53 protein-coding genes (2 of these 53 running past the window's edge) are annotated in these 55,676 nt (G+C 70.5%); 22 read left to right on the top strand and 31 right to left on the bottom strand.

Annotated elements, in window-relative coordinates:
- The 6 genes from LPC04_RS15130 to rpsP form a co-directional block, all read right to left on the bottom strand.
- Window positions 1-437, bottom strand: the 5' portion of a protein-coding gene (locus LPC04_RS15130) for a DUF4166 domain-containing protein (protein WP_275683083.1). The gene continues 112 nt to the left of window position 1, outside the view; the window shows 437 of its 549 coding nt (coding positions 1-437); the start codon lies at window positions 435-437; its stop codon lies beyond the left edge, outside the window.
- Window positions 434-1,561, bottom strand: a complete 1,128-nt coding sequence (locus LPC04_RS15125; RefSeq protein WP_275683082.1) for a saccharopine dehydrogenase NADP-binding domain-containing protein — start codon at window positions 1,559-1,561, stop codon at window positions 434-436. The genes LPC04_RS15130 and LPC04_RS15125 overlap by 4 nt, the downstream gene beginning before the upstream one ends.
- Window positions 1,562-1,670: 109 nt before the next feature.
- Window positions 1,671-2,024, bottom strand: a complete 354-nt coding sequence (gene rplS, locus LPC04_RS15120) for a 50S ribosomal protein L19 (RefSeq protein ID WP_275683081.1) — start codon at window positions 2,022-2,024, stop codon at window positions 1,671-1,673.
- 132 nt (window positions 2,025-2,156) lie between these two features.
- Window positions 2,157-2,930 carry a tRNA (guanosine(37)-N1)-methyltransferase TrmD gene (gene trmD, locus LPC04_RS15115; protein ID WP_275683080.1) on the bottom strand — a complete coding sequence of 258 codons (774 nt, stop codon included), beginning with the start codon at window positions 2,928-2,930 and terminating at the stop codon, window positions 2,157-2,159.
- 16 nt (window positions 2,931-2,946) lie between these two features.
- Window positions 2,947-3,642, bottom strand: a complete 696-nt coding sequence (rimM, locus tag LPC04_RS15110; protein ID WP_275683079.1) for a ribosome maturation factor RimM — start codon at window positions 3,640-3,642, stop codon at window positions 2,947-2,949.
- Between the two features lie 46 nt (window positions 3,643-3,688).
- Window positions 3,689-3,964, bottom strand: a complete 276-nt coding sequence (rpsP, locus tag LPC04_RS15105) for a 30S ribosomal protein S16 (RefSeq protein ID WP_275683078.1) — start codon at window positions 3,962-3,964, stop codon at window positions 3,689-3,691.
- A gap of 252 nt (window positions 3,965-4,216) precedes the next feature.
- Here rpsP and LPC04_RS15100 point away from each other — a divergent pair, with 252 nt between their 5' ends.
- From LPC04_RS15100 to LPC04_RS15080, 5 genes are all read left to right on the top strand, one after another.
- Window positions 4,217-4,789 (top strand): GNAT family N-acetyltransferase, encoded by a 573-nt coding sequence (locus LPC04_RS15100; RefSeq protein WP_275683077.1) that lies wholly within the window; start codon window positions 4,217-4,219, stop codon window positions 4,787-4,789.
- 109 nt (window positions 4,790-4,898) lie between these two features.
- A complete protein-coding gene (locus tag LPC04_RS15095; protein ID WP_275683076.1) occupies window positions 4,899-5,387 on the top strand; it encodes a hypothetical protein in 489 nt (162 codons plus the stop codon).
- An 83-nt stretch (window positions 5,388-5,470) separates the two neighbouring features.
- Complete coding sequence (locus LPC04_RS15090; protein WP_275683075.1) at window positions 5,471-6,109, top strand: hypothetical protein; 639 nt, start codon at window positions 5,471-5,473, stop codon at window positions 6,107-6,109.
- Window positions 6,106-6,642, top strand: a complete 537-nt coding sequence (locus LPC04_RS15085; protein ID WP_275683074.1) for a hypothetical protein — start codon at window positions 6,106-6,108, stop codon at window positions 6,640-6,642. Before LPC04_RS15090 ends, LPC04_RS15085 begins: the two co-directional genes overlap by 4 nt.
- 73 nt (window positions 6,643-6,715) lie before the next feature.
- The gene (locus LPC04_RS15080; protein ID WP_275683073.1) at window positions 6,716-7,009 is read left to right on the top strand and encodes an iron oxidase precursor (Fe(II) oxidase); all 294 of its coding nucleotides are present in this window, start codon (window positions 6,716-6,718) and stop codon (window positions 7,007-7,009) included.
- Here LPC04_RS15080 and LPC04_RS15075 read toward each other — a convergent pair whose 3' ends face one another.
- The gene (locus LPC04_RS15075) at window positions 7,010-7,429 is read right to left on the bottom strand and encodes a MarR family winged helix-turn-helix transcriptional regulator (protein WP_275683072.1); all 420 of its coding nucleotides are present in this window, start codon (window positions 7,427-7,429) and stop codon (window positions 7,010-7,012) included.
- A 78-nt stretch (window positions 7,430-7,507) separates the two neighbouring features.
- On the opposite strand from LPC04_RS15075, the gene LPC04_RS15070 reads away from it, so the two are divergent.
- The 3 genes from LPC04_RS15070 to LPC04_RS15060 all read left to right on the top strand — a co-directional run bounded on the left by LPC04_RS15070 (window position 7,508) and on the right by LPC04_RS15060 (window position 10,556).
- Window positions 7,508-8,269: an alpha/beta fold hydrolase gene (locus LPC04_RS15070; protein WP_275683071.1), complete on the top strand. Its 762-nt coding sequence runs from the start codon at window positions 7,508-7,510 to the stop codon at window positions 8,267-8,269.
- Window positions 8,270-8,366: 97 nt separating this feature from the next.
- The gene (locus LPC04_RS15065) at window positions 8,367-10,010 is read left to right on the top strand and encodes an Lcl domain-containing protein (protein ID WP_275683070.1); all 1,644 of its coding nucleotides are present in this window, start codon (window positions 8,367-8,369) and stop codon (window positions 10,008-10,010) included.
- Window positions 10,011-10,103: 93 nt separating this feature from the next.
- Window positions 10,104-10,556, top strand: coding sequence for a hypothetical protein (locus LPC04_RS15060; RefSeq protein WP_275683069.1), 453 nt, complete (start codon window positions 10,104-10,106; stop codon window positions 10,554-10,556).
- Between the two features lie 77 nt (window positions 10,557-10,633).
- Here LPC04_RS15060 and LPC04_RS15055 read toward each other — a convergent pair whose 3' ends face one another.
- Complete coding sequence (locus tag LPC04_RS15055; RefSeq protein WP_275683068.1) at window positions 10,634-11,545, bottom strand: LysR family transcriptional regulator; 912 nt, start codon at window positions 11,543-11,545, stop codon at window positions 10,634-10,636.
- A gap of 98 nt (window positions 11,546-11,643) precedes the next feature.
- On the opposite strand from LPC04_RS15055, the gene LPC04_RS15050 reads away from it, so the two are divergent.
- Window positions 11,644-12,822, top strand: coding sequence for an MFS transporter (locus tag LPC04_RS15050; protein ID WP_275683067.1), 1,179 nt, complete (start codon window positions 11,644-11,646; stop codon window positions 12,820-12,822).
- Between the two features lie 15 nt (window positions 12,823-12,837).
- On the opposite strand, the gene LPC04_RS15045 is transcribed toward LPC04_RS15050, so the two are convergent.
- Window positions 12,838-13,497, bottom strand: coding sequence for a TetR/AcrR family transcriptional regulator (locus LPC04_RS15045; RefSeq protein WP_275683066.1), 660 nt, complete (start codon window positions 13,495-13,497; stop codon window positions 12,838-12,840).
- 153 nt (window positions 13,498-13,650) lie between these two features.
- Here LPC04_RS15045 and LPC04_RS15040 point away from each other — a divergent pair, with 153 nt between their 5' ends.
- On the top strand, window positions 13,651-15,186 hold the full coding sequence (locus LPC04_RS15040; protein ID WP_275683065.1) for a DHA2 family efflux MFS transporter permease subunit: 1,536 nt from the start codon (window positions 13,651-13,653) through the stop codon (window positions 15,184-15,186).
- Window positions 15,187-15,195: 9 nt separating this feature from the next.
- Here the strand turns inward: LPC04_RS15040 and LPC04_RS15035 are convergent, their stop codons facing one another.
- Complete coding sequence (locus LPC04_RS15035; RefSeq protein ID WP_275683064.1) at window positions 15,196-16,302, bottom strand: GlxA family transcriptional regulator; 1,107 nt, start codon at window positions 16,300-16,302, stop codon at window positions 15,196-15,198.
- 152 nt (window positions 16,303-16,454) lie between these two features.
- On the opposite strand from LPC04_RS15035, the gene LPC04_RS15030 reads away from it, so the two are divergent.
- Window positions 16,455-17,663: a YbfB/YjiJ family MFS transporter gene (locus LPC04_RS15030; protein WP_275683063.1), complete on the top strand. Its 1,209-nt coding sequence runs from the start codon at window positions 16,455-16,457 to the stop codon at window positions 17,661-17,663.
- Here the strand turns inward: LPC04_RS15030 and mug are convergent, their stop codons facing one another.
- On the bottom strand, window positions 17,664-18,185 hold the full coding sequence (gene mug / locus LPC04_RS15025; protein ID WP_275683062.1) for a G/U mismatch-specific DNA glycosylase: 522 nt from the start codon (window positions 18,183-18,185) through the stop codon (window positions 17,664-17,666).
- A 185-nt stretch (window positions 18,186-18,370) separates the two neighbouring features.
- On the opposite strand from mug, the gene aceE reads away from it, so the two are divergent.
- A complete protein-coding gene (aceE, locus tag LPC04_RS15020) occupies window positions 18,371-21,037 on the top strand; it encodes a pyruvate dehydrogenase (acetyl-transferring), homodimeric type (protein WP_275683061.1) in 2,667 nt (888 codons plus the stop codon).
- 805 nt (window positions 21,038-21,842) lie between these two features.
- Here the strand turns inward: aceE and LPC04_RS15015 are convergent.
- The 10 genes from LPC04_RS15015 to murJ form a co-directional block, all read right to left on the bottom strand.
- Entirely contained in the window at window positions 21,843-24,650 is a 2,808-nt protein-coding gene (locus tag LPC04_RS15015) for a 2-oxoglutarate dehydrogenase E1 component (RefSeq protein ID WP_275683204.1), read from the bottom strand.
- 253 nt (window positions 24,651-24,903) lie between these two features.
- A complete protein-coding gene (locus LPC04_RS15010) occupies window positions 24,904-25,914 on the bottom strand; it encodes an inorganic phosphate transporter (RefSeq protein WP_275683060.1) in 1,011 nt (336 codons plus the stop codon).
- A gap of 93 nt (window positions 25,915-26,007) precedes the next feature.
- The gene (locus LPC04_RS15005; RefSeq protein WP_275683059.1) at window positions 26,008-26,655 is read right to left on the bottom strand and encodes a DUF47 domain-containing protein; all 648 of its coding nucleotides are present in this window, start codon (window positions 26,653-26,655) and stop codon (window positions 26,008-26,010) included.
- A gap of 158 nt (window positions 26,656-26,813) precedes the next feature.
- Entirely contained in the window at window positions 26,814-27,356 is a 543-nt protein-coding gene (gene folK / locus LPC04_RS15000) for a 2-amino-4-hydroxy-6-hydroxymethyldihydropteridine diphosphokinase (protein WP_275683058.1), read from the bottom strand.
- Window positions 27,331-29,211, bottom strand: coding sequence for a polynucleotide adenylyltransferase PcnB (gene pcnB / locus LPC04_RS14995; RefSeq protein ID WP_275683057.1), 1,881 nt, complete (start codon window positions 29,209-29,211; stop codon window positions 27,331-27,333). The genes folK and pcnB overlap by 26 nt, the downstream gene beginning before the upstream one ends.
- Entirely contained in the window at window positions 29,208-29,885 is a 678-nt protein-coding gene (locus tag LPC04_RS14990) for a histidinol-phosphatase (protein WP_275683056.1), read from the bottom strand. Before LPC04_RS14990 ends, pcnB begins: the two co-directional genes overlap by 4 nt.
- Complete coding sequence (locus LPC04_RS14985; protein ID WP_275683055.1) at window positions 29,882-30,619, bottom strand: HdaA/DnaA family protein; 738 nt, start codon at window positions 30,617-30,619, stop codon at window positions 29,882-29,884. Before LPC04_RS14985 ends, LPC04_RS14990 begins: the two co-directional genes overlap by 4 nt.
- A 58-nt stretch (window positions 30,620-30,677) precedes the next feature.
- Complete coding sequence (locus LPC04_RS14980; protein ID WP_275683054.1) at window positions 30,678-31,733, bottom strand: AI-2E family transporter; 1,056 nt, start codon at window positions 31,731-31,733, stop codon at window positions 30,678-30,680.
- Between the two features lie 148 nt (window positions 31,734-31,881).
- Window positions 31,882-32,751 carry a SirB1 family protein gene (locus tag LPC04_RS14975; RefSeq protein ID WP_275683053.1) on the bottom strand — a complete coding sequence of 290 codons (870 nt, stop codon included), beginning with the start codon at window positions 32,749-32,751 and terminating at the stop codon, window positions 31,882-31,884.
- A 171-nt stretch (window positions 32,752-32,922) separates the two neighbouring features.
- On the bottom strand, window positions 32,923-34,482 hold the full coding sequence (gene murJ, locus LPC04_RS14970; protein ID WP_275683052.1) for a murein biosynthesis integral membrane protein MurJ: 1,560 nt from the start codon (window positions 34,480-34,482) through the stop codon (window positions 32,923-32,925).
- A gap of 284 nt (window positions 34,483-34,766) precedes the next feature.
- Here murJ and LPC04_RS14965 point away from each other — a divergent pair, with 284 nt between their 5' ends.
- Window positions 34,767-36,290 carry a DEAD/DEAH box helicase gene (locus LPC04_RS14965; protein WP_275683051.1) on the top strand — a complete coding sequence of 508 codons (1,524 nt, stop codon included), beginning with the start codon at window positions 34,767-34,769 and terminating at the stop codon, window positions 36,288-36,290.
- Between the two features lie 188 nt (window positions 36,291-36,478).
- Window positions 36,479-37,609, top strand: coding sequence for a GGDEF domain-containing protein (locus LPC04_RS14960; protein WP_275683050.1), 1,131 nt, complete (start codon window positions 36,479-36,481; stop codon window positions 37,607-37,609).
- Window positions 37,610-37,616: 7 nt separating this feature from the next.
- On the opposite strand, the gene LPC04_RS14955 is transcribed toward LPC04_RS14960, so the two are convergent.
- Complete coding sequence (locus LPC04_RS14955; protein WP_275683049.1) at window positions 37,617-38,054, bottom strand: YciI family protein; 438 nt, start codon at window positions 38,052-38,054, stop codon at window positions 37,617-37,619.
- 136 nt (window positions 38,055-38,190) lie between these two features.
- Window positions 38,191-38,826: a CGNR zinc finger domain-containing protein gene (locus tag LPC04_RS14950; protein ID WP_275683048.1), complete on the bottom strand. Its 636-nt coding sequence runs from the start codon at window positions 38,824-38,826 to the stop codon at window positions 38,191-38,193.
- A gap of 116 nt (window positions 38,827-38,942) precedes the next feature.
- Between LPC04_RS14950 and LPC04_RS14945 the strand changes: the two genes are divergently transcribed.
- From LPC04_RS14945 to LPC04_RS14935, 3 genes are read left to right on the top strand one after another with little or no spacing between them, the layout of a single operon-like run.
- Entirely contained in the window at window positions 38,943-39,812 is an 870-nt protein-coding gene (locus LPC04_RS14945) for an alpha/beta fold hydrolase (protein ID WP_275683047.1), read from the top strand.
- Window positions 39,813-39,843: 31 nt separating this feature from the next.
- The gene (locus tag LPC04_RS14940) at window positions 39,844-40,539 is read left to right on the top strand and encodes an alpha/beta hydrolase (protein WP_275683046.1); all 696 of its coding nucleotides are present in this window, start codon (window positions 39,844-39,846) and stop codon (window positions 40,537-40,539) included.
- Window position 40,540: 1 nt separating this feature from the next.
- A complete protein-coding gene (locus tag LPC04_RS14935; RefSeq protein WP_275683045.1) occupies window positions 40,541-41,311 on the top strand; it encodes an SDR family oxidoreductase in 771 nt (256 codons plus the stop codon).
- Window positions 41,312-41,349: 38 nt separating this feature from the next.
- On the opposite strand, the gene LPC04_RS14930 is transcribed toward LPC04_RS14935, so the two are convergent.
- The 8 genes from LPC04_RS14930 to dnaE form a co-directional block, all read right to left on the bottom strand.
- Entirely contained in the window at window positions 41,350-41,778 is a 429-nt protein-coding gene (locus LPC04_RS14930) for a TOBE domain-containing protein (protein WP_275683044.1), read from the bottom strand.
- 19 nt (window positions 41,779-41,797) lie between these two features.
- Window positions 41,798-42,709 carry a 2OG-Fe(II) oxygenase gene (locus tag LPC04_RS14925; RefSeq protein WP_275683043.1) on the bottom strand — a complete coding sequence of 304 codons (912 nt, stop codon included), beginning with the start codon at window positions 42,707-42,709 and terminating at the stop codon, window positions 41,798-41,800.
- 194 nt (window positions 42,710-42,903) lie between these two features.
- A complete protein-coding gene (yaaA, locus tag LPC04_RS14920) occupies window positions 42,904-43,722 on the bottom strand; it encodes a peroxide stress protein YaaA (protein WP_275683042.1) in 819 nt (272 codons plus the stop codon).
- Between the two features lie 124 nt (window positions 43,723-43,846).
- A complete protein-coding gene (locus LPC04_RS14915; RefSeq protein ID WP_275683041.1) occupies window positions 43,847-45,922 on the bottom strand; it encodes a hypothetical protein in 2,076 nt (691 codons plus the stop codon).
- Window positions 45,923-46,052: 130 nt separating this feature from the next.
- Window positions 46,053-46,517 carry a VOC family protein gene (locus LPC04_RS14910; RefSeq protein WP_275683040.1) on the bottom strand — a complete coding sequence of 155 codons (465 nt, stop codon included), beginning with the start codon at window positions 46,515-46,517 and terminating at the stop codon, window positions 46,053-46,055.
- A 113-nt stretch (window positions 46,518-46,630) separates the two neighbouring features.
- Complete coding sequence (locus LPC04_RS14905) at window positions 46,631-46,813, bottom strand: hypothetical protein (protein WP_275683039.1); 183 nt, start codon at window positions 46,811-46,813, stop codon at window positions 46,631-46,633.
- 327 nt (window positions 46,814-47,140) lie between these two features.
- On the bottom strand, window positions 47,141-48,751 hold the full coding sequence (locus LPC04_RS14900) for a tetratricopeptide repeat protein (protein WP_275683038.1): 1,611 nt from the start codon (window positions 48,749-48,751) through the stop codon (window positions 47,141-47,143).
- 554 nt (window positions 48,752-49,305) lie between these two features.
- Window positions 49,306-53,079 (bottom strand): DNA polymerase III subunit alpha, encoded by a 3,774-nt coding sequence (dnaE, locus tag LPC04_RS14895; RefSeq protein ID WP_275683037.1) that lies wholly within the window; start codon window positions 53,077-53,079, stop codon window positions 49,306-49,308.
- Window positions 53,080-53,429: 350 nt separating this feature from the next.
- On the opposite strand from dnaE, the gene LPC04_RS14890 reads away from it, so the two are divergent.
- The 5 genes in view from LPC04_RS14890 to LPC04_RS14870 are tightly spaced (at most 18 nt apart) and all read left to right on the top strand, a layout consistent with a single transcriptional unit that may run on beyond the window.
- Window positions 53,430-53,882 (top strand): GNAT family N-acetyltransferase, encoded by a 453-nt coding sequence (locus LPC04_RS14890; RefSeq protein ID WP_275683036.1) that lies wholly within the window; start codon window positions 53,430-53,432, stop codon window positions 53,880-53,882.
- Complete coding sequence (locus tag LPC04_RS14885) at window positions 53,879-54,286, top strand: ribosomal maturation YjgA family protein (protein ID WP_275683035.1); 408 nt, start codon at window positions 53,879-53,881, stop codon at window positions 54,284-54,286. Before LPC04_RS14890 ends, LPC04_RS14885 begins: the two co-directional genes overlap by 4 nt.
- Before the next feature lie 7 nt (window positions 54,287-54,293).
- A complete protein-coding gene (locus tag LPC04_RS14880; RefSeq protein ID WP_275683034.1) occupies window positions 54,294-54,881 on the top strand; it encodes a methyltransferase family protein in 588 nt (195 codons plus the stop codon).
- Window positions 54,882-54,899: 18 nt separating this feature from the next.
- Window positions 54,900-55,430, top strand: a complete 531-nt coding sequence (locus tag LPC04_RS14875; protein WP_275683033.1) for a CcdC protein domain-containing protein — start codon at window positions 54,900-54,902, stop codon at window positions 55,428-55,430.
- Between the two features lie 13 nt (window positions 55,431-55,443).
- Window positions 55,444-55,676, top strand: the 5' end (the start) of a protein-coding gene (locus LPC04_RS14870) for a hypothetical protein (RefSeq protein WP_275683032.1). The gene runs 340 nt beyond the window's last position; 233 of the gene's 573 nt are visible here — the first part of the coding sequence; the start codon lies at window positions 55,444-55,446; the stop codon falls past the right edge of the window.

Here is a 55,676-nt window from a genome sequence, read left to right as displayed (position 1 = left end):
TCGCCGGCCTCCAGGCGCGGCCGCAGCCATGCCGGGCAGGGTATGCCGAGGAAGCGCAGCGACCGCAGGCGCAGGCGCAAGCCGCCGTCGACCTCCTCCAGCGCGAACACGAGCCGCGCGGGGCCCATGCATTCGACCACTTGGCCATCGACGAGCCGCATGCGCGAGCGCATCGTGCGGAACGGGAAGTGCCGGGTCCAGGTCTCGACGTCGGGGGCGGCATCGAGCTCGAAGCGGATCGCCCCTGACGCGGCCTGGCGCGGACTGCCGAGACAACGCGCGAGCAGGCGGCCGATCGGCGAGTCCGGCGGATCGGTCTCGACGGCGCCGTGGAGCTCGTGATGCCCGGACAGGCGATGGAAGCGGCCAAGCGCTGGCGCCAGCGCCTCGAAGCGCGCGCCCAGCGCGGCTTCGAACAGCGACGGTCGCCGGCTCACGCGACCTTCCACGAGATGTGCCGGCCATCGGTCTCGCGTGCGAAGTCGTCCAGCGTCAGCTCGCCGACGCAGGGCCGCGCGCCGATCGCCGGCGGCTGGCCGGCCGCGAGCTTGCGCACCAGCGCGGCGGCGGCCAGCGTCGGCACGAACGGGCCGTCGCCGTCGGTGGCCAGCAGCGTCCAGGTGCGGCGCGCGCGCCGGCCCTGGTCGTCGAGCCCGCGCACCGACACGTGCATCGCGCCCGCGTCCGACCCCAGCGTGGCGAAGCGGTCCGACCAGCGCTTGAGCCACGGCGCGTGCACCGTCCAGTCGCGCACCAGGCCCAGCCGTCCGGCCAGCGCCATCGCGTTCATGCCGAAGTGCAGCGCGAACAGCTCGAGACCGGCACCGAAGCGCACGCGCGGCCGGCCGGGATGGCGCGCCGGCAGCAAGTCCAGGTCGGGCACATCGCACGGTGACAGCGGACGCCAGCCGACCGGTGCGGGATATCGATGCAGGCGCAGGCGCAGCCAGCCGGTGAGCGTGCGGCCGTCGTCGTGGCGGATGGGACGTCCGCAGTAGCTGAGCCCGGCCCGGATCGTCGACAGCCCGCGCTCGGTGCGGTTGCCCGGGCTGATGCCGATGTCGATCTCGTCGACGCGTTGCCAGCCGCGCGTCATGTCGTCGACGGCCGCGCCGGACAGCGCCGGCACCGAGCTCGCGCCACTGAGCACGCAGACGCCGGCCGCCGTGGCCGCGACGTCGACCGCGGCGACGCCGGCGACGAAGTCGCGGCCGTCGGCGAGATCGATGCAGTGCACGCCGGCCGCGGTGCAGGCCAGCGCGACGCGGTAGTCCTGGCCCTGGAACGGGCCGCTCGCGTTGACGACGGCGCGCACGCGCAGGCCGTCGAGCCAGCCGGGGAGTTCGTCGGACATCGCGTCGAGCTCGATGGCGCCCAGCGTCGCCTGCGCCTGCGACCGCAGCTCGGTCAGGAGCGCGGAAGCCTGCTGCGCCGACCGGCCGGCGACGATGACGTGCAGTCCGGCCTGCCGCGAGAGGCGTTCGACGAGGCGGCGGCCGAAGAAGCCGTAGCCGCCGATGACGAGGACGCGATAGGGTTCGGAGGTCGAGGGGCTGCTCATCGGGGAGCGAGTGTCCCCTGCCCTGCGCCGCAATCTCCGGCCGGAAACGAAAAAGCCCGGCAGAGCCGGGCTTTGTTGGCATTCCGGACGCCCGTCGGGCGTCTCGAAATCAGGCCAGCTTTTCCTTGATCCGAGCCGACTTGCCCGAGCGATCGCGCAGGTAGTAAAGCTTGGCACGGCGCACGTCGCCACGGCGCTTGACTTCGATCGACGCGATCAGCGGGCTGTAAAGCTGGAACGTGCGTTCCACGCCTTCGCCGCTGGAGATCTTGCGAACGATGAAGTTGGAGTTCAGGCCGCGATTGCGACGGGCGATCACGACGCCTTCGTACGCCTGGACGCGCTTGCGCGTGCCTTCGACGACGTTCACGTTCACGATCACCGTGTCGCCGGGGGCGAACGACGGGATGGTCTTGCCGAGACGGGAAATCTCTTCCTGCTCGAGGGTAGCGATCAGATCCATTTGGATTACCTAGTCAAACCCGTTCTTGGCGGCGCACTATTGCTTGGAATGCGGCACTGGAGTCCATCCAGGCGAGGAGAGCGAGGCTCTCGACAGCCACTTCTGCCCGGCAGAGGAACGGTGAGCCTGCGATTATAGCGTGCCGGAATCCAGGCTGGCCAGGAATTTCTCGTCCGCCTTCGTCAGCCGCCCCGCTGCCCGCGCTGCGGCGATCAGGTCGGGACGGCGCCGGGCCGTCAGCGCCAGCGACTGCTCGCGGCGCCAGCGCGCGATGTCCCTGTGATGGCCGGACAGCAGCACCGGCGGCACCGGCAGCTCGCCCTCGGGCGTCGCCAGCAGCTCGGGCCGGCTGTAGTGCGGGCAGTCCAGCAGGCCCTGCTCGAAGCTGTCCTGCAGGTGGGACTGCTCGTCGCCCAGCACGCCAGGCATCAGGCGGGCGATGGCGTCCAGCAATGTCAGCGCGGGCAGTTCGCCGCCGGACAGCACGAAGTCGCCCAGGCTCAGCTCGACGTCGACGTGGCGGTCGATGACGCGCTGGTCGATGCCCTCGTAGCGGCCGCACAGCAGCGTCGCGCCGGGGCCGCCGGCCCACTCGCGTACCAGCGCCTGGTCGATGCGGCGGCCGGTGGGCGTGAACAGCACGACCGGCCCCGCGAGCGCACCCGCGTCCGCGCGCGCGCTCGCGACCGCGCCCAGCGCGCGCTCGAGCGGCTCGGCCAGCATCACCATGCCGGGGCCGCCGCCGAACGGGCGGTCGTCGACGCGCCGATACGTGCCTTCCGCGTGGTCGCGCAGGTTCCACAGCTTCACGTCGACCTGGCCGGACTCGTACGCGCGGCGCGTGATGCCCTGCGTCAGGAACGGCGCGAACAGGTCGGGGAACAGCGTGACGACGTCGAAGCGCATGCGGGCGCTCCGGGCGTCAGTAGTCCAGGCCCCAGTCGACGACGATGCGGCGACCGGCGATGTCGACGGAATCGACGTAGGCTTCGACGAACGGGATCAGGCGCTCGTCGGCCGCGGGCTCGGCGGGCGCCTCGGCCTGCGGCTCGGACGAGCCTGGAACGTTCGCGGGCTTGACCCGCAGCACGCAGTGCGGGCCGGTGTCGATCAGGCCGATGACGTCGCCGAGCGCCGCGTTGTCGCGGTTGAAGACCGACAGGCCGATCAGGTCGATCCAGTAGAACTCGTCGTCGTCGGTCGTGGGGAAGGTGGCGCGCGAGACGAACACGCGCACGCCCTTCATCGCCTCGGCGGCGTCGCGGTCGGCGATCTCGGGGGCGGTCGCGACGATGGCGTCGCCCTGGTCGCGCACGCCCTTGACGTGCAGCGCGAACGGCAGCGGCGCGGCCAGCGCGGCCTTCTGCGCCGGCGTCTTGTGGGCGGGGGTGACCGCGACGGCGGTCTTGCCGGGCCTGGCAACGGCGGCAGCCGAGGGCTTCTTGAGGCTCTCGGCCGGCTTCAGGAACCAGACCTTGGCGGAAAACAGCGCCTGAGGGTCAGACGCGAAGGGCAGCACCTTGATGCCGCCCTTGATTCCCCAGGCACCGAGGATGCGACCGATTTCGATCGCGTCTTCGGGCCAGGAGAGGTCTTCTTGCTGCTCGTGGGCGCTCATCGCGAGACGGCGCGGTCAGCCGCGCAGCAAAGAAGACGTGCCGACATCAGGCAGCGGCGGGAGCCGGGGTGCCGACGGCCTTCTTGGCGGCCTGGTCGAGCAGGCGCTGGACGGTGGGCGAGGCTTGCGCGCCGACGCTCTTCCAGTACGTGACGCGATCGAACACGACGCGCAGCGGCTCTTCCTGGCCCGAGGCCATCGGGTTGTAGAAGCCGACGCGCTCCAGGTAGCGACCGTCGCGGCGTTCGCGCGAGTCGGCGACCACGATGTTGTAGAACGGGCGCTTCTTGGCGCCGCCACGGGCAAGTCGAATGACGACCATGATGAATTCCTAAGTGTTTGGTGTGTTTTGCCGCGCCAGGGAGACACGCAAGGGCAGGCCAAACGTTTTTGCCTTTGCCGGCCGGGAAGCCGACAGCAGCGCTACATTCGACGCCGTTAGATACGCTGGTGAACTGCTTCCCCGCTTGACGGGGAGCGGAGCCGGGACGTCAATCCCAGCGGAGGGTTAGTCCGCAAGCTCCAGGCAAGGCACCAGCCAACGCCGAAAACCGAGCATTATAAACTGATCGCCATGCACATTGACAACTCCGCCGTTTCGACGTCGCCGCTGATCCTGCGCGACAGCACGTCCGCCGACGTTCCCGCCTGCGGCGAGATCTACCGCGAGGCCGTGCGCAACGGCACCGGCACCTTCGAGCTGGACGAGCCCGACGACACCGAGATGGGCAAGCGCCGCGACGCCATCCTCGCGCAGGGCCTGCCCTGGCTGGTGGCCGAGCGCGGCGGCCAGGTGCTGGGCTACGCCTACGCCAACCAGTTCCGCCCGCGCCGCGCCTACCGCTTCTGCGTCGAGGATTCGATCTACCTGGCGCCCGCGGCGCGCGGCCAGGGTGCCGGCAAGCTGCTGCTCGTCGAGTTGATCGCGCGCTGCGAGCGCCTGGGCATCCGCCAGATGCTGGCCGTGATCGGCGATGCCGAGAACGCGGGCTCGATCTCGGTGCACAAGTCCTGCGGCTTCGAGCACACCGGCACCTTCGCCGCGGCGGGCTGGAAGTTCGAGCACTGGCTGGATGTCGTGATGATGCAGCGCCGGCTGGGCACGGGCGCCGACACGACGCCGGTCGAGCGCGAGGACATGCAGTGACGGGGCCGCGCCCGTGCCCAGCGTCGATGCGAGGCCGCCGCGCTCGGCCGCTCCGCAGCAGGGCCGAGGCCCCCTCGGCAGGCTGCGAGCGCAGCGAGCGGGGACTGTCATGACGCTTCGCGATCCCGACGAGGTGCCGTCGAAGACCCTCGCGACCTGGATCGCCGTCATCGGCGGCAGCGTCGGCCTGCACCACTTCTACCTGCACGGCCTGCGCAGCCGCCTCGGCTGGCTCTATCCGATCCCGACGCTGGTGGGCCTCGTCGGCGTCTTTCGCATGCGCGACCTGGGCATCGACGACCGGCTGTCCTGGGCGCTGATCCCGTGGCTGGGGCTCACGATCTCGATCGGCATGCTGTGCGCCATCGTCATCGGGCTGACCACCGACGCCAAGTGGGCGCGACTGTACGCCGGCGAGCCGGGCCAGCCCGTCGTGCAGGCCACGCGCGAGGAGGACGACGAATCCCCGCCGCCGGGCATGGTGCGCACCGGCTGGGCGCCGGTGCTGGGCGTGATCCTGGCGTTGATGATCGGCGGCGGCGTGCTCATGGGCACCATCGCGTTCACGGTGGAAAAGGCCTTCGACGTTCAGCGCTGAGGCGCGTGCCGCCCGTTCTAGGGATGTCAGCCAGCCGTGGCTGACGGAGACTCCGCCGCGAAGCAGCACGGCAGGAGCACGGAATGGCGGAAGCGCCCGAGATTGCCAAGAAGCACGCCAGGACCCACGGAGCAACCGGACTGGTGCCGGATTGCCGCCTGATGCTCTCGTTCGCCCGCAAGAACGGCTTCGTGCTGCCGCTGCCGCTGCTGCGCGAGATCGGCTGGCTCGACTCGGTGCTCAAGGCGCTGGAGATGGATCCGATCTCGCAGGTGGCGCCGGCTCTCGTCTGGCCGATCGAGGTGGCGGGCGCGGCGCCGCTGTACACGATCCACGATCCGCACCCCGACCACAGCGCCCCGCAGGCCACCGGCCTGACGCCCGAGGAGGTGATCCTGGACATCCATGCGAAGCTGTCGTTGCTGATCGCGCCCACGACGGCGCTGTCGCTGCAGACCTCCGAGCCGCCCGCCGGCAAGCGCCACATCTTCGGCGGCATGCCGCCGCTGGTGCAGGCGGTGATCGGGGTGGCGTTCGTCAGCGCCGTCTGCTTCGTGATCAGCGCCTCGCAGATCGCCGGCAAGGGCGAGCGCTGGAAGGCCCGGCGAGCGGCCGAGAAGGCGGCCGAGTCGCAGGCGTCGGCCGCCTTCATCGAGGCCGCCGCGGCGGCCGCATCCGTCCCGCGGGCAGCCCAGCCCGCCAGCCAGGGAGCGTCCAAATGATGGAATGGCTGCACGACATCGAGACCTCGGCCAGCTTCTGGACCTCGCTCAACGCCTTCTTCGGCGCGGTGCTGGGCGCCTCGTTCTACGTGCTGGTGAAGACCCAGCCCTACCTCGCCACGCGCTCGTACGATCCGAAGTACAACGCGTCCTACATCTCGCGCTTCTTCACGGGCGTGATCGGCGGCCTGATCCTGTCGATCGCGCTGGGCCCGTTCATCTCGGGCAAGCTGGGCACGCAACTCGACCAGTCGCTGTCGCCCGGCGTGATCGCGCTGCTGGGCGGGTTCTCGGCGCGCGCGGTGGAGCTGATCCTGCAACGGCTCGTCGAGGTGCTGATGGCCGCGGTGCGCGGCGACGGCAGCGAGGATGCCAAGGCCAGACTCGCGGCCGCGTCGGCGGCCAAGGACAACGCGGTGAAGAAGTCGCTGGACGCCGTCATCGATGCCCACCTGAACGGCGCCCCGCCCGCCAAGGTGAAGGCCTTGCTGGACAGCCTGCGCGACGAGGTGAGCCAGCCGACGAAATTCTGATCCCGGGAATATTCCGGCGCTTCGCCCGGTCTGACATGCACGGCCATCGCGCCGGGCATCGAAGGGGTCGAGCATGGAAGATCAACGGACGGACGGTCTCTCGCGCCGCCGCGCGCTGCAGCGCACCGCGGCCCTCGGGGTGGGCGTGACCATCGCGTGGGCGGCCGGCACGCCTGCGCGCGCGCAGGCCAAACTCGCGAAGGCCGCGGTGAAATACGTCGACAAGGGCGACATGCCCGGCAAGGACTGCGACGACTGCGTGCACTACATCGCCCCCGCCAAGCCGAAGGCGCCGGCGACGTGCCAGCTCGTCGAAGGGCCGATCAGGCCGCACGGTCATTGCATCGCCTTCTCGCCGAAGACCTAGCTACGGTGCGTCGTCGCCCAGCAGCTTGGACAGCAGCGCCCGCAACTGCTGGCGCTCCGCCTTGTTCAAGGGCGCGAACGAGGCCGCGAGCAGGCGGTCGACGACCGTGCTGCCGGCGGCCAGCATCTCCTCGCCTTCCGGCGTGAGGTGATGCAGGAGCGCGCGCCCTTCGCCGGCAACGCGCTGGATCAGCCCGCGCTCGACCATCCGGCCGGCGAGCGCGCCGAACGACTGGTCGCTCTGGAAGGTGAGGCCGGCCAGCTTGTGCGACGACGACTCGGGGTTGCGCGCGATCGCACGCAGCGCGTCCCATTGCGCGAGCGTGGTGCCGATCTCGATCAGCGCGGCGTCGACCGCGCGATGGTGGCGGTACTGGGCACGCTTGATCGCGTGGCCCAGCGGCTGGAGGTCTGCGGGCATGGCCTTGTCACCTTGCGGAGAATTCTCGGCTATCGTATCATGATCTTTATATCAATATATTTATATAAAGGACCTGTCATGACGACCCGCCACGAAAGCTTCGTCGACGACCTCGCCCTCACCTTCGACGATGCCGGCAGCGGCCCCGCCGTGCTCGTGCTGCACGGCGGCGGCGGCCCGCAGACCGTCGCGCGCTTCGTCGAGGCCATGGCCGCGAACGCGCGCGTGATCGCGCCGGTGCACCCCGGCTTCGGCGGCACGCCGCGGCCCGGCGACTTCGACAGCATCGAGAAGCTCGCCGATGCCTACGCCGCGCTGCTCGAACGCCTCGTGCTGACGGAGGTGCTGGTCGTCGGCTTCTCGATCGGCGGCTGGATCGCCAACGCGCTCGCGCTGCGCGCCGGCGAGCGGCTGCGCGGCGTCGTGCTGGTCAACGGCGCCGGCATCGTCGTCGACGGCGAACCTTGCGCGGACGTGTTCTCGCTGACGCCGCAGCAGCTGTCGGCGCTGAGCTACCACGACCCGGCGCGCTTCGGCATCGATCCGTCGAAGCTGACCGACGCGCAGAAGGCCGGCATGGCGGCCAACATGCGGACGCTGGCGGTCTACGGCCGCGCCCGCGACATGGCCGACCCCCAGCTGCGCGCGCGTCTCGCGCTGGTGCGCGTGCCGGTGCTGGTCGTGTGGGGCGAGAGCGACCGCGTCGTCACGCCGGCCTACGGACGCGCCGTCGCCGAGTCGTTCCCGGACGCGCGTCTCGAGATCATCGCGCAGTGCGGCCACATGCCGCAGATCGAGCAGCCGCGGCGGCTGCTCGAGCTCGTCGCGACGATGCCCTGAGCGCGGCGCCGCGACTTTGTTCACGGGCGCGCCGGCCGGTGACTCAGGGACGGACGTTCAGCGCCGTAGAAGAGTCATCACTTTGGACAAGCCCTCGATGACCCAGACCGCCTCGCCCCCCGCGCGCGCCCGCGCCGCCGCCCTCGCGCTCGCCTGCGCGAGCCTTCTTGCGGCCTGCGGTGGCGGCGGCGGAAGCAGCAGCAGCCAGGCCGGCGACACCGATCCCGGCCTGCCGCCGCCGACCAACACCTTCGCGGGCAGCGTGAGCTATCGCGGCGCGCCGCTGCCGGGCGCGACGGTCATCGCGTTCAACACCAACACCAACCAGGTCGTCGCGACCGCCACCACGGACGCCAACGGCCACTACAGCTTCGCGCAGCTGGGCACGTCCTGCACCGACGCCTGCAAGTGGAACTACCAGTTCTGGGCGACGAAGGCGGGCTACTCCTTCGAGCCGGCCATCGGCAACGCCGCCGACGCCGATCGCTCCGGCTACACGTGGTACGCCCCGGCGAGCGACTGGGCAGCCGCCTCGGGCGCCGCCGTCACGCGCGAGGACTTCACCGGCCAGTTCACGAATCCCGGCGGCGGCTCCGCCTACATCCAGTCGGTGCTGAACTTCGACTCCGTCCCGAACGGCTCGGTCGCCGACGGCAACTTCATCGCCCACGACGGCGCCGACCCGCTGGTGCGCCTGGCGGCCAGCGGCCAGGCGCAGAGCTACGCGCCCGGCGACGACGCGGACCGCCACGCCGGCGTCGCCTGGCCCGCGACGCGATATGTCGACCATCACGACGGCAGCGTCACCGACACGCTGACCGGCCTGACCTGGCTGAAGGACGCCGGCTGCCTCGCGCCCGCCACCTGGGCCAACGCGATCGCCGCGGTGAACCACCTGGCCGCCGGCGCCTGCGGGCTGGCGGACGGGTCGACCGCCGGCCAGTGGCGCCTGCCGAACCAGTGGGAGCTGGAAAGCATCGTCGACGAATCGGCGGCCAGCCCGGCGATCAGCGCCGGCAGCCCGTTCGTCAACGTGGCCGACACGGCCTACTGGACGTCCACCAGCTACTACGGCGGCCAGGCCGGCTCGCCGAGCGCCTGGGCCATCCGCATGGGCGATGGCCGCTACATCAACGACGGCGCCGGCAATCTCAAGGCGACGAGCAGCCTCGGGGTCTGGGCCGTCAAGGGCGGCGGACCCAACGCGGGCGGCAGCGTCCGGCTGCAGGCCACCGGCATGTACGTGCCCTACGCCGCGGGCGACGACGGCAGCGTGCAGGCCGGCGTCGCGCTGCCGTCCCAGCGCCTGCGCGAAAACGGCGACGGCACGCTCACCGACACCGTCACCGGCCTGGTCTGGCTCAGGCGCGCCGACTGCTTGGCCGGCAACTGGAGCGACGCCCTCGCCGCGGTGCAGGGCCTGGCCAGCGGGCAGTGCGGCCTCAGCGACGGCTCGGCCGTGGGCGCCTGGCGCATGCCCAATCGCAAGGAGATGGCCAGCCTGGCCGACCGCGCGCTGAACAACCAGGCCGACTTCTTCGACACCACGTGGCCCAGCGCCGACGCCGGCCTGCCGTCCGCCGCGGCGCCGTTCGCCGGCTTCGTCACGCTGCAGTATTACTGGACGTCGACCACCGACGCCGCCGACACGACCGAGGCCTGGACGGTCTTCAGCTGCGACTACGGCGTCTACGACACGCCCAAGACGGCCACCGGCTACACGCTGGCGGTGCGCAGCTGACGCCGGCCTGGAGGGTCTTCCCTAATTTCCATGTTGCACCGCAGCAATGATCGATTTATCATTGCTGCACTGCAACATCAACCGGAGACCTCCATGACCACCGCCTTCGCTTTCCCGTCCTTCCCCGGCGCCGAAAAGTTCGCCCCCGAAGCCCTCCAGGCCAACCTGAAGCCGGTCATGGAACAGGTGCAAGCCTGGGCCGACCTCGGCAAGAAGCACTTCGAGGAAAGCCGCCTGGCGACCGAAGCCGCGCTGAAGTCGATGACCGGCGTGAAGGATCCGCAAGCCGCCGTCGAACTGATCAAGGCCAACGCCCAGCAGGGCCTCGTGCTCGCCGGCCAGCAACTGCGCGCCTCCGCCGACCTCGGCGTGTCGCAGTTCCACGCCAACCTCGACGCGACCGCCGCCAAGCTGCCGCAAGCCGAGGCCTTCGCGCCGATCGCCAAGGGCCTGAAGTCGGGCGTCGACCAGGCGTACAGCTCGCTGTCGTCGGTCATCGACCAGGTCGCCCCGGCCGCCAAGAAGCCGACGGCCCGCCGCGCCTGATCGTCCGTCGCGACGCGGCTCGACCGCGTCGCAACGACTTCGAACGCCCTGCCCGCCTCGCGCGGCCAGGGCGTCGTTCATTGCGGCTCGATCCGCACGTTCTCCACCAGGAAATCGAGGAACGCCCGCACGCGTGCCGGCAGGTAGCCGCCGTGGCCGAGGAAGACGGCGTGGATCTCCTCGAGGTCGCCCGGGTTGAACTTCTCCAGCACCGGCACGAGCCGGCCCGCGGCGATGTCGTCGCGGCAGTGGAAGCGCGCCAGCCGCGCGAGCCCGACGCCGGCCACGGCCAGGCGCTGCAGCGAGGCGCCGTCGCTGACCTGCGTGTTGCCGACGGCGGGCAGCATCACCTGCTTGCCGGCGGCCAGCACCGGCCAGCCGTTCAACGTGCGCGTGCGGTTGAAGCCGAGGCAGTTGTGCCGCGCCAGGTCGGCCGGCTTCTTCGGCACGCCGTGCCTGGCGAGGTAGTCCGGCGACGCCACGATGGACTTGCGCGTCGCGCCCAGCTTGCGCGCGACGAGGCTCGAGCTCTTGAGCGGCCCGGCGCGCACGGCGACGTCGGTGCGGTGCTCGATCAGGTCGATCACCTCGTCGGTCAGCACGATGTCCAGCGTGATCTCGGGATAGCGCTCGAGGAACGCCGGCACCAGCGGCAACAGTGCCGCCTCGCCGAACGGCACGTTGGCGTTGACGCTCAGCCGGCCGCGCGGCGCATCGTTGGCCGCGGCGCCGCGCTCGGCCTCGGCGAGGTCGGCCAGCACGCGCACGCTGCGCTCGTAGAACACGCTGCCCTCGGCGGTCAGCTGCAGTTGGCGCGTCGAGCGATTGAACAGCCGCACGCCCAGCCTGGCCTCGAGCCGGCCGACCAGCTTGCTGACCGCCGACGGCGTCATCGCGAGTGCCCGCGCGGCGGCCGATAACCCGCCGAGCTCGACCACGCGGACGAAGACTTCCATCTCGCCGGAGCGGTTGACGTCCTGTCTGGACATGTGATTTAAGTTCACAAGTGTTCTTCTTGCCGGCAGTCTAGTCGCAAGCGGCATTCGCCGCCACCATGGGAACCATCGTTCGTTCCCGGAGACTTTCCGTGCCTCTCGCTCTCTATGCCTTGACCGCCGGCGCCTTCGGCATCGGCGTCACCGAATTCGTCATCATGGGCCTGCTGCCCGACATGGGCGCCGACCTCGGCGTCACGCTCCAGGCCGCCGGCCTGCTGATCTCCGGCTACGCGCTGGGCGTGGTCGTCGGCGCGCCGGTGCTGACCGTGCTCACGCGCAACTGGCCGCGAAAGGCCGTGCTGCTCGCGCTGATGGCGATCTTCACGATCGGCAACGCCGCCTGCGCGCTCGCGCCCGGCTACGGCCTGCTGATGGCGGCGCGCGTGCTGACGGCCTTCGCGCACGGCAGCTTCTTCGGCGTGGGCGCCGTCGTCGCCACCGGCCTGGTCGCCGCCGACAAGCGCGCCTCGGCCATCGCCATCATGTTCACCGGACTGACCATGGCCAACGTGCTGGGCGTGCCGATCGGCACCTGGCTGGGCCAGGCCTTCGGCTGGCGCGCGACGTTCTGGGCCGTCGCCGGCGTGGGCCTGCTGGCGCTCGCCATCATCCAGGCGCTGGTGCCGCGCGACGCCGTCGCGCCCGAGAAGATGGACTGGCGCGCCGACCTCGCCGCGATGGGCCGCCGCAGCGTGCTGCTGGGCCTGGCCACGACCGTGCTGGGCTACGGTGGCGTGTTCGCCGTGTTCACCTACATCGCGCCGCTGCTGACGCAGATCGCCGGCTTCGACAAGGGCGCGGTGCCGCCGATCCTGCTGGTGTTCGGCGGCGGCCTCGTCGCCGGCAACATCCTGGGCGGCAAGCTCGCCGACCGCCGCCTCGAAGCGACGGTGCTGGGCTCGCTGCTCGCGCTCGCGGCGGTGCTTGCCGGCATGAGCGTCGCGCTGCACAGCCACGCGCTGGCCGTCGTCTTCGTCGGCCTGCTGGGCATCGCCGCCTTCGCCACCGTCGCCCCGCTGCAGATGTGGGTGCTGTCCAAGGCCGACGGCGCCGGCGCGACGCTCGCGTCGAGCTTCAACATCGCCGCCTTCAACCTCGGCAACGCACTCGGTGCGTGGGTCGGCGGCGTGGTGATCGCGCGCGGCCCGGGGCTCTCCGCGGTCACCTGGGTGGCGATGCTGCTGCCGCTGGCGGGCGCGGCGCTCGCGGGATTCGCGATGCGCGCGCGACGCGCGGCGCCGCGCACGCCCGCGCGCGCGGGCGCCTGACCGGGCTGCGCGCGCTCAGGTCTTGCCGAAGGCGCGCATGAACGTCGTCACTGCCGCGGCGGCCCACTGGTCGCACTGCGCCTGCGACGGCACCGAGCCGGGATGGGTCACGCATTGCATCTGCGCCTCGCCGCGAACGAGGTTGACGAAGTGGATCGCCGCCATCTCCAGGCCCACCGACGAGAAGTCGACCTGGCCCTGCGCGGCGGCCTCTTCCAGCCGGCGCTCGACGATCCCGTTGAACCCGTGCGGCCCCAGCAGGTAGAACTGCCGGGCCAGCGCAGGAAAGCGCGGCGCCTCGCCGACGACCGCGCGATACAGCGCCAGGATGTCCGGCGACAGCGCCAGCCGCAGGTAGGCCTGCGCCAGCGCGGCGAGGACGTCCTGCAGCTTGCGCGAGCGGATCTCGGTCGCCCGCACCTCGCCCAGGAAGCGCGCGCACTCCGCCTCGACGACGGCGTTGAACAGCGCCTCCTTGGTCGCATAGCGCGCGTAGACCGTCGCCTTGGACACGCCGGCCGCCTGCTGGATCATGTCCGTCGTCGCGGCGCTGAAGCCGTGCGTGAAGAACACCGCCCGCGCGCCGGCCAGTACCGCCGCGGCCTTGTCGTCAGTCGGCACGCGCGGCGCCGGCGCCTTCGCCGCGGGCAGGCGCTTGCGGGACGTTGCATTCAATCGACTCTCCCTGTCCGGTGATCGGCCCGCCATGTTAGGTCAAAACCGATCGGTACATAACAACACCGATTGAAGGGCCAATCACGCTCTTTTCCAGCATCCTGCTCGATTCCATGTACTGTACCGTTCGGTTTAGACAAAACGGAACAGGCCATGTCTTCGACGCCCATCGACTACGAGCCCCTGCGCGGCAGGCAACTGGCGCTGGCCGCCGTGGTGCTCTCGCTGGCGAACTTCATGGTGGTGCTCGACACGACCATCACCAACGTCGCGCTGCCGACGATCTCGGGCAACCTCGGCGTCTCGACGACCGAAGGCACCTGGGTCATCACGGCCTACGCGGTGGCCGAGGCGATCACCGTGCCGCTGACCGACTGGCTGTCGCGCCAGTTCGGCCGCGTGCGGCTGTTCATGATGTCGCTCGTCGCCTTCGTCGTCTTCTCGATCTGCTGCGGCCTCTCGCGCTCGCTGGGCGCGCTGGTGCTGTTCCGCGTGCTGCAGGGCATCGCCGGCGGGCCGCTGATCCCGCTGTCGTCGACGCTGATGCTGGCGGTCTTCCCGAAGAACAAGTCGAACATCGCGCTCGCGCTGTGGGGAATGATGACCGTGGTCGCGCCCATCTTCGGGCCCATCCTCGGCGGGCTGATCTCCGACGACTGGAGCTGGCCGTGGGTGTTCTACATCAACATCGGCTTCGGCATCTTCGTCTGGCTGGGCGCGCGCCGCGTGATGACGGCGCACGAGAGCCCCGTGCAGCGCTCGCGCATCGACGGCGTCGGGCTGGGGCTGCTGGTGTGCTTCGTGACCGCGTTCCAGATCATGATCGACAAGGGCCGCGAGCTCGACTGGTTCGACTCGCCGGTGATCGTCGGGTGCGCCATCGTCTCGGCGATCTCGCTCACGCTGTTCATCATCTGGGAGCTGACCGATGCGGCGCCGGCGATCGACCTGTCGGTGTTCAAGTCGCGCACCTGGCTCGCGTCGACGCTGTCGCTGAGCCTCATGTTCGGGATCTTCTTCGGCAACATCGTGCTCACGCCGCTGTGGCTGCAGCAGCAGATGGGCTACACGGCCACCTGGGCCGGCTACGCGACCGCGCCGATGGGGATCCTGGCGGTGCTGTCGTCGCCCGTCATCGGACGCCTGCTGCCCAGGATCGACGCGCGCCGCATGGTGACCTTCGGCATGCTGGTGCTCGCCGGGTCGTTCTTCATGCGCGCCCACCTGACCACCGACTCGGGCTACGCGAACGTCGCGATCCCGATGTTCGTGCTGGGCGCCGGCATCCCCGCCTGCATCATCTGCCTGACCTCGCTGGGCGTGTCCGACCTGCCGCCGAACAAGGTGGCCAGCGGCGCGGGGCTGCAGAACTTCATCCGCATCATGTCGATGGCCGTCGGCGCCTCGCTCACGCAGACCTACTGGGAGCACATGTCCCAATACGACCGCGCCGAGCTCGCCGCGGTGATGGATCCGACGCGCGTGCGCACCGCGATCGCCGCGCTCGGCGACTCGCTGCACGGCGCCGCGGATCCGGCCGCGGTGTTGTCGAGGATGGTCGACCAGCAGGCGGTGATGCTGGCCACCAACGACTTCTACGCGCTGGCCACGATCCTGATGCTGGGCTGCATCGCGGTGGTCTGGTTCATCAAGCGGCCCAAGGGTCCGCTGAAGACGGTCGCGCACTGAGCGCGACGATCACGACGCGCGCGACGACGTCGCCGCGTCGCGCAGCGACGGCGCGATGCGGATGTCCTGCGGCCCGGCGCCGATGGACAGCACGGCCGCCGCGTCGCGCGGCTCGCCCGAGCCCTCGCGCCGGAAGCGTTCGCGGTACTCGCGCGGCGTCGTGTCGAGCCGGCGCGAATAGATGAAGCGCATCTGGTTGCTGTTGTGGAAGCCGCAGCGGAACGCCACCGTCTTCAGCGGCAGGTCGGTCTCCTCCAGCAGCTTGCGCGAGTAGTCGATGCGCACCTGCTCGACGAACGCCGACGGCGTCATGTTGGCGCTCTTGGCGAAGATGCGCGAGAACGTGCGGCGGCTCACGGCGACGGCGTCGGCCAGCTGTTCGATCGACAGCTGCTCGCCGATGTGGTCGGTGACGTGGCGCAGCACCTTGGCCACGATCGTCTCCTCCTTCGGCCCGACCGCCAGGTAGGGGCTGTATTGCGACTGCCCGCCGTCGCGGCGGATGTAGACGATCAGCTTCTTGGCGATGCGCAGCGCGAGCTCGTGGCCCCAGTCCTCGGCGACGAGCGCCAGGCACAGGTCGATGCCGGCGGCCACGCCGGCCGAGGTGAACAGGCAGCCATCGCGCACGAAGATCTTGTCGGGCCGCACACGGGCGCGCGGGAACTGGGCGATCAGGCGATCGACGTCGTTCCAGTGCGCGGTGACCTCCTTGCCGTTGAGCAGGCCGGCATGGCCCAGCGGGAAGGCGCCGTTGCACACAGAGCCGAACCGCCGCGAGCCTTCGGCCTTCTCGCGCATCCATTGCAGGATGCCGGGCTCCGGCCGGAAGACCGGCAGGTCCGGGCCGCCGGCGACGAGGATCAGGTCGGGCTGCCCGTCGTACTCGAGGTAGCCCGCATCGACGTGGATGCGCAGGCCGTTGGCGCAGCGCAGTTCGCCCGACTGCATGCCGACGAGCGTGACCTCGTAGCGCTGCTCGTCGGCGAGGAACTTGTTGGCCTCGGCGAACACGTCCATCGGGCCGGCGACGTCCAGCGCCTGCACGTCCTCGAACACGACGATCGCGACCTTCGTGGGTCGGTCGGGTGTGTCGTGCGCGGTCTCGTCTGGCATGCAACGAGTGTAGACCGATCCGTTTTCCAGCAGCGCGCGCGCGGGTGTTCGCCGGATGGCCGGAAACACGCCGTCGTTGGCCGGGAACGGGCCCGTCGCGGCACCCGCGCGCAGGCTGCCGTCCCTAGACTGGCGGCAAAGGAGTCCTTCAAATGAACACGATGGTCAGCACGGCCGGCACGGCCCGGCGAAGTCTCGGCGATGTGTGGATCGCGCTCGGCCTGTCGACGGGCGCCGCGGTCTCGCTCGGCTTCTCGCGCTTCGCCTACGCGCTGCTGCTGCCGCCGATGCGCGCGTCGCTGCATTGGAGCTACGTCCAGGCGGGCGGCATGAACACGGCGAACGCGCTGGGCTATGTCCTCGGGTCGGTGGTCGCGGCGTGGGTGTCCGAACGCCTGGGCATCAAGCGCGCGTTCCTCGCGACGCTGGCGCTCAGCGGCGTGGTGCTGCTGCTCACCGGTTTCACCGCCGACTACGGCGCGCTGATGGCGCTGCGCTTCACGGGCGGCTTCGCGACGGCGATCACGTTCATCGTCGGCGCGTCGCTGGCGGCCGGCGTGAATGCGAGCGGTGCGCCGCAACGCGCCGCGATTCCGCTGGCGATCTACATCACCGGCGTGGGCAGCGGCGTCGCGCTGTCGGGGATCGTCGTGCCGCCGCTGCTCGCCCACCTGGGCGCGGGCGGCTGGCCCGCGGGCTGGGTCGCGCTGGGCGCCATATCGATCGCCGCGCTGTGGCCGGCCGTCGCCGCGACGCGCGCCGTCCCCGCGCAGGCCGCGCGCGACGAGCGCCTGCTGCCGTGGAAGGAGATCGCGTTCCTGTGGCCGACCTTCGCGAACTACCTGCTGTTCGCGGCGGGCTACGTGTCGTACATGACGTTCATCATCGTGCTGATCCGCAACGGCGGCGGCGGCGCAGGCTACGTCGCCGCGTTCTGGATCGTGCTGGGGCTGTCCTCGGTGATCGGCACGCTGGCCTGGGGCCGCGCGCTCGCGAAGCTGGGCATCCGCTGGAGCTCGCCGGTGGTGGCGATCGTCGTGCTGCTCGGCACGCTGCCGGTGCTGTTGCGCCCGACGGTGCCGGCGGCCTTCCTCTCGGCGATCGTGTTCGGCACGAGCTTCATGGCGGGCCCGACGGCCGTGACCGTGATCGTGCGCAAGCTGCTGCGGCCGCCGATGTGGACGGCCGCGCTGGCGGAGCTGACGGTCGCCTTCGCGATCGGCCAGGCGATCGGGCCGCTGATGTCGGGCGTCGTCTCGGACGCGACGGGCTCGGTCAGCGCGGGCCTGTGGCTCTCGCCCGTGCTGCTGATCGCCGCCGCGGTGGCCGCGCTGTTCCAGCGCAACCGGGAGGCCGCCTGATCAGGCCTCGAGCGCGACGCGCAGCGCGCGATACGCGGCGACCAGCGCGTCGAGGCTGAAGCCGCGGTTGAGTCCGCTGGGATTCGGCAGCACCCAGACCGCCGCGCCGCCGAAGGTCGCGGCCTGCGCGCCCCAGTCGACGGCAGTCTGTTCCGACAGCGCCGAATACGCCGCCTTGCCCAGGAACGCGACGCAACGCGGACGCCACTGTGCCAGCTTGCGTTCCAGCTCGCCCGCGGCGGCGAGGTACTCCGGCCTCGACAGCTCGCCCGCGCTCGCGGTGGGCCGCGCGACGACCGTGGTGAGTCCATAGCCGAACGCCGGCAACACGCGATCGTCCCGCGGCGCCAGCAGCCGTGGCGTGAAGCCGGCCTGGTGCAGCACCGGCCAGAAGCGATTGCCGCGCCCTTCGAAATGATGGCCCGTGGCGGCCGCCAGCGCGCCCGGGTTCAGGCCGCAGAAGATCGCCTTCAGGCCCGGCGCGAGCACGTCGGGCAGCGCGCGTCCCGTCTCTTCGTTCATTGCCGATTCCTCCGAATGCCGTGGCGAACCGGAGTGTCGACCGGAAATCCGCGCGTGGGACGAGCGCGTCGCAAAGCACGCCAGCATTGGCCCAAATGCAGCCATCGCGAGCCCCCGCCGCGACGCTCCGGTGCCTAGAGTCCTGTTCCATGGATCAACGACTTTCACCCAACGGAGCAAGCACCATGGACAGGATCCCCGACCACGTCGACCTCGACCCGCAGGAGACGCAGGAGTGGCTGGACGCGATGAGCGGCGTCCTCGAACACGAGGGCCGCGGCCGCACGCACTTCCTCATCGACGAACTGCTGCAGCAGGACAAGACCACGGGCGGCGGCTACCGGGCCGCGCTCACCACGCCCTACGTCAACACGATAGACGCCGCGCAGCAGCCGGCCTTCCCCGGCGACGTGGCGATGGAGCTGGCGCTCGATTCGTACCTGCGCTGGAACGCGATGGCGCTGGTGCTGCGCGCGGGCAGGCATTCGGGCGTCGGCGGCCACATCGCGACCTACGCGTCGGCGACCACGCTCTACGAGGTCGGCTTCCGCCACTTCTTCCGCGCGAGGACGGACGCGTTCGGCGGCGACCTGGTCTTCATCCAGGGCCACTCGTCGCCCGGAATCTATGCGCGGGCGTTCATGGAGGGACGCTTCACCGAGGCGCAGATGGACCTGTTCCGCCAGGAGACCAAGGGCGGCATGGCGTCGTACCCGCACCCGCGCACGATGCCCGCGTTCTGGGAGTTCCCGACGGTGTCGATGGGCCTTGGCCCGCTGATGGCGGCCTATCAAGCCCGCTACATGCGCTACCTCGAGGACCGCGAACTGATTCCGGCACAGGGCCGCAAGGTCTGGGCCTTCCTCGGCGACGGGGAACAGGACCAGCCCGAGACGCTCGCCGCGATCGCGATGGCCGGCCGAGAGAAGCTCGACAACCTCATCGTCGTCGTCAACTGCAACCTGCAGCGCCTCGACGGCCCCGTGCGCGGCAACGCGAAGATCATCCAGGAGCTCGAGAGCGTCTATCGTGGCGCGGGCTGGAACGTCGTCAAGGTGATCTGGGGCAGCGGCTGGGACAGGCTGCTGCAGGACGACCACGACGGCCGCCTGCGCCAACGCATGATGGACGCCGTCGACGGCGAGTACCAGGTCTTCAAGGCGCGCGACGGCGCCTACGTCCGCGAGCATTTCTTCGGCGTCGATCCGGTGCTGCGCGAGCGCGTGGCGCACCTGAGCGACGACGAGATCGGCGCGCTGGCCCGCGGCGGGCACGATCCCGTCAAGGTCTACGCCGCCTACGCCGCGGCGATGAAGCACGGCGGCCAGCCCACCGTGATCCTGGCCAAGACCGTCAAGGGCTACGGCATGGGCGCCGCCGGCGAGGCCGCCAACACCAACCACCAGCAGAAGAAGATGACCGCCGACGCCGTGCGCGCGCTGCGCGACCGCTTCGCACTGCCGGTGCCCGACGACCAGGTCGAGGACGTCCCCTACCTGCACCTGCCGCCCGGCAGCCCGCAGGACGCGTACTTCCAGGCCGGCATCGCGCGCGCGGGCGGCCACATCCCCCATCGCAGCGCGGGAACGGAGACGCTCGTCGCGCCGCCGCTCGATTCATTCGCCGCGCACCTGAAGTCCAGCGACGGCCGCGAATACTCGTCGACGATGGCCTTCGTGCGCGTGCTTTCGCAGTTGCTCAAGGACAAGGACATCGGCCCGCGCGTGGTGCCCATCGTGCCGGACGAGTCGCGCACCTTCGGCATGGACGGCCTGTTCCGCCAGGTCGGCATCCACTCGCACGTCGGCCAGCTATACACGCCGCAGGACGCCGGCCAGCTGAGCTACTACAAGGAGGACCGCCAGGGCCAGATCCTGCAGGAAGGCATCAACGAGTCGGGCGCGATGTCGTCGTGGATCGCGGCCGGCACGGCCTACAGCACGCACGGCGTCGCGACGGTGCCGTTCTACATCTATTACTCGATGTTCGGCTTCCAGCGCACCGGCGACCTGGCCTGGGCCGCCGGCGACATGCGCACGCGCGGCTTCCTGATCGGCGCGACGTCCGGCCGCACCACGCTGGAGGGCGAAGGCCTGCAGCACAACGACGGACACAGCCACGTGCTGTCGTCGGTGATCCCGTCGTGCGTCTCGTACGACCCGGCGTATTCGTACGAGATCGCCGTGATCGTGCAGGACGGCCTGCGCCGCATGCTGCAGGAGCACGAGGACGTCTTCTACTACCTCACGGTGGTCAACGAGAAGACCGCGCATCCGGCGATGCCCGAGGGCGTGCGCGAGGGCATCGTCAAGGGCATGTACCGGCTGCGCGAGGGGCCGGTGTTCGACCCGAAGCCGCGCGTGCAGCTGTTCGGCAGCGGCGCGATCCTGAAGGAGGTGCTCGCGGCGGCCGACCTGCTGCGGGACGACTTCGGCGTCGTCGCGGACGTGTGGAGCGTGACCAGCTACACCGAGCTGCGGCGCGAGGGCCTCGAGACCGAGCGCTGGAACCGGCTGCATCCGCTGGCGCCGCAGCGCACGGGCTTCGTGCAGCGGCAGTTGGCCTCGACGGCGGGCCCGATCATCGCGGCAACCGACTACATGAAGGCCGTGCCCGACCAGATCCGGCCGTTCGTCGGCAGCCAGCGCTTCGTCACGCTGGGTACCGACGGCTTCGGGCGCTCCGACACGCGCGAGGCGCTGCGCGGCCTGTTCGAGGTCGATCGCCATCACATCGTCGTCGCGGCGCTCAAGGCGCTGGCCGATGACGGGCTGCTGCGGCCGCAGGAAGTCGCCGATGCGATCGCGAAGTACGGTGTCGATCCGGAGGCTCGCTCGGCTGCGTTGCTCTGAATGCTGCGCGATGCTTTCGCATTCGCCCGCACGGCGCGCGGGCGGTTGCTGGCCTCGCGGACCTCTGCGGCAGGGAGAGCAGGGGCCTCATTTTCCGGCGCCTCGGGCATCTGACTCCGGCCTGAACGGCCTTCGTCCGCGGGCCGGCTTGCGATGTTCAGACCGCGCGTGCATACCGGCCACTCTCCGGCACCGGGCCAGCACGTCATCGATGCTCGCCAACGTGCCGAGGCGCCGGAAAACGAGGCCCCTGCTCTCCTGCCGCGGCGACCGCTCGGTTGATGGGAGAGGTAGCGTGTCTCGGCCCATCGAGGGCCTCAACAGCCCCGGCGCCACCCGAACGCTGCGAACGATCTGGATTGCTGGCCAACAGCGCGGGCGCTTCGCGTGCGCGAAGACATCGGCAAGCGCGAAGCGCCGATCGCGCGTGAAAGTTCAGTTCGCAGCGTTCGGGTGGCGCCGGGGCTGTCGAGGCCCTCGATGGACTGAGACACGCTAACTCCCTTCACCAGACGACCGGCTGCCGCGACAGGCTGGGCAGGGGTCGGTCGCGCAGGCGCCTCGGCACGTTGGCGGGCACCGGCGACGGGCTGCCCCGGTGCGGGAGAGTGGCCGGCATGCACACGCGGTCTACACATCGCAAGCCGGCCCGCGGAGACCCGCCGTTCAGGCGGGGCTCAGATGCCCGAGGCGCCGGAGCGACCGACCCCTGCCCGGCATGTCAGCGCCACGACGCTCGCCATCAAATCGCCCGCGCAACCGCGCGGGCAACCACATCACAAAGTCCCACCCTCTCGCAATCCACTCAATCCTCGAACGCCGAGCGGACCAGCTCCGCCTGAAGCGCCGCATGCACCGCCGCCGAACCCGGCGCCGTCGACGCCATCGCCGCCGGCCCGGCGTACTGCAGCGGCGCGGGATGCGCGACCACCCGCAGCTCGGGCTCCAGCGTGCGCCACGCGCCCTGGTTCTGCGCCTCCTCCTGGCACCACACGACAACGCGCGCATTCGGATACCACGCGAGCTCCGCGGCCAACTGCGCCGCCGGGAACGGATACAGCTGCTCGACGCGCACGATCGCGACGTTGCGCAGCCCGCCCTTCGCACGATGCTCCAGCAGCTCGTAGTACACCTTGCCCGAACAGAGGATGACGCGCTCGACGTCGTAGCCATCGGCGGCCGCGATCGCGGCGTCTCCGATCACCGGCGCGAACCCGCCCTTGGACAGGTCGGCCAGGCTGCTGACGGCGGCCGGATGGCGCAGCAGCGACTTCGGCGTCATCACGACCAGCGGTCGCCGCTCCGGCAGCGTCGCCTGCGAGCGCAGCAGGTGGAAGAACTGAGCCGGCGTGGTCGGCTGGCACACGCGCAGGTTGTCCTGCGCGCACAGCTGCAGGTAGCGCTCGAGCCGCGCGGACGCGTGCTCCGGCCCCGCGCCCTCCTGGCCGTGCGGCAGCAGCATCGTCACGGAACTGCGCTGTCCCCACTTGGCGAATCCCGCCGAGATGAACTGGTCGATCACCACCTGCGCGCCGTTGGCGAAGTCGCCGAACTGGGCCTCCCACAGCGTCAACGCCTCGGGGCGCGTCACGCTGTAGCCGTACTCGTAGGCCAGCACGGCGGCCTCGGACAGCGTCGAGTTCGTGACGCTGAAGCTGCCCTGCTCGTCGCCGACATGCTGCAGCGGCACGTACAGGCCTTCGCAGCGGACCTGCCGATCCTGGTTGTGCAGGACCGCGTGGCGATGGCCGAAGGTGCCGCGCTCGCTGTCCTGGCCGGTGAGGCGCACGTCCGTGCCCGCCGCCAGCAGCGACGCGAACGCAAGGTGTTCGCCCATGCCCCAGTCCAGCGCCCGCGTCCCGGCGGCCATCTCGCGTCGCGCGTCCAGCGTCTTCCTGACGAGCGGATGCAGCGCGTGGCCCTCCGGCAGCCGCGTGAGTCTCGCGGCGAGCGTCGTTATCTGCTCGAGCGACGGCGCGACATGGACAGCCACCGCTGGTGCGATGACGGACGCCTGCGCTTCGGCGCCAGCAGCGCGCCCACGTACGGACTCGCCATGCGCCGCATCGAGCCGCTCGCGGAACGTGGCCACCCACTGGTCGGCCTCCTGCGCGGTCACGAGGCCGTCGGCCGCGAGCCGCTTCGCGTAGATCGCCCGCACGCCCGGATGCGCCGCGATCGCGCGGTACATCAGCGGCTGCGTCACGGTCGGCGTGTCCTGCTCCTGGTGGCCGTGGCGGCGGAAGCAGACCAGCTCGATGACCACGCTGCGGCCGAACTCGGCGCGGAAGTCGAGCGCGAGCTGCGCCGCGTAGGCGACCGCCTCGGGGTCGTCGCCGTTGACGTGGAGCACGGGCGCCTCGATCGTCTTGGCGATGTCGGTGCAGTAGTACGACGAGCGCGCGTCGCGCGGATCGCTGGTGGTGAAGCCGACCTGGTTGTTGACGACGACGTGCACCGTGCCGCCGGTGCCGTGGCCGCGGGTGTAGCTGAGGTTGAGCGTCTCCTGGACGACGCCCTGCCCGATCACCGCGGCGTCGCCGTGGATCTCGATGGGCAGCACCGCGGAGCGCGGCAACTTGTTCGCCTCGGACTTGGCGCGCGCGATGCCCTGCACCACCGGATTGATGATCTCCAGGTGCGACGGGTTGAACGCCAGCGCCACCTCCACCGGACCGCCCTCGGTGTCGACCATCGCCGTGTGGCCCTTGTGGTACTTGACGTCCCCGGCCAGCAGGTCGGCGTCGGCGTCGCCGCCGAAGTCGTCGAACAGCGACGCCGCCGGCTTGCCGGCGACGTTGAGCAGCACGCTGAGCCGGCCGCGATGCGCCATGCCCATCACGGCATGCCTGACGCCGCGCGCCGCGCCGCCCTGCACCAGTTCGTCGAGCAGCACGATCAGCGATTCGCCGCCCTCCAGCGAGAAGCGGGTCTGGCCGACGAAGCGCGTGTGCAGGTATTTCTCGAGGCCCTCGGCCGCGGTCAGGCGCTCCAGGATGCGGCGCTTCTTCGCAGCCGGCAGCGCCGGCTTCGAGCGCGTCGACTCGAGCCGCATCTGCCACCAGCGGCGCTGCTCCGCGCTGCCCACGTGCATGAACTCCGCGCTCAGCGTCCGGGTGTAGGTCTGCTGCAGCGCGGACACCAGTTGCTCGAGCGGCATGTCCTCGTCGGAGAAGTACGAGTCCGCGCCGCTGAACGTCAGGGCGAGATCCGCGTTGACCAGTCCGTAGTAGGCCGGCGCCAGTTCGGGCAGCGGCGGCGTGTGCGTCCAGCGCAGCGGATCGAGATCCGCCTGGCGCGTGCCCACCAGCCGATAGGCCGCGACGAGCGACTGCACCGCGACCTGCTTGCGGGCGAAGTCCAGCAGCTCGGTCGCGGACGCGCGCGCATCGGCCGGCCGGCGCGCGAGCGACTGGAAGCGCTCGACGACGGGGGCGTGCGGCACGTCCTTCGTGCTCGAGCCGTCCACGGCCGGCGTGGCGCGCAAGGCGTCGAAATAGTCGCGCCATTCGGGCGGCACCTGGGCCGGGTCGGCCAGGTACTGCTCGTACTGGTCCTCGACGTAGGGTGCGTTGCCGCCGTACAGGAACGACGAGCTGGCGTTGCGTTGCATGTCCACGATGCTCTCCACGGCTGCACCAGGCAGCCACTCGGTTGCGAATTCGTCGAGGACGCGTCGTGTCGACGGCCTCGCTTGCGCGTACAACCGAATGCCACCAGGCCGGGTCGAGATCGCTCGGTTCCACGTGCATTCACTCTAGCCACGCGGCGCGCTTGCGGGGCGGCCACGCGGGCCGGTGGCCGGCCAAGCGCGGACGATTTCAGGCCAGGCAGGGGTCGAACGGCGCGGCAGAAGCCGCCAGGCCTCAGAACAGCAGGCCGCTCAGCGCCGCGAACACGCCGGCGACCAGCGCCGCGGCCGGGATCGTGAAGATCCACGCCCACACGATGTTGCCCGCCACGCCCCAGCGCACCGCCGAGGCGCCGCGCACGCTGCCCACGCCGACGATGGCGCCGGTGATCGTGTGCGTGGTCGACACCGGCACGCCCAGCTGGGAGGCCAGGAACAGCGTCAGCGCGCCGCCGAACTCGGCGCAGAAGCCGCCCACCGGCTTGAGCTTGGTGATCTTCTGGCCCATCGTCTTGACGATGCGCCAGCCGCCGAACATCGTGCCCAGGCCCATCGCGACGTAGCAGCACCAGATGACCCAGCCCGGTGGCATGGCCATGCCGGCCGGCGAGTAGTGCGTGGCCACGAGCAGCAGCCAGATGAGTCCGATCGTCTTCTGCGCGTCGTTGCCGCCGTGTCCCAGCGAATACATGCCGGCCGAGATCAGCTGCAGCCGGCGGAACCAGCCGTCGACGCGCAGCGGCGGCTGGCGCCGGCAGATCCATGACACGACGATCAGCGTCGCCGCGCCGAGGATGAAGCCCAGCAGCGGCGAGACCACGATGAACAGCAGCGTCGGCCAGATGCCCGACATCATCAGGTGCGACGCGCCGCCGCGGCCGATCACCGCGCCCACGATGCCGCCGATCAGCGCGTGCGAGCTGCTGGACGGGATGCCGAACCACCACGTGAACAGGTTCCACGCGATCGCTCCCACCAGCGCGCCGAAGATCACGTGCTGGTCGACGAACGACGGGTCGACGATGCCCTTGCCCACGGTCGCGGCGACCTTCAGGTGGAAGATCCAGATCGCGACGATGTTGAAGAAGGCCGCGAACAGCACCGCCGTCTGCGGACGGAGCACGCCGGTGGACACCACGGTCGCGATCGAGTTCGCGGCGTCGTGGAAGCCGTTCATGAAGTCGAATGCCACCGCCAGCGCGACGAGCATCACGACCAGGCCGAAGCCGACATCAAGCGAGTGCATTTGTTGATCGAAGAGGTCTGCAGCGTCCGAGTGCCACGCGCGAGGAGTGCTGCGCTCCCCCTCGGGGGGCAGCGACGGGAGGAGCGAGGGGGCTCACGAATTTTCGAGGATGATGCCCTCGATGATGTTGGCGACGTCCTGGCAGCGATCCGAGATCGTCTCGAGGTGCTCGTAGATCGCCTTGAGCTTGATCAGCTCGCGGGTGTCGATCTCGTCGCGGAACAGGTGCGACATCGACGCGCGCATCACGCGGTCGGCGTCGGACTCGAGGCGGTCGATCTCCTCGCAGGTCTTGAGCGCCGCCGCGGCCACCTCGGGCCGGCGCAGCGTGGCCAGCAGGCTGGTGACGTGCTGCACGCGGTCGCAGCAGCGCACGGAGATCTCGCACAGGCGCAGCACGTCGTCGCCGATGCGCTGCACGTTGTAGAGCGACAGCACCTCCGTCGTGTCCTGCAGCAGGTCGATGACGTCGTCCATCGCGTTGATCAGCGCGCGGATCTGCTCGCCGTCGATGGGCGTGATGAAGGTGCGATGCAGCAGGCGCTGCACCTCGGCCGTCACCTTGTCGGCCGCGCGCTCGGCGACGTCGACCTCGCCGCCGTACTTCTCGCGCAGGGCCGGGTCGCCGTAGTTCTGGATCATCGCCAGGAAGGCATGCCCGCCCTCGGCGATGTACGCGGCGTGCTGGTTGAACAGCTCGAAGAAATTTCCCTCGCGCGGCAGCAGCTTGCTGAACCACATGGTCTGGATCCTCTTGATCTCTGGCGCGGCCGCTGGGGGCCGTCTGGATGGATGACGCCTGCGGCGTGGCCGTCTAGACGATTGACCGCGGCATTGTAGAGGGGACGGTCACGAAAGCGTCACAAAGCACCGGCGCGGCGGCCGGCGATTTGCGTTTTTCAGACGTCCAGGCGATGCACGCGCTGCGCCGGATCGCGCCGCACGGCGGCCAGCAGGTCGGCCACGCGCCCCGCCCCCGGGATATCGCCGCCGGGCCACAGCTCGGCCAGCGGCTCCAGCACGAAGCCGCGCTGCGCGGCGCGCGGATGCGGCACGACGAGGCGCTCGTCGCCCAGCACGATGCCGCCGGCGTCGCCCTCGACACCGAACAGCAGAACGTCCAGGTCGAGCGTGCGCGGCGCGTTGCGATACGGACGCTCGCGGCCGAAGCGCTGCTCGATGGCCTGCAGCGCGTCCAGCAAGGCGTGCGGCGCGAGCGCGGTGCGCAGGCACGCGACCGCGTTGACGTAGTCGGGGCCGCTCGAATCGACCGGCGTGCTGCCCCACAGCGACGAGGCCGCGACGCTGCCGTCGACGGCCAGCGGCCGCAGCGCGGTCAGCGCGTCGCGCAGCGTGGCGCGGGCGTCGCCGAGATTGGCGCCAAGGCCGACGAAGACCGTGGCGCCCCGCTGCGCATTACTCGGCGCCGTCGCCCTCGTCATCCTCGTCGTCCTTGAACGCCGGGCCGGCCCCGGCCTTGCGACGGCCGCCGCCGCCACGGCGACGCCGCGTGGTGTTGGCCTTCTTCTCGACCTTGTCCAGCAGCGAACGCGCGCTGGCGAGGTCGGCGGCGGTGGCGCCGTCGGCGATCGCGACCAGCGTCAGGTCGGCGAACTCGCGCAGCAGTTCCTGCGTCGCGGTGAGCGGCGGCGCGTCGGGGCCCACGGTGCCGAATGGCAGCTCGGCGTTGTCCAGCAGCGAGCGCAGCGCGGCGCGGTCGGCGTCGGTCGCGCCGTCGGCCAGCGCGGCGCGCGCGGTGGCGGCCAGCTGCAGCATCTGCTGCTTGGCGGCGCTCACGCGCGGCGCGGGGGCGGGCGCGCGTTCCGCCTCGGGCACGGGCGCGGGCGACGCGCTCGTCTTCAGCGGACGCGGATCGCGCGGCGCCGGCCGGGGCTCGCGCGGCCTGGACTGCGCCTGCTTGCGCGCGACCTCCAGCAGGTCGCGCCGCTTGTCCTCGTCGCCCATCGAGTAGTCTTCCCACCACTCGACGAGCGCCATGTCGATCTCGCCGGCGTCGGCGCGCAGGCGCATGAAGTCGAACGCGGCGCGGAAGCGCGGCTGGGCCAGCATCGCGGCCGGCGAGCTGCCGGTGCGCTTGTCGAAGCGCGGCTGCATCTGCCAGATCTCGCGCATGTCGGCGGCCAGCTTGCCCCGGCCGGAGATGTCGCCGATGCGCGCATCGAACGTCGCGTCGACCGCCGCCTGCAGCGCGGGCATCAGCGACTCGCCCTGCGCGCGCAACGCATCCCACCGCGCCGACACCTCGTGCCAGAACACGCACGCCATCAGGAAGCTCGGCGCCACCGACTTGCCCTCGTTGACGCGGCGGTCGGTGTCGGCCAGCGCGCGGTTGACGAAGTCCTCGCGCGCCGGGTTGGTGGCGATGCCCTCGAAGTACGAGTCGAGGATCGGGAACACGCCGCGATCGAGCCCGTACTTCTTCAGCATCGCGATGCTCTGCAGCGAGTGGCCGGTCTGCAGCAGCTTGAGCAGCTCCTCGAACATGCGCGACGATGGCACGTTCGCCAGCAGCGCCTTCATCTTGCGGATCGGCGCCTCGGTCCTGGCCTCGATCCTGTAGCCCATCTTGGCCGCGAAGCGCAGCACGCGGATGATGCGCACGGGGTCTTCGCGGTAGCGCGTCTCCGGGTCGCCGATCATGCGCAGCAGCTTGGCCTTGGAGTCGTTCATGCCGCCGTGGTAGTCGACCACGATCTGCGTCGACGGGTCGTAGTACATCGCATTGACGGTGATGTCGCGCCGCGCGGCATCCTCGTTCTGCGGGCCCCAGACGTTGTCGCGCAGCACGCGGCCGCTGGCGTCCACCGCGTGGCTCTTGCCATCGAGCTCGGTGCGCGAGGTCTTCTCGTTGCCCTTGACGGCGGACGCGGCGTCGGCGTTGTCGAGATACGCGCGGAAGGTCGACACCTCGATCTTCTCGTGCTCGCGGCCGCGGCCGTAGATCACGTGCACGAGGCGGAAGCGGCGGCCGACGATGAAGGCGCGGCGGAACAGCGCCTTGACCTGTTCGGGCGTCGCGTTGGTCGCGACGTCGAAGTCCTTGGGCTCGAGGTTGACCAGCAGGTCGCGCACCGCGCCGCCGACGATGTAGGCCTCGTAGCCCGCGTCCTTCAGCTTCTTGCAGACGTTGACCGCCGGCTCGATGATCAGGCGCAGGTCGATCTTGTGCTGGTCGACGCCGTACTCGACGCGCTGGCCCAGCGAGACGCCGGCGGGCAGCCCGTCGTCCGTGGCCGGTGCCTTGCCCAGCAGTCGGTCGATGAATTTGCGGATCATTCGAAAAGCCTCAGGATTGCCCAGCCACGCTCGGCGGCCACGGCCTCCAGCGCGGCCGACGGATTGGTCGCGACGGGGTCGGTGGCCCGCTCCAGGAGGGGCAGGTCGTTGATGGAGTCACTGTAAACGGTGATGCGATCGAAGTCGTCCCAGCCGGCACCCTGCGCTTCGAGCCACTGGCCCACGCGCGTGACCTTGCCGTGCTGGTACGTGGGCACGCCGCGGATGGCGCCGGTGACGGCGCCGGCGGCGTCGCGCTCGAGCTCGATCGCGAGCAGCTCGGGCACGCCGAACGCCTGGGCGATCGGCCGGGTGACGAATTCGTTGGTGGCGGTGACGATGGCGACGAGGTCGCCCGCGTCCTGGTGCTTCCTGACGAGCGCGAGCGCCTGCGGCGTCAGCATCGGCGCGATGATCTCGCGCATGAAGCGCGCGTGCATGTCGGCCTGCTCCCGCGGCGTGCGGCCGCGCCAGACCGAGGTGGCGAAATCGACGTACGCATGCACGTCCAGCGCGCCGGCCACGTAGGTCGCGTAGAACTCGTCGTTGCGGCGGCGCCAGGCCTGCCCGTCGGCCCAGCCCACGTCGACCATGAACTCGCCGAACGAGTGGTCGGAGTCGCCGGCGATCAGCGTGCCGTCGAGGTCGAAGAGCGTGAGATTGCGGCGGGTCATTCGCGGAATGGGAGAGCGGTCTGTTGTTCGGCCTGCTCTTCGTTGAGCATGCGCTTGAGCAGCGGCACGGTGACGGCGCGCTTCTCGGCCAGCGCGAAGCCGTCGAGGCGATGCAGCAGGTGCATCAGGCTCTTCAGGTCGCGCGCGAAGCGCACGAGGATGTAGTCGAGGACGTCGTCGCCCAGCACGACGCCGCGGCGCCCGGCCTCCTGGCGCAGCGCGTCGCGCGTGCCGGCCTCGGCCAGCGGATGCACGGCGTGCACCGGGCCCCAGCCGAGGCGGGTGCGCAGGTCCTCGCGCACCGGCAGGTCGACCGGCGGCAGGCGGCCGGCGGATGCGAACTGCACGCCCAGGCGCGCCCCGACGGCGGGCGCCTCGGACGAGGCAACGCGGCTCGCGGCCTCGACGAACAGCGTGAACGCGGCGTGCTGCTGCGCCTCGTCGAACTGGTCGACGCCATCGAGCAGCACCAGCGCCGCGTCGTCGGCCAGCATCCACGGCGTCGCCGACGACGCGTCGAACCATTGCGCCACCAGGCCGGCCTCGACGGCGCGCGCCTGCAGCTCGCGCAGCAGCTGCGTCTTGCCGCAGCCGGCGGGGCCCCAGAGGTAGACCGGTGCGCCGGGCCACGATTGTTCGCGCAGCTGCCCGACCACCGCGGCGTTGTCACCCGGCAGGAAGCCGGCGAACGGCGGCAGCGGATCCCAGGCGAGATCGAGGATCAGCTGTCGCATTCGGTTTGCCTCCATGCTGCGCATTGCGGTATTCGCGCTTCGGAACGGCCGTGCGCGCTCATGTGCGGTAGAACGAGCTGGCGCGGTAGGCGCTCATGGCGTGGCGCATCGCGACGACCATCAGCGCCGTCACCGGAAGGCAGACGAGCACGCCGACGAAGCCGAACACCTCGCCGAAGACCAGCAGCGCGAGGATGACGGCCAGCGGGCTCAGGCCGATGCGCTCGCCCACGAGGCGCGGCGTCAGCACGAAGCTCTCCAGCACCTGGCCGACGGCGTAGATGGCCGCGACTTCGGCGACGCCGTGCCAGCCGGTGAACTGGATCGCCGCCGACATCAGCGCCAGCACCAGCCCGGTGGTGTAGCCGAGGTACGGAATGAAGACGGCCAGGCCCGTGAACACGCCGATCGGCCACGCGAGGTTGAGCCCGGTCAGCATGAGGCCCAGCGAATAGATCAGCGCCATCGCGCCCATCACCGCGAGCTGGCCCTTCAGGTATTGGCGCAGCATGGTGTCGCACTCGCCCAGGAAGCGCGCCAGCGGTGCGCGCGCCTTCAGCGGCACGAGGTTCCAGGCGCCGCCGGTCACGGTCTCGGCGTCCACCAGCAGGTAGAACACGAGCACCGGCACCAGCACCAGGAAGCCGATGATGGTCGCCAGCCAGCTGCCGCCGATGCGCGCCGAGCTCAGGAGCTTCTGGCCCCATTCGTCCATGTTGGTGTCGAACGACTTCATGATCGACGCCTTGAGCGTGTCGGTATCGACGTTGATGCCGAAGGATTTCAGCTGCGGCGCGACCACGTGGTTGAACTTGTCCAGCAGGCCCGGCCACTGGGTGCGCAGCTGCGGGATCACGGTCGTGACGATGGGCACCAGCAGCAGCGCCAGCGCGCTGACGGCCAGCATCGCGAACAGCACGGTGATGGTCGTCGCGAGCGCGCGCGGCACGCGCCGGCGTTCCAGCGTACGCACCAGCGGCCACAGCAGGTAGGCGAAGACCAGCGCCAGGATGATGGGCGCCAGCGCCGGCCCCAGCAGCCACAGCAGCAGCGCCGCCGCCACGGCCACGGCGAGCCAGGTCAGGGTGCGTTGCTGTGCGGGGGTCAGGGTCATGTCGGAGGACGGGCCGGCAAGGGCGAATCGGGCGGACGCCGGCGGCCGTGACGGCGCGCCGGTCGCGGCCGGGGTGGCCGCTGGCGGGGCGGCACGCCCAGGCGGACCGCAACCGCGCATTGTAGGGCGGCCGGGCGGCCAACCCGGTTCAATGGCGCTGCGAGCGCGCGGCCAGGATGCGGCGCTGCAGGCTGTCGGCGTCCGCCGCGTCGGGCGTGTGCTCCAGGTACAGGCCCCAGTCGAACGCGGCTTCCTCGGTGCGGCCCATGCCGTCGAGCACGTCGCCGCGCAGGCGGTAGGTGTCCCAGTCCCGCGGCTCCAGCACGACCTGGCGATCGAGCACCGCCAGCAGCCGCTGGACGTCGCCGCGGCCCTGGTGGATCTGGCGCAGGTTGCGCAGCATGCGGCCGATGATGTCGCGCGGGCCGGCGGCCTGCAGGAACAGGCCCAGCGGCACGTCGAAGGCGTCGCGGATCGCGCTCGCCTGGCGCACCACGTCCAGCCGCTCCTCGAGATCGCTGCGCGACAGCGACTGCCCGGTGAACGGATCGATGACGACCTCGCCCTGCGGCAGCCGCATCTTCACCAGGAAGTGCCCGGGAAACGACACGCCCTCGGCGCGCAGGCCGATGTGGCCGGCGATCTCCATGTAGAGCAGCGCCAGCGTGATCGGGATGCCGCGCCGGCGCGCGAGCACGTCGGGCAGGTAGCTGTTGGCCGGGTCGTGGTAGTCGTTGACGTTGCCCGCGAAGCCCAGCTCCTCGAAGAAGTAGCGGTTGAGGGTGCGCAGCCGGTGCAGCACCGGCGCGTCGGGGGCGAGCCGGTTCTTCAGCCGCAGCGCCAGCGCGTCGACGTCGGCCAGCACCGCCTCGACGTCGAGCCCGGGCGTCTCGTCCTGCGCGATCGCGATGGCGGCCTCCAGCAGCGGGAACTGCTCGTCGTCGGCCACGAGGGCGTCGAAGTACTCCAGCGCGCTCGGCGCGTTGAAAGTGGGCGTGGGCCGGGGAACCAGGGACATGCGCCCGAGTTTAGACCCGGCGCCGCGCCCGTGCGCGCGTCACGCCTTGCGCCCAGGCAAGACCTTGGCGCCGCCCGCCGAGGTCACGCCTTGCGCCCAGGCAACACCTTGGCGCCGCCCGCCGAGGTCACGCTTTGCGCCCAGGCAAGACCTTGGCGCTGCGCGCCGAGGTCACGCCTTGCGCACGAATTGCTTGACCTTGATCCCCAGCACCATCAGCACCGCGACGTAGACGACCGCCACGCCGCCCAGCACCCCGGCCATCTTCAGCGCGCGCAGCAGCGGATGGGCGCGATCCAGCCAGTCGATCGCCTGGTCGGCCCACACCAGGCCGGCGCCGAGCGCCAGGCCGGCGACGAGCACGCGCGCGCCGAACGCCAGCCAGCCCGGCTGCGGCTTGTAGACGCCCATGCGGATCAGGCCGGTCAGCAGCCAGCAGGCGTTGAGCACCGCGCCCAGGCCGATCGACAGCGCGAGCCCGCCGACGCCGATGTGCAGCCCGAAGATGAACAGCGCGTTCATCAGCTGCGTGCACACGAGCACCGCGACCGCGATGCGCACGGGCGTGCGCGTGTCGAGCTGCGCGAAGTAGCCCGGCGCGAGGATCTTCACGCTGACGATGCCCAGCAGGCCCAGGCCGTAGCCGCGCAGCGGCTGCACGGTCGCCAGCACGTCGGCGCTGGTGAAGTGGCCGTAGCCGTAGAGGATGGCGATCAGCGGCTTGGCGAACACGAGCAGCGCGATCGCGCACGGCAGCGTCTGCAGCACGACCAGGCGCAGGCCCCAGTCGATCATGTTCGAGTAGCCCTCCTTGTCGCCGCGCACGCGGGCCGCCGACAGCTGCGGGATCAGCACCACGCCCAGCGCCACGCCCAGCAGCGAGGTGGGGAACTCCATCAGCCGGTCGGCGTAGGTCAGCCAGGAGACCGACCCGGTGGCCAGGTGCGAGGCCAGCTGCGTGTTGACGAGCATCGACACCTGCGACACCGACACCCCCAGCAGCGCCGGCGACATCTGCTTGAGCACGCGCCGCACGCCGGGGTGATGCCAGGCGTCGACGATGCCGCTCCAGCGAAAGCGGATGTGCGGCATCAGCCCGACCGCCTTCAGCGCGGGGATCTGGACCGCGGCCTGCAGCACGCCGCCCAGCATCACGCCGATGGCCAGCGTGTAGACGCCCGGGATGCCGTGCGCCAGGAAGGTCGGCGTCAGCGTGCGCGCCGCGAGCACCACGCTCACGTTGAGCAGGATCGGCGTCGCCGCGGGGATCGAGAAGCGGCCCCAGGTGTTGAGGATGCCGGCCGACAGCGCCACCATCGACATGAAGCCGATGTAGGGGAACATCAGGCGCGTCATCAGGACGCCGGCGTCGAAGCGCTCGAGGCCCGAGGCCATCAGCCAGACGAGCACCGGCGCGCCCACGACGCCGATCACGCAGGTGGCCAGAAGCGCCCAGGCCAGCACGGTGGCGACGGCGTCGACCAGCCGGTGCGTCGCCTCGTCGCCCTCGGCGATGCGCGAATTGGCCAGCAGCGGCACGAAGGCCTGAGAGAACGCGCCCTCGGCGAACAGCCGGCGCAGCAGGTTGGGAATGCGGAACGCGACGTTGTAGGCGTCGGTGAAGCCGCTGGCGCCGAAGCTGGCGGCCACGAGCTGCTCGCGCACCAGGCCGGACACGCGCGAGGCGAGCGTGAGCAGCGAAACCGTCGAGGCGGCCTTGAGGAGATTCATCGGGGGCCGCTGACGACGGCGATTTCTGGTGGTCTGGGCGCGGATTATAGGAACCGGAATGGCCGAGGAAACCCGCAAGCTGCGGGTTATCCCCCTTTTCCGCGAACCGACCTGGTGCGTACCGATACAATGCTGTCAGCCGCTCCAAGCTCCAGTCCAGCGAGTGGCCGTCGATCCTCGACGCATCCCCCAGCAATCTGCCTTCACGACTGGTGCCCGCATCACTGCGCGGCGCAGCAGGCCGATCCGCGATTCCCGGCACGATCCGGGACTGAAAACCACCCATGAACTTTGACGAACTCGGCCTGGCCGAGCCGCTCCTGCGTGCAGTGCACGAGTACGGCTACACGACCCCGACCCCGATCCAGTTGCAAGCCATCCCCGTCGTCCTCCAGGGCGGCGACCTCCTCGCCGGCGCCCAGACCGGCACCGGCAAGACCGCCGGCTTCGTGCTGCCGATGCTGCACCGCCTGCTCGCCAGCGGGCCGAAGAAGGACTCGCGCGGCAAGACGCCGGTGCGCGCCCTGATCCTCACGCCCACGCGCGAACTCGCCGCCCAGGTCGAGGAGAGCGTGCGCACCTACGGCAAGCACGTGCCGCTGACCAGCATGGTCATCTTCGGCGGCGTCGGCATGCAGCCGCAGATCAACCGCCTGCACAAGGGCGTCGACATCCTCGTGGCCACCCCCGGCCGCCTGCTCGACCTGCACCAGCAGCGCGCCGTCGACCTGTCGCACGTCGAGATCTTCGTGCTCGACGAGGCCGACCGCATGCTCGACATGGGCTTCATCCACGACATCAAGAAGGTGCTCGCGGTGCTGCCGGCCAAGAAGCAGAGCCTGCTGTTCTCGGCCACGTTCTCCGACGAGATCAAGGCCCTGGCCGACCGCCTGCTGAACAAGCCGGGCCTGATCGAGGTCGCGCGCCGCAACCAGACCAACGAGATGATCGAGCAGGCCGTGCACCCGGTCTCGCGCGACCGCAAGAAGCAGCTGCTGTCGCACCTGATCAAGAGCGGCGACTGGCACCAGGTGCTCGTGTTCACGCGCATGAAGCACGGCGCCAACCGCCTGGCCGAGTACCTGAACGACGACGGCATCACCGCGATGGCGATCCACGGCAACAAGAGCCAGACGGCGCGCACCCGCGCGCTGGCCGAGTTCAAGGCCGGCACGCTGCAGGTGCTCGTGGCGACGGACATCGCCGCGCGCGGCATCGACATCGACCAGCTGCCGCACGTCGTCAACTTCGAGCTGCCCAACGTGCCCGAGGACTACGTTCACCGCATCGGCCGCACCGGCCGCGCGGGCGCGCAGGGCCGCGCGGTGTCGCTGGTGTGCGTCGACGAGGACATCTTCCTGAAGGACATCGAGAAGCTGATCAAGCGCCCGATCCCGAAGGAAGTCATCGCCGGCTTCGAGCCCGATCCGACCGAACGCGCCGAGCCCATCGTCCTGGGCCGCACGTCGATCGGCGTGCGCGGGCCGGCTGGTGGCGGCCGCGGCAACGGCGGCGGTCATCACGCACGCGCCGGTTCCGGCGGTGGCGGTGGTGATCGCGGCCGCGGCCCGGCGCGTCCGGGTGGCGGCGGCGGCAACGGCGGCGGCCGTCCGGCACCGCGTCCGCAGGGCCCGTCGGGCTCGCACAGCGGCGCCAAGCCGGCGCACGCCGGCCACGGCGGCGCGCGCCCCGCGGGTGCAGGCAACGGCGGTGGCCGACCGGCCGGCGGCGGCGGTGGCCGTCCGCAGGGCGGCGGACAGCGTCCGGCGCTGACGTCGTCCAACAAGGGACCGTCGACGAAGCGTTGATGCGCCTGTCGATGTCGTTCGATTGATCAGGGCCCGCGCGCGCAAGCCGCGGGCCTTCGTCATTGGAAGAGTCGCGCCCCTAAGTCGCGCGCTTCGTCGAATACTGCACGTCCAGCAACGATGGGCCGTTGCTGCTCGACAGAGAATCGAGGGCTTGGCTGCCTGCGCAGCGACTCGAGACTTCGCGCTTGGATCTGCACACCCTGTTCCTCGCCCAGACGGGCCTGCTCGCCGCCACGGCCGCGATGCTGTGGGTGTCGCGCAGCGACGTCGACCATCGCAACGGCATGCGCCGCTGGCGCTGGGCGATCACCAGCCAGGCCCTCGCCTATCTCGTGCTCGCGATTCCGGCGAGCGGCCCCTGGGCCGTCGCGACGGGCCTGGCCGCCAACCTGGCGGGCGCCGTCAGCGTCTCGCTGTTCTTCATCGCGATCCGCCGCTTCGCGGGGCGAAGCTGGAACGTGCGCCGTCTGGTCGCGATGGTCGTCGCCGTGACGGTCGCCGGCGCCGTCACCGGCGAGCACGTCGCCTGGGCCGCGATCTTCAACGGCTTCGCCTATGCCGGCTACGAGTGGCTCAACGCGCTCTCGCTGTGGCGCGACGCCCGCCCCGAGACCGAGCGCGTGCAGCGCGTCGTCGCCGCGTTCTACGTCTGCATGGGCCTCGTGCTGCCGCTGCGCGCGATCGCGCTGCTGCTGATCGGGCGACCGGGCCTGGGCCTCGACCACGACAACGCCTGGCAGCTGCCCATCTACGCGTTCGGCTTCGTCTATCTGGTCATCACCAATCTCGGCTTCGTGCTGATGTGCAAGATACGCGCCGAGGCCGACACCCGCCTGCAGGCCCGCACCGACGACCTGACCGCCCTGCCCAACCGGCGCGCGCTCGACGAGGAGATGCGCCACGCGCTGGCGGGCGCGCAGCGCAGCGGGCGGCCGTTCGCCGTCGTGATGGCGGACGTCGACCGCTTCAAGATGATCAACGACACCCACGGCCACGGCATCGGCGACGCCACGCTCACCGCGTTCTCGGCGCGCCTGGCCGGCGCGTTGCGCGGCCCCGACCGCGCCTACCGCTACGGCGGCGAGGAGTTCTGCCTGCTGCTGCCCGACACCGACGCCCGCGGCGCGCGCGTGCTCGCGGAACGCGCGCGCGAGCAGGTCATGCGCCCGTTCGAGGGCGCGGTGCACGATCTGACGGCCAGCTTCGGCGTGACGGCCTGGCAAGCGGGCGACACGCTGGACACGCTGTTCCGGCGCGCGGACCGGGCCTTGTACGCGGCCAAGAGCGGCGGCCGCAACCGGGTCGAGATCGGCTGACCCGGGGTCAGCCCCGCGCCTGCCAGACCGACGCGCTCCACGTCGGCGCCGCCGTCCGGATGATGTCCAGCACATGCGGCGGAATGTCGCCTGCTCCGGTGAGCTGGCGCACCTCCAGGATGTCGTCCGAGCCGAGGCCGGACGGCGCTCGCAGCGCCCACGAGATCGCTTCCTCCAGCGATCCGACGTCGACGATGTAGAAGCCGCCCACCAGTTCCTTGGACTCGGTGAACGGGCCATCGACGACGTAGCGCCTGCCCTTGTCCACCGCGATCCGGGCCCCGCGGGCCGCCGGGTTCAGGCCTTCGGAGGCCACCAGCACGCCGGCCTGGTGCATCTCCTCGTTGAACTTCATGTAGGCGGTGAGCAGCGCGTCGCTCGGCATGCCGTCGGGGCCGGGCGCCGCGCCGTTGGGGTCGGCCTGGGCCGTGATGATGAATCGCATTGGCGTTCTCCTGGATGGAGTGGGACTCGTGGACCACGACGAATGACGGGGCGCCGGATCGACAGTTTCGATCGCCCGTCGATCGAGTCAGGCGTGGCGGTCATCCTGGCGATCGTTTGGCACCGCCGCGATGGCGTCAACGAGCCGCTGCCCGGTCGCGATGCGCGGCCTGCTTGGCGCGGTTGCCGCAGACGGCCATGTTGCACCAGCGGCGGCGCCCTCCTCGCGTGGTGTCGAGGAAATGGAGGACGCAGGTCGGTCCTTCGCACTTCTTGACCTCGGCGAAGTCCGCCCGGCTCACGAGCTCGGCGATCGCCTGGGCGATCGGCAGCAGGAGATCGTCGGCAGATTGCCAGCGGCGCCGCGCGACCACCTCGAGCGCGGAGTCGCCGTCGCGCAGCTCGGCCCGGGGGCGGGCGACGATCTGCGTGAACGTGCGGTCGCGCGCGAGCAGGCCATTCAGCGGCTCGAGTTCGCCCTCGGCCGAACGCGTGAGCGGCTTGCCGCGATGCCGCTGCACGAAGCCGCGGAGCCACTCGCGCAGGGCCCGGGCCTGCGCGGCCACCGCGTCCAGTTCCTCGGCCGTGGCCAGCGCGCGCACCTCGTCGAGCGCGGCCTGATCGAGCAGCCCCGCGGCCTCGAGCCACGCGAGCAGGTCTTCGCCGGAACCCAGCCATTCGACTTCCACGTCGACGGGAATCGCCAACGTGTTCAGGAAGTCCAGGCCGGCGGCTTCGGCCAGGAACATGGCGGGGGGTCGATCGGCCGTCATGCGGAGCGCTCCTTTGGTAACCGTTAAAAATCGTGTTGACAGGTTATCACATCAAAAGTAACCTGCTCGCATCGTTCAAACAGGTTACCTGATCGGTGGCCAACCAAGGAGTCAACATGAGTGCGACGATGAACCGGAAAGTGGACGTCGATGGTCTCGAGGTGTTCTACCGCGACGCGGGGCCGGCGGATGCGCCGGTGCTGTTGCTGCTGCACGGGTTCCCGAGCTCGAGCCACATGTTCCGGGACCTGATCCCGAAGCTCGCGGGCGAGTACCGCGTGATCGCGCCGGACCTGCCCGGCTTCGGCCAATCGGCGATGCCGGCGCGCGAAGTCTTCGCGTACACGTTCGACGGGCTCGCGCGCGTCATCGACCGCTTCACCGAAGTCCTCGGGCTGCGGCGATTCGCGCTCTACGTGTTCGACTACGGCGCGCCGGTGGGATGGCGCCTGGCGACATGGCATCCCGAGCGCATCACGGCGCTCGTCACGCAGAACGGCAACGCCTACGAGGAAGGGCTCAGCGAGGGCTGGAATCCGATCCAGGCGTACTGGCGCGACCCGAGCGCGGGCAAGCGCAACGCGCTGCGCCAGTTCCTCGCGCCGGAGTCGACGCAGTGGCAGTACACGCACGGCGTGAGCGACGCCGCACGCGTCTCGCCGGACGGCCATGCGCTGGACAACTGGTACCTGTCGCGACCGGGTGCGGACGACATCCAGCTCGACCTGTTCCTGGACTACGCCAGCAACGTGGCGCTGTACCCGACGTTCCAGGCGTATTTCCGCGAGCACCAGCCGCCGCTGCTGGCGGTGTGGGGCCGCAACGACCCGTTCTTCCTGCCGGCCGGCGCCGAGGCGTTCAGGCGCGACATCGCCGACGCCGACGTGCGCTTCTTCGACACCGGCCACTTCGCGCTGGAGACGCACGCCGACGAGATCGCGACCGCCATCCGCGGCTTCCTTGCAAAGACGCTGCAGGCCGCGTGAGCGCGCTCGCAACACACCAGGAGAAATGACGATGACTCGGAAGAACGTGACTGCCGTGCTGGTGCACGGCGCCTGGGCCGACGGCTCGAGCTGGCGCGACGTGATCGATCCGCTGCGCAGCGCCGGCGTGGACGTCGTCGCGGCGCCGCTGCCGCTGACGTCGCTGCAGGACGACGTCGCGGCACTCGAACGCACGCTGGAGCGGGTCGACGGCCCGGTCGTGCTGGTCGGCCATGCCTACGCGGGCGCGGTGATCGGCGAGGCGCGCAGCGACAAGGTGCGGGCGCTGGTCTACGTCGCCGCGCTGGCGCCCGACGAAGGCGAAGGGGTCGCGGACGTGTTCTATCGCAACGAGGCGCACCCGCTGGCACCAACGCTGGCGCCCGACGCGCACGGGCTGATCTGGCTGCCGCGCGAGGCCTTCGCGGCGGCGTTCGCGCAGAACGCGTCGCCGACGGCGCTCGAATGGCTCGCGGCGGTCCAGCGGCCGATCGCGGTGCCGTGCATCAGCACGCCCGTCGGGCGCCCGCGCTGGAAGGACGTGCCGGCCTGGTATCTGCTCGCGGAGGACGACCGGATGATCCGCCGCGAGACGCAGGTCTTCATGGCCGAGCGCATGCAGGCGACGATCGTCGCGCAGCCGGTGGATCACACGCCCAGCGTGACGGCCCCGGCCGGGGTCGTCGACATCGTCCTCGCGGCCGCCGCCGCGGTGAAGGGAGCGTGACATGAACGACCGAGTGGTCATCGTCACCGGCGCGAGCCAGGGCATCGGGCGCGCGACGGCCATCCGCCTCGCGCGGGATTTCGCGGCCGTTGTGCTCGTCGCGCGCAGCGAGGAGAAGCTGCGCGAGACCGAGCGCGAGGTCGTCGCCGCCGGCGCACGCGCGTTGGTCGTGCCGGCCGATCTCGGCGAAGCGCCGGCCGCGGGCGAGGTCGTGCGCCGGGCCGTTGCCGCATTCGAGCGCATCGACGCGCTCGTCAACATCGCCGGCGCCGTGCCCCAGGTCGACGTACTGGAGATGACCGACGCGCAGTGGGACGCCGGCTTCGCGCTGAAGCTGCACGGCGCACGCCGGCTGACGGTGCAAGCCTGGCCGGCGTTGCAGGCGTCGCGCGGGTCGGTCGTCTTCACGTCCGGCAATTCGGCACTGTTTCCCAAGGCCGGCTATGCGGCCGTGGGCACCGTCAACGCGGCCATCGTCGCGTTGGCCAAGGCGTTCGCGGACAAGGGGCTGCAGGACGGCATCCAGGTCAACAGCGTGCTGCCGGGCCCGGTCATGACCGGCCGCCGCCGCTCCTACCTCGAGCACTGGGCGCCGGCGCACGGGATGTCGGTCGAGGAGGCCACGCTGAAGTTCCCGAAGGAAGCGGGCATCGCGCGCTACGGCGAACCGGAGGAGATCGCGGCCCTGATGGCGTTCCTCGTGTCGCCCCAGGCGCAATGGATGACAGGCTCGGCGCTGCGCATGGACGGCGGCGAGGTCAAGTCCGTCTGAGCCGACGCGATCGAGGCCCGACGCAACGCGTCAGGCTCTCAAGCCTTGACGGCCACGAACACCTGGTAGGCCTTGAAGATGGCCGTGGCCGCCTGGCCCGTGCGCAGCTTGAGATCGTCCACGGCATCGTTCGTGACGGTGCAGGTCACCTCCTCGCCGCCCGGCAAGGCGAGGCGCACGACGGTGGACACGGCGCCGCGATCGACGCGCGACACGGTGCCGGCCAGCTGGTTGCGCGCGGACAGCACGTAGCCATCGGCGTCGGTCACCAGCACCACCGACGAGGCCTTGATCAGTACCAGTGCCTGCTGACCGGGATGCAGGTTCATCCGCTTGGCCGACGACGTGGTCAAGGTCGCGGCGAGGACGTGGCCGCCCGCGATCTCGATGCTCACCTCGGTGGTGACCGGGCCGCTCTCGACGCTGCGGATCGCCCCCGCGTACTGGTTGCGCGCGCTCGTCTTCATGTTGCCCGCTGTCATTCGCTCAGATGAATTCGCGCTCGCGCAGCCACTTCGTCGCGACCCACTTCTCGCCCTCGATCACCGGCTGGCCCCCATGCAGGCTCTTGGTGTTGACGTGGGCGCGGTCGTAGCTGAAGAAGCAGGCGTTGCCCTTGATCGGGGCCACCTCCAGGCCGACGTCGGGGAAGATGGTGCCGCCGCCCTTCTTGGGCGTGTTCAGGTACATCAGCAGCGTGCCCACGCGCTGGCCGCCGCGCTTGAGGATGGACGCGGAGCCGGGATGCACCGGGTCGAAGTAGTCGTAGTGCGGCTTGTATTCGGCGCCCGGCTGGTAATGCAGCACCTGCAGGCCCTCGCCGTTCTGGACGGGCCAGCTCAGCAAGGCGGCGATGCGGCGCTCGACGCGGTCGATCACGCCCGTCTCGCCGCGCTCGAAGAACATGCCGCGGCTGGTGCGGGCGACGTTGACCTCGCTGCCGCCAGTGAGGTTGTCCACCGTCTCGGAGCGCGCCATGCGCGGGCCGGCCAGCGCGATGATCTTGTCGCACTCGTCGTCCGACAGGAAGCCACCCAGCACGATGACGCGCGGGTGCTTCATGGTCGTCAGCACGGTGACGTCGCGGTCGAGGATGCGGATCTTGCTGGGCGAGTCGGCGATCGGGGCGTCGGGCACCGGCACGGGCTGCGGCTCGTGGTCGGCCGGGGCGGCGGCCTGGCGCTCGGCCACCTGCTGGTTGAGGTGGTCGCGCAGCGTCTCCTCGAGCGCCTTGATGGCCACGTCCTCGTGCCAGCCGCTGGACTTCATCGCCTCGAGCACGGTCTCCGGCGCCACGCCGGCCTGCGCCTGCGCGACGATCCACTGGCGGAGTTCCACCGAGATGTACTGTTGACGCTGCTGGCCAGCGTTCGTCTTGGTGCTCGATTGCGATTGCATGGGGTCGACTCCGGACGTGCGGTCGAAGGGTTGCCAAGGCTGCGCCCGGCGGGCGCGCCGTTCTCAGGTGCGTATTCTGGCAGCGCCGCACGGTCGAGTCGGGCGGGAATCCCCCGGGATGCGCCGGGCTTCGTGCAACATCTGGTGAATCCGGGAGCCGGATGTCGCCGCGGGCCGCCCGACCGCCGGCGTCGTCAGGCCTGCCGCCGCCGGAAGACCAGGCGCTCGGGCTCCGATGCCCGCTCCGCGAAGCGATAGCCGTCGGCGTGGAAATCCGTCAGCGCCTCGGCGGTCCCGGCGCGCTTGTCGATGGCGTGGCGGGCCATCATCCCGCGGGCGCGCTTGGCGAAGAAGCTGATGATCTTGTAGTCGCCGTCCTTCCAGTCCTCGAAGACGCAGTCGACGACGCGCGCGCGCAGCACCTTCGCGCGCCCTCGCCTGGCTTGCGTGACCTTGAAGTACTCCTGCGACGCGAGATTGATCACCAGCGGCTCGCGCTCCTTCGCCTGGAGCTTGTTGATGTGGGCGGCGACCGTCTCGCCCCACCACGCGTACAGCGAATTGCCGCGCTCGGTGGCCAGGCCCGTGCCCATCTCGAGCCGGTACGGCTGCAGCCGGTCGAGCGGCCGCAGCACGCCGTACAGGCCGCTGAGCATCAGCACGTGCTTCTGCGCCCAGGCGATCTCGTCTTCGTTGAGCGTCGAGGCGCGGAGTCCGTCGTAGACGTCGCCATTGAACGCCCACATCGCGGGGCGGCTGTTGCGCTCGGTGGCGCGCGTCGACCACGCCTTGTAGCGCTTGACGTTCAACTTGGCGAGGTCGTCGGACAGATCCATCAGGTCGGCGATGTCGGCCACCGTCTTCGTGCGCAGCGTGGCGATCAGTTCGGCGGCCTGCGCAGCGTACTGCGGTGCGGTGGCGGCGGGCTTGAGCGATGCGCGGGCGGCGAGCACCGGCTCGGGCAGCGGGGATTCGTAGTCGAGGGACTTGGCGGGGGACAGCAGCAGGAGCATGGCGCGCAGTGTAGCGAGCGGGGTCGATGCGCGCGCGCGCAAGGTGGGTCGCGAAGCCTGGGCGCCGGCGTCGCACCACTTCAACGCACCGCGACGGCCAGCGTCGGCCGTCGCGCCCGCGGCCTTAGTGCGTCGAATTGACGATCGCCCCGCCCGTGCCGACCGCCACGAAGGCCGTCCCGCTGAACGCGACGCTCGACAAGCGCGTGTTCATGCCGCCCGCCCGGTTCGTCCAGGTGACGCCGTCCTCGCTGACCAGCACCGCGTCCGAATCGCCCACCGCGATGTACTGGCCGTCGGCCTGCACGATCGCGTAAAGCGTCGATGGCGACGGCGTCGAGGCGATGGCCCAGTTGGCGCCGTCGAGGCTGTGCCAGGCGACGCCCGCCGCACCGACGCCGACGAAGCCCGCGCTGCCGTAGGCCACCGCGCTCAGCGGCGTCAGCGTCGGACCGGCGGTCCAACCCAGGCCGTCGACGCTCCAGAACAGGTCGCCCGCGTTGTCGACCATCACGAAACGGCCATTGCCGTAGCTGAGGTTGACGATCCACGGCGTCGGGTTCGACGACTGGATGCCTGACGCGGTCGCCGTCCAGGCGACGCCGTCCTTGCTGGCGTAGACCGACTTGCCGCTGCCGGCGGCGAGGAATTGCCCGTTGCCGTAGACCAGCGTCGCGAGGCCGGACGGCAGGACGGCCTTCGCCGCGCCCCAGGTCGTGCCGTCGGTGCTCACATAGACCGAGCCGCCCTGAGTCACCGCGACGAAGCGCGTGCCGTCTTGCGCAATCGCGGCGAAGCTCGCGCCGTCGGGAGCGTTGGAGCGGGTCCAGGTGGTAGTGTCGCGGCTCGTCAGCAGATGGCCGTCGGACGTGGAGATCACGCACAGGCCTTGCAGGCAGGCCGTGGCGACCAGGCCAACGCCGTCGCTGGGCGCGACGTTGTTCCAGGTCGTGCCGTCGGCGCTGTGGCGCAGCTGCGCGCCCCAGCCGACGGCGACCGTGTCCGTGCCGTTCGACGCGACGCCCGTGATGAGCGCACTCGAGTCGGCGGACGGGTTGCTGTAGAGGCTGCTCCAGTGCACGCCGTCGGTCGACACGTCGATGGCCTTTTCGCCGTAGGTGAAGAAGCGTCCGCCGCTGAAGGTCACCGGGCCCCAGTAGCTCTGTATCGACGTGCCGCTGGTGTCGCCGCCGGGCGTCCAGGTCACGCCGTCGACGCTGGTCGACGAGCTGCTGCCGTTGTTGGCGACGAACGTGCCGTTGCCGTAGGCGACGCCATAGGTCGGGCCGGGTGGGGAGAACTGCGACCAGTTGGCGCCGTCGGTGCTCGTGTAGTTGCCGCCGAAGCCCATGCCCAGGAACTTGCCGTTGCCGTAGGTGACCTGGTAGATGTCGAGGCCGCCGTTCGCCACGCCGCCGGTGCGCGACGTCCAGTTCACGCCGTCGTTGCTCGCGAGCACGCCTTGCACGCCGGTGGCGACGTAGGTGCCGTTGCCGAAGGTGACCGTCCACAGGGACAGGTACTGCGGATCGATGCCGGTGCCGTCGGTGGCCGCGCTCACGTTGCCCGCGGTCCAGGCGAGCCCGTCGGCACTGTGCCAAGTGGCGCCGTTGGGCGCGATGCCGACGTAGCCGTCGTCGCCGAGCGCCATGTCGTTGATCGCCATGCCGGCGGGCAGGTCGAGCGGCGTCCAGGCCATGCCGTCCGTGCTGGTGAGCACCGAGGTCACGCCGATCGCGTAGAAGCGCCCGCCCAAATAGCGCACGGTACTGAAATCGCCCAATGCAGGCCGCTGCACCTGCCAGACGGCGCCCGGGGCCGGCGTCAGCGCGATCTGCACCGTCTTCTGGACGCCGCCGTCGGTCACGTTGATCGTCGCGGACGTCGCGCCGCCGAGCTGGCTGGGCAGTGGTGGACGATAGGTGATCGCCGCGCCGGTCGTCGCGGACAACGTGCCGGGCCCGCTGAGGCTCCAGGTCGCCGTGTCGGTGCTGCCGCTCACCGTCGCTGTCAGCGAGACGGCATTGCCGCCGGCGACCACGGATTGCGCACTGGCAGTCACGGCCAGCGTGACGACGGGCGGAGGCGACGGCGGGCTCGATCCGCCACCGCCTCCGCAGGCTGCGAGCAGGGATGTCAGGCAGGCCGATGCTACGGCCCATTTGGCGCGACACATGCCGCTGCGCAAGTCGTCGTTCATGCCGTTTCCTCCCATTTGGGCGGTGAGCGCACCGTCCCTTCTTGTGCCCGCGATTCTGCACGGGCGCGTCCTGCCTTGGCGGGGGCGCACCCACCCATGTCAGCCCGATTCGGCAAACACGTCGACGAGGTCACGGCTGTGCGGGACGCTTCGGCTCCCAGAGCTCGATCTTGTTGCCTTCCGGATCGAGGATCCATGCGAAGCGGCCGTTCGTGTCGTCATCGCTGCGCTTGATCACCTCGACGTTTTTCGCATGCAGGCGCGCGACGATCGCGTCCAGGTCGTCGACCGAATAGTTGATCATGAAGTTGCTCGTCGACGGGGCGAAGTAGCTGGACGACGCGGCGAATGCGCTCCAGGCCGCGGCGGGCGGATGGTTCGGCGCGTCGTAGTGCAGCGCGGCGCCGCCCCAGGCCTGCACCGGCATGCCCAGCACGTCGCGGTACCACGCCACGAGGGCCTTGGGATCCTTGGCCTTGAAGAAGACGCCACCGATGCCGGTGATGTGGCCGGGGGCGTCGGCGGGTGCGGCCTGGGCCGAACCCACTGTCATCAGCACGCCGAGGCACAGTGCCAGGAAAGTTCGAATCGTCATCAACGGACTCCTTGCAACGCGGGTTGTCGCTGCACGATTCTAGGCATGCGGGACGCGGGATGCGGCGCGCCAATCGCTCGATTTCGGGTACCGAAAGCGCGGGGACGACCGGATCACGGCGTGGAGGCCAGCAGCTTGCGCAGCATGTTCTGGCGCGACGTGTCCGGCTTGCAGGCCACGTAGCGCTCCAGCACGAGCAGCAGTTCGAGCCATCGCCCGAGGAAGACGGCACCACGCCGCAGCGCGGCCTTCTCCGACGCCCAGCGCCCGTCGCATTCGGCCAGCGCCGCCCGCACGCATGGGCTTCGGACCAGCAGCCTGCGCACAGCATCCTTCGCTGACCGATGCTGGCCTTCTTGACTTCGAACGCGCGCTTCTGATCCTGCGCCGTGAAGACGCACGCGGCCTGGCAGGCCAGCACGCGTAGGCAATGTCCATGTATTCGCGCTGGAAGTGCGCCGCGACGGACTGCTGGCTTTGGCGCGACCACTGCGTCGGATCCGCAGCAATCGAGGTGTCGCGTGTTGTCTGGTCGAACGAGCGCCGGCGGGATGTCGCGACGGGTCGCTTCGCCGAAGCCGGCGAGCGGCCGCGCTTGCCGCCTGCCGGCTTCTGCACGCTCGTCAGCGCTGCGTCGCCGACGGCGGCACGATGGCGTGGCCATCGGTGCCGTTGTTCGACGCGTTGCCGTTGCCCGTGGCCGGGCCGAGCGCGTTCGCGCCGGGCGGTCCGGCGATCGAGTCGAGCACGGTCAGCACGTTGGGATTGCTTCTGAACGCAGCGAGCAACTGCTGGCTGCGCGCGCGATCGGCGGCCGACAGCTTGGACGGGTCGAGCGTGGGCAGTTCCTCCGCGCTGGGCGGCGATGCTTCGCGCGCCAGGCTCTGCAGCGCGACGCCGGCCGCGAAATCGGCGCGCGGCACGCCTCCCAGGCCGTTGGCCACCATGTAGCCAAGGTTGTGGCGCGCCGGCGCGAGGCCCTGTGCCGACGCGGCGCGGAAGCCGCCGAGCGCGGCGGCGTCGTCGCGCGTGACGCCCTTGCCGCGCGCGTACAGCAACGCGAGATGGTTGCGGGCGGGCGCGTTGCCACGCGCCTCGGCCAGGCGATACCAGCGCTGGGCCTCGGCGGCGTCGACCGGCTGGCCGCGACCCTCCTCCGCCATCCAGCCGAGGTTGTCCATCGCGAAGGCGTTGCCCTTGCGCGCGGCGAGCTTGAACTGGCGCAACGCGGCGGCGTCGTCGCGCGTGACACCCAGCCCGTTGGTGAGCATCCAGCCGAGGTTGTTCTGGCCCGACGCGTTGCCCTGCGCGGCGGCCTTCTGGTACCACTCGACGGCCTGCTTCTCGTCGGCGATCACGGCGTCGCCGGCGGCGTACATCAGCCCGAGGCTGACCTGCGCGGGCGCGTAGCCCGACTCCGCGGCCTTGCGGATCCAGCGCTCGGCCCCGGCCGGGTCGCGCGGCGCGCCACGGCCGTTGAGTTCGGCCATGCCGAGGTTGTGTTCCGCGGTCGGATCGCCCTGCGACGCCGATACCCGCAGCCAGCGCAGCGAGGCTTCCGGGTCGCGTGGCACGCCGCGGCCCTCGCTGTAGACCCAGCCGAGCGCGCTCTGCGCCCGCGCATCGCCCTGGTCGGCCGCGGCCTGGTACCAGTGCAGCGCGGCGGCGTCGTCACGGTCGACGCCCTGGCCGTTCGTGTAGAAGACGCCCAGCCGGTACTGCGCCACCGCCAGGCCCTGCTTCGCGGCGAGCGTGGCCCAGTGCGCGGCCTGCGCGTCGTCTTGCGGCACGCCTCGGCCGATCAGCGACATGTAGGAAAGATTGCTCTGCGCGGTCGGCTCGCCCTGCTCGGCCGCCTTGCGATACCACTTCGCGGCCTCCTCGAAGTCGCGCGCGACGCCCTTGCCCTGCTCGTACAGGAAGCCGAGATTGGTCTGTGCGCGCGCATCGCCCTGGTCGGCCGCCTTGCGGAACCAGCGCGCCGCGATAACCGGATCGGCCGCGACGCCATACCCCCGCAGGTACATGTCGGCAAGCGCCAGCTGGGCGTCGCGATCGCCCTTCTCGGCCGCCGGCTGGAACTCGCGCAACGCCGTCGCATAGTCGCCGCGACGACCCGCCTCGTAGCCCTCGGCCGTCCCGGCCCGCGCGCCCGCACAGGCGAGCGCCAGCATCAGCGCCATGCCGGCGACGACGCCCGCATGGGCAGGAGAGGTGCGAGGCGTGCGGGCCATGCCGGACGCCGATCGATTCGACCGGCGCGCCAGGCGCATCGGGGCGGTTGGGGCTGGGCAGGCAGGCAATGGATTCATTTCGGGCGGAAGTCCTCGGAGGATGTTAGCGCGAAGGATCCGGGGGCGGAGGCCGAAGCGGACGGCGAGGCCGGACGCGGCAGTCGAGTCGCTCGGCAACCAGCCAGCGCCAAGCGTTCGCCGCGTGAGGGGCAGGCTCGAAATTATCGACGCGCACCACGCTCCGGCCCTGAGGGATTGCGTTCGGCCGTCGTGGGCATGCGACACGAGACGAGGGATGGCGCGCCCACGCCGGGTCGTGCGCGCAACGATCCGCAACTTGCCTGCGCGACGGCCTGGTTGGCGATCGGGCGGGATGACGGGATGGCGTCGAGCCGGACGTCGACGGGTGCGCGCGGTGATGCGGCTGGGAACTGATGGCCGGCGGTTCGCGGAAAGTCGGCGGCGCGCGGCGTCCGTCCTCGCGGCAGGCAACGGCCGGGCCGTGGCACATCGCGAGTGCGCGGCGATCGATGCGTGTTCCATGTGCCTGCGCTTCAGTGGAAATCCCGGCTGCGCGTGACCAGCCCCTGCAGCATTGGCGAGTGATCCACCAGCGTCTTGGCCACCAGGTGACGCACCTCGCCTTCGCGCTGCCAAACGCCGTAGACCGTCAGCAGCGACGCCGCCAGCAGCGGCTTGCGCTGGGCCGCGGCCACCGCGGGCCAGACGATCACGTTGACGCTGCCCGTCTCGTCCTCCAGCGTCACGAACACGACCCCCTTGGCGGTACCGGGCTGCTGGCGGTGCGTGACCAGCCCGCTGGCGCGCGCGAGTTGCCCCGGCCGGTACTCCGCGTTGAGCAGCGCCGCCTGCTGCACCTTGAACGGCGCCAGCGCCGGACGCAGCAGCGCCAGCGGATGGCCCTTCAGCGACAGGCCCAAGGCGCGATAGTCGGCCAGCACGGCGTCGCCGAGGCTCAACGACTCGAACTCGGGCTCGGCATCCTCGACCGTGCGCGTGGCCTTGAGCATGGGCGTGGCGCGGGTGTCGACGCCGGCGACGGCCCAGATCGCGTCGCGCCGCTGGCCGGCCAGCCCGGACAACGCATCGGAGGCCGCGAGGCATTGCATCGAATGCGAATCGAGCTCGGCGCGCCGAGCGAGATCCTCCACGTTGGCGAACGGCGCCTGCGCCCGCGCGGCCATGATGCGCCGGCCCTCGTCCTCGCCAATGCCGCTCACGCGATTCAGGCCAAGCCGCACCGCGCACTGGCCGCCCGGGATCGCGCGCTCCGCGCAGGCCGGCACCGCCTCGTGCGGCGCCTGCGGCTCCAGCGTGGAGTCCCAGTCGCTGATCGTGATGTCCACCGGCCGCACCGCGACGCCATGCGCGCGCGCGTCGCGCACGAGCTGGGGCGCGGCGTAGAAGCCCATCGGCAGGCTGTTGAGGAGCGCGGCCAGGAAGGCGTCGGGATGATGGCGCTTGATCCATGCGCTGACGTAGACCAGCAGCGCGAAGCTGACCGCATGGCTCTCCGGAAAGCCGTATTCGCCGAAGCCCTGGATCTGCCGAAAGATGGCCTGGGCATATTCCGGGTCGTAGTTCTTGGCCACCATGCGGCTGATCAGCTTCTCCCTGAATGGCTCCAGGCCGCCTTTGCGCTTCCAGGCCGCCATCCCGCGCCGCAACTGGTCGGCCTCGCCCGGCGTGAAGTCGGCCGCGAGGATGGCCAGTTGCATCACCTGCTCCTGGAAGATCGGAACGCCCAAGGTGCGCTTCAGTGCCGTTTCCGCCTCGTCGCTCGGATAGGTGACGGGCTCCTTCTGCTCGCGCCGCTTCAGGTACGGATGCACCATGCCACCCTGGATTGGCCCGGGCCGGACGATGGCAACCTCCACCACCAGATCGTAGAACTCGGCAGGTTTCAGCCGTGGCAGCATGCTCATCTGCGCGCGGCTTTCCACCTGGAAAACGCCCACCGAGTCGCCGGTGCACAGCATGTCGTAGACCGCCTTGCACTCCGCGGGAATGTCCTGCAGGCTCGCTTCGGAATCGAGCTGGACGCGCTCAGCCACGATGCCCATGCAGGCCGCTGCCCCGGCGCTGGAAAAGGCATTCGAAGTGCGCCTGATGCGGGTGCCGCTGTTGCCCGAGCGGCCGCTGGACGGACCGTCCGCGCGCAGCCGGATCTCGACCTGTTCCTGCCGCTTCGCCTCGAGGAACCACTCCGGCGGCGGCGGCCCCGGCATCACCTGGCGCATCTTCTCATCGACGAACAGGAGACCTCGCCGGAGTGCGCTGAGCATGCCCAGCGCCAGGATGTCGACCTTGAGCAGCTTGAGGACGTCGAGGTCGTCCTTGTCCCACTGGATCACGGTGCGCTTGTCCATCGCGGCGTTCTCGACCGGCACGTACAGCGCCACATCGTCCTTGGCGATGACGAAGCCGCCGGGGTGCTGGCTGAGATGACGCGGCTGATTGCGCAGTTGCAGGCTCAATGCCATCCACTGAAATCCCAGCCGAGAATCCGGATCGAAGCCGTGCTCCTTGAGCGACATGGCGAGCCGTTCCGCCGCGCTGCTGGGCGCCGCGTCGCCACCGACGTGATGCAGCGAGCGCGTCACGGCATCGATGCGATCGAGGTCGATGCCCAGCGCGCGTCCCACGTCGCGCACCGCCGACTTCGTCCGGTAGCGAATGATCACGCCGGTGAGCGCCGCACGATGGCGCCCGTACTTCCTGTACAGGTACTGGATCACCTCTTCCCGGCGCTGGTGCTCGAAGTCGAGATCGATGTCGGGCGGCTCGCCGCGCTCCTCGCTGATGAAGCGCTCGAACAGCACCTCGCGGACGAAGGGATCGACCTCGGTCACGCCCAGGCAGAAGCACACCGCGGAGTTGGCAGCGCTTCCGCGGCCCTGGCACAGGATGCCGTTGGCCCGCGCCCAGGCGACGATGTCGGCCACCGTGAGGAAGTAGGCCTCGTACTTCAGGCGCTCGATGACCCCGAGTTCGCTCTCGATCAGCTTTTGCACCTTCTCGGGCACACCTGCCGGAAAGCGCTTGGCCGCACCGGCCTCGGCAAGCTTGCGCAGCCAGCTGGTGGGCGTCTCGCCAGCCGGGACGATCTCCTGCGGATACTCGTACTTCAACTCGCCCAGCGAGAACTTGCAGCGTCCCGCGATCGCCACGGTCTCGGCCAGCCACTCGGACTCGCACACGGTCTGCAGGCGCGACCGCGAGCGCAGGTGCGCCTCCGCGTTGGGCGCCAGCGCGTGCCCGCACTCGGACACGGTGCGCCGCAGGCGCGTGGCAGTGAGGACATCCTGCAAGGGCTTGGCGGCGCGCGTGGCCATCACCACGTCGCCGACGGCGGTGATGCGCAGGCCGGTGGCGGCGGCCACGGCCTTCACGCGTTCGCGGATCTCGTCGTCGTCGCCCTGCATCAGCAAGGGCATGGCCAGCCAGACACGGTCTTCGCCGATCCACGTCTTGAGCCATTGCGCCTGCGCGAACAGCGATTCGAACGACAGCACCGTGGACGGCCGCGGTGGTGGCAGTGACCTGGCAACGCGCCTGGCCTTGGACGGCGGAGCAAGTTTGGGAGGTGTCGGCGGCTCGAGCGGGCCGTCCCCGCTGGGGCCGTCGCGGGCCTCGCGCGTCTCGCGCCCGCGCGGGCGCCCGGCGCCGGGCGAGTTCGACGCGATCGCCGCCGCCGCACTCGCCCGCGCGGCGGCGATCACGCTCAGGCCGGACAACTGGGCGTTGACCGGAGCAGCGCCTGCCGACGGGCCTGATCGACGCTCCGGCGACCCGTCGTGGACCCCGACGCGCACGCTCGAACCCGCCGTGCCGCTCGATGCGCCGGGTTCCAGCGCGCCCAGCGGCACCGGGCCAGCCGTGGGCAGCAGCAGCACGAGACAGTCGGGCAGGCCTGCCAGGTGGGGCATCGTGGGCACCTGACCCCGCAGGTCGCCGGTACGGGCGTCGTAGTGCCCTTTCTCCGCACGCCGGCGCGCCACGGAGATCCACTGCGACAGGTTGCCGTAGCCGCGCCTCGTGGTGGCCAGGATCACCAGGCGCATCGGCACGCCGCCGACCGTGGGCTCGAGCCGCATCTCGGCACCGACGATGAGCGGGAACTTGAGTTCGTTGGCCTGCTCGTACGCATGCACCACGCCCGACAGCGAACACTCGTCGGTGACAGCCAGCGCGGTGTAGCGCAGCGCGGCGGCGCGCTCGACCAGTTCCTCGGGCGACGAGGCGCCGGTGAGGAAGCTGAAGTTGCTGCGGCAGTGCAGTTCGGCGTAGGCGGATAGCGTGGCCATGGCGGAGAGACGGTGGCGACCCCGCAGGCCGGAACCTGCGGCGGGCAATGACAGGGAGCGGGCGAGGATCGCTCCGTGCGAATCGGACGCTGCAGGCTGCAGCGAGACTCGTCGGCGAAGCGACATGGCTCTTGCGCGAGGCACGAGCGACGGGGTGCGCGGCTATGCGCTGACGTCCGGCGAACCGGGCGTGATTCGTACCGCGACAGGGAGTGGCGGCCTGTCGTCGAGCACTGTGATTAAATACAGTCTAGGCCTCGGCGGCGGCCAATGCAAGCCCTGTTGCAAGCGCCGCCGGACACCTGCGCAGAAAGCCCCAGAATGCGCCTTTTCGCACTCGGCGATGCCCCATGCCCATTCCTGTCGACCTGATCCCCTATCGTCCGGAATTCCGCGAACGCCTGGTCGACCTGTGGCGCGCCAGCTTCGCGCTGGGCGTCGGCGCGCCGGTGCCCAATCCGCGCGACGAGCACCTGCGCTACCTCGACGAACACGTCCTCGTCGAGACCAGCGTGCAGCTCGCGCTGCGCGACGGCCAGCTCGTCGGCTTCGGCGCGTTCACGCCGGAGTCGGTGATGCAGCTCTACGTCCACGTCGACCACCTCGGCCAGGGCATCGGCACGCGGCTGCTGGAACACGCGAAGGCCGCGTCGAACGGCAAGCTGTGGCTCTACACCTTCGTCACCAACACGAACGCGCAGCGCTTCTACGAGCGCCACGGCTTCGAGATCGTCGAGCGCGGCTTCGAGCCCGTGATGCAACTGGGCGACCTGCGCTACGAATGGCGGCGAGCCGGTCGATGAGCGCGGCGGCCGACGCGTCGCGCCGCCGGCTCGCGGCGCTGGCCGCGATGCTGGCCACGATCGCTCTCGGCCTGGCCTCGCGCCATTGGCCCGACGCGCTGCCGTCCGCGCTCGGCAAGTATCCGGGCGATGCGCTGTGGGCGCTGATGGTGCTGTTCGGCTGGCGCGCGCTGCGCCCGCGGGCGCGCACGCGCGACGTTGCGCTGCTGGCGATGGCCACCAGCGTCGCCGTCGAAGTCGCCAAGCTTTGGCAGGCGCCGTGGATCGTGGAGTTCCGCCACACGGCCGTGGGCCATCTGCTGCTGGGGCAGGTGTTCTCGTGGCAGAACCTCGTGGCCTACGGCGTCGGCGTGCTCGCGGGCATCGTGCTCGATCGGCTCCTGCTTCGCATCGCTGCTGCATGATCGCCGCATGACGCCCGAGCTCGATTCGCTGCTGCACCGCTGGCTCCTTCCCGCGCTGTGGGCGGCGTGGGCGGCCTACTGGTGGGTCGCTTCGCTCGACGTCAAGGAGACCGCGCGCCGCGAGCCGTTCGTGTCGCGGGCGCTGCACCTGGGGCCGATGTTCCTGGCCGCCGCGATGCTGTGGTCGCCGCGCCTGGACGTGCTCGGGCTGGAGACGCGCTTCATTCCGTGGGCGTCGTGGGAGTTCTGGCTCGGCGTGGCCATGACCTGCGGCGGCCTCGCGTTCGCCATCTGGGCGCGCCGCACGATCGGCCGCAACTGGAGCGCGATCGTCACGCTGAAGCAGGATCACGAGCTCGTCACCAGCGGCCCCTACGCGCTGGTGCGCCATCCGATCTACACGGGGCTGCTGCTCGGCTTCCTCGGCTCGGCGATCGCGCTGGGCCAGTGGCGCGGACTGCTGGCGGTGGCCATCTTCACCCTGGCCGCGTTGCGCAAGTACCGCCTCGAGGAACGCTGGATGCGCGAGCGCTTCGGCGTCGCCTACGATGCGTACCGGGCGCGCGTGAAGGCGCTCGTGCCATTCCTCTTCTGAGACCGGATCCGCCTGCAGATGCCCGCCACGCTTGACACCCACTTCCTCATCGTCCTCGCGTTCGCCGCGCTCGTCGTGTGGCGCGTCTATGCGCGCATCCGCCGCGTGGTCGGACGCCAGCGGCTCTCGAAGGTGCGGCCGTGGATCACCGTCGTCGTGTTCCCGCTGATCTTCGCGCTGCTGCTCGCGACCAACCTGGCGCATCCGGCCACGGCCGTCTTGGCGCTGGCCGGCGCGGCCGTCGGCGCCGGCCTGGGCGTGCTGGGCACGCGGCTGACGAAGTTCGAGGTGACGCCGGCGGGGCTGTTCTACACGCCCAACGCGCACCTGGGCATCGCGCTGTCGCTGCTGCTGGTGGTGCGGCTCGCATGGCGTTTCGTGATGCAGCAGACGGCCGGCCGCGGCCTTGATCCGCAGTCGATGCAGATCGGCAGCAACCCGCTGACGATGGCGATCTTCGGCACGCTGGCCGGCTACTACGTGACCTACGCGATCGGCCTGCTGCGCTGGCGCGCGCGCGTCAGCGAGCAGGCGGCCGCCGAACGCTGATACGCTCCGGGCGATGAACCTCACCATCGCATCGGCTCTCGCCGCCGCCGGCCTGGCGCTCGCCCTCACCGGTTGCGCCTCGCCCGACACCGCCAAGGGCGCGGCCAGGGAAGGCGTCCAGTTGCAGAAGGCCGTCGAGGCGCCGCTGGCCGATCTCAACCTAGTGCAGGAGAAGATCCCCGGGGTGCTGGAGGCCGCCGTCAAGGCGCCATACGCGTTGCCGTCGCAGCGCGACTGCCCCGCCCT

It is taken from the genome of Scleromatobacter humisilvae, from assembly GCF_023231945.1.
GTDB classification, from domain to species: Bacteria; Pseudomonadota; Gammaproteobacteria; order Burkholderiales; family Burkholderiaceae_C; genus Scleromatobacter; species Scleromatobacter humisilvae.
The sequence above is the reverse complement of the archived record's forward strand: the minus strand, read 5'-3'. Positions and strand labels throughout refer to the sequence as shown.

Bases quoted from the DNA above. Each gene is read 5' to 3' on its own strand.
- LPC04_RS15070 (WP_275683071.1), top strand. From the start codon at position 7,508: ATGACGACCCGCCACGAAAGCTTCGTCGACGACCTCGCCCTCACCTTC.
- LPC04_RS14885 (WP_275683035.1), top strand. From the start codon at position 53,879: ATGAGCGCGGCGGCCGACGCGTCGCGCCGCCGGCTCGCGGCGCTGGCC.
- LPC04_RS15060 (WP_275683069.1), top strand. From the start codon at position 10,104: ATGACCACCGCCTTCGCTTTCCCGTCCTTCCCCGGCGCCGAAAAGTTC.
- pcnB (WP_275683057.1), bottom strand. From the start codon at position 29,211: ATGATCCGCAAATTCATCGACCGACTGCTGGGCAAGGCACCGGCCACG.
- LPC04_RS15125 (WP_275683082.1), bottom strand. From the start codon at position 1,561: ATGAGCAGCCCCTCGACCTCCGAACCCTATCGCGTCCTCGTCATCGGC.
- LPC04_RS14890 (WP_275683036.1), top strand. From the start codon at position 53,430: ATGCCCATTCCTGTCGACCTGATCCCCTATCGTCCGGAATTCCGCGAA.
- LPC04_RS14915 (WP_275683041.1), bottom strand. From the start codon at position 45,922: ATGAACGACGACTTGCGCAGCGGCATGTGTCGCGCCAAATGGGCCGTA.
- LPC04_RS14975 (WP_275683053.1), bottom strand. From the start codon at position 32,751: ATGTCCCTGGTTCCCCGGCCCACGCCCACTTTCAACGCGCCGAGCGCG.
- rpsP (WP_275683078.1), bottom strand. From the start codon at position 3,964: ATGGTCGTCATTCGACTTGCCCGTGGCGGCGCCAAGAAGCGCCCGTTC.
- LPC04_RS14990 (WP_275683056.1), bottom strand. From the start codon at position 29,885: ATGACCCGCCGCAATCTCACGCTCTTCGACCTCGACGGCACGCTGATC.
- LPC04_RS14930 (WP_275683044.1), bottom strand. From the start codon at position 41,778: ATGAAGACGAGCGCGCGCAACCAGTACGCGGGGGCGATCCGCAGCGTC.
- LPC04_RS14985 (WP_275683055.1), bottom strand. From the start codon at position 30,619: ATGCGACAGCTGATCCTCGATCTCGCCTGGGATCCGCTGCCGCCGTTC.
- LPC04_RS15015 (WP_275683204.1), bottom strand. From the start codon at position 24,650: ATGCAACGCAACGCCAGCTCGTCGTTCCTGTACGGCGGCAACGCACCC.
- murJ (WP_275683052.1), bottom strand. From the start codon at position 34,482: ATGAATCTCCTCAAGGCCGCCTCGACGGTTTCGCTGCTCACGCTCGCC.
- LPC04_RS14940 (WP_275683046.1), top strand. From the start codon at position 39,844: ATGACTCGGAAGAACGTGACTGCCGTGCTGGTGCACGGCGCCTGGGCC.
- LPC04_RS15055 (WP_275683068.1), bottom strand. From the start codon at position 11,545: ATGTCCAGACAGGACGTCAACCGCTCCGGCGAGATGGAAGTCTTCGTC.
- LPC04_RS15090 (WP_275683075.1), top strand. From the start codon at position 5,471: ATGGCGGAAGCGCCCGAGATTGCCAAGAAGCACGCCAGGACCCACGGA.
- rimM (WP_275683079.1), bottom strand. From the start codon at position 3,642: ATGAGCGCCCACGAGCAGCAAGAAGACCTCTCCTGGCCCGAAGACGCG.
- LPC04_RS15065 (WP_275683070.1), top strand. From the start codon at position 8,367: ATGACCCAGACCGCCTCGCCCCCCGCGCGCGCCCGCGCCGCCGCCCTC.
- LPC04_RS15035 (WP_275683064.1), bottom strand. From the start codon at position 16,302: ATGCCAGACGAGACCGCGCACGACACACCCGACCGACCCACGAAGGTC.
- LPC04_RS15030 (WP_275683063.1), top strand. From the start codon at position 16,455: ATGAACACGATGGTCAGCACGGCCGGCACGGCCCGGCGAAGTCTCGGC.
- rplS (WP_275683081.1), bottom strand. From the start codon at position 2,024: ATGGATCTGATCGCTACCCTCGAGCAGGAAGAGATTTCCCGTCTCGGC.
- LPC04_RS15095 (WP_275683076.1), top strand. From the start codon at position 4,899: ATGACGCTTCGCGATCCCGACGAGGTGCCGTCGAAGACCCTCGCGACC.
- yaaA (WP_275683042.1), bottom strand. From the start codon at position 43,722: ATGCTCCTGCTGCTGTCCCCCGCCAAGTCCCTCGACTACGAATCCCCG.
- LPC04_RS14950 (WP_275683048.1), bottom strand. From the start codon at position 38,826: ATGACGGCCGATCGACCCCCCGCCATGTTCCTGGCCGAAGCCGCCGGC.
- LPC04_RS14980 (WP_275683054.1), bottom strand. From the start codon at position 31,733: ATGACCCTGACCCCCGCACAGCAACGCACCCTGACCTGGCTCGCCGTG.
- LPC04_RS14935 (WP_275683045.1), top strand. From the start codon at position 40,541: ATGAACGACCGAGTGGTCATCGTCACCGGCGCGAGCCAGGGCATCGGG.
- mug (WP_275683062.1), bottom strand. From the start codon at position 18,185: ATGAACGAAGAGACGGGACGCGCGCTGCCCGACGTGCTCGCGCCGGGC.
- LPC04_RS15005 (WP_275683059.1), bottom strand. From the start codon at position 26,655: ATGTGGTTCAGCAAGCTGCTGCCGCGCGAGGGAAATTTCTTCGAGCTG.
- LPC04_RS14965 (WP_275683051.1), top strand. From the start codon at position 34,767: ATGAACTTTGACGAACTCGGCCTGGCCGAGCCGCTCCTGCGTGCAGTG.
- trmD (WP_275683080.1), bottom strand. From the start codon at position 2,930: ATGCGCTTCGACGTCGTCACGCTGTTCCCCGACCTGTTCGCGCCGTTC.
- LPC04_RS15100 (WP_275683077.1), top strand. From the start codon at position 4,217: ATGCACATTGACAACTCCGCCGTTTCGACGTCGCCGCTGATCCTGCGC.
- LPC04_RS14880 (WP_275683034.1), top strand. From the start codon at position 54,294: ATGACGCCCGAGCTCGATTCGCTGCTGCACCGCTGGCTCCTTCCCGCG.
- dnaE (WP_275683037.1), bottom strand. From the start codon at position 53,079: ATGGCCACGCTATCCGCCTACGCCGAACTGCACTGCCGCAGCAACTTC.
- LPC04_RS14955 (WP_275683049.1), bottom strand. From the start codon at position 38,054: ATGCGATTCATCATCACGGCCCAGGCCGACCCCAACGGCGCGGCGCCC.
- LPC04_RS15010 (WP_275683060.1), bottom strand. From the start codon at position 25,914: ATGCACTCGCTTGATGTCGGCTTCGGCCTGGTCGTGATGCTCGTCGCG.
- LPC04_RS15075 (WP_275683072.1), bottom strand. From the start codon at position 7,429: ATGCCCGCAGACCTCCAGCCGCTGGGCCACGCGATCAAGCGTGCCCAG.
- LPC04_RS14910 (WP_275683040.1), bottom strand. From the start codon at position 46,517: ATGACGATTCGAACTTTCCTGGCACTGTGCCTCGGCGTGCTGATGACA.
- LPC04_RS14900 (WP_275683038.1), bottom strand. From the start codon at position 48,751: ATGGCCCGCACGCCTCGCACCTCTCCTGCCCATGCGGGCGTCGTCGCC.
- folK (WP_275683058.1), bottom strand. From the start codon at position 27,356: ATGACGAGGGCGACGGCGCCGAGTAATGCGCAGCGGGGCGCCACGGTC.
- LPC04_RS15040 (WP_275683065.1), top strand. From the start codon at position 13,651: ATGTCTTCGACGCCCATCGACTACGAGCCCCTGCGCGGCAGGCAACTG.
- LPC04_RS14945 (WP_275683047.1), top strand. From the start codon at position 38,943: ATGAGTGCGACGATGAACCGGAAAGTGGACGTCGATGGTCTCGAGGTG.
- LPC04_RS15085 (WP_275683074.1), top strand. From the start codon at position 6,106: ATGATGGAATGGCTGCACGACATCGAGACCTCGGCCAGCTTCTGGACC.
- LPC04_RS15080 (WP_275683073.1), top strand. From the start codon at position 6,716: ATGGAAGATCAACGGACGGACGGTCTCTCGCGCCGCCGCGCGCTGCAG.
- LPC04_RS14925 (WP_275683043.1), bottom strand. From the start codon at position 42,709: ATGCAATCGCAATCGAGCACCAAGACGAACGCTGGCCAGCAGCGTCAA.
- LPC04_RS14875 (WP_275683033.1), top strand. From the start codon at position 54,900: ATGCCCGCCACGCTTGACACCCACTTCCTCATCGTCCTCGCGTTCGCC.
- aceE (WP_275683061.1), top strand. From the start codon at position 18,371: ATGGACAGGATCCCCGACCACGTCGACCTCGACCCGCAGGAGACGCAG.